The following is a 57,671-nucleotide window of genomic DNA, read 5'->3' as shown; positions in this document are numbered from 1 at the left end:
GCGTTCGCCTGAAAGTGCTGTCGTGACCGATTTTGCGTCCTACACGGGAATCGCCGCCGGCGCGCCCAGATTTACGAATCGGCAAATCGACAAACGCAAACGGACAAACGCCGTGAAGCTAAATCAAACAGCTATGAAAATTAATCAGTTAAGATTTGTTCCATTAAAATAATTAGCTACCTTTGCATCCCCGTAAATAGCGGGAATTAGAATCGTAAAATTTTTTAGTAAACATTATGCCAACAATTCAACAATTAGTAAGAACTGGAAGAACCCAGATAACTAAGAAGTCTAAATCGGTTGCATTGGATTCATGTCCTCAAAGACGTGGCGTTTGTACGCGTGTTTACACCACGACTCCTAAAAAGCCAAACTCCGCGATGCGTAAAGTAGCGCGTGTACGTTTGACTAACGGGAACGAGGTGAACGCATACATCCCAGGAGAAGGACACAACCTCCAAGAGCACTCGATAGTATTAGTTAGGGGCGGAAGGGTAAAAGATTTGCCGGGAGTTCGTTATCACATTGTGCGCGGTGCGCTTGACACTTCTGGTGTTGCAGGCCGTACACAACGTCGTTCGAAATACGGAGCAAAGCGCCCTAAAGACGCAAAAAAGTAATTTAAAAACGTCAAATGACTGAGGTCAGGTGTCCGGCGATGCGTCGCCTGGCATTCGGCAGCTTTCATTCGGCAAAAACTTTAAGAAATGAGAAAAAGACAGGCCAAAAAAAGACCTCTTTTACCAGATCCGCGTTTCAATGACCAGTTGGTAACACGTTTTGTCAACAATTTGATGTGGGACGGTAAAAAATCGACTGCCTTCAAAGTATTCTACGATGCGATTGATATCGTGGAGTCTAAGAAGCAGGACGCTGAGAAATCAGCACTAGAAATTTGGAAAGATGCTTTGACTAACGTAATGCCGCACGTTGAAGTGCGTTCGCGTCGTGTTGGTGGGGCTACGTTCCAGATTCCAATGCAAATTCGCCCGGATCGCAAGATTTCCATGGCGATGAAATGGATGATCCTTTACGCACGTCGCCGCAACGAGAAATCGATGGCGCAGCGTTTGGCTAACGAAGTTTTGGCTGCTGCCAAAGAAGAAGGAGCTGCCGTGAAAAAACGTATGGATACTCACAAGATGGCAGAAGCTAACAAAGCATTCTCTCACTTTAGATTCTAATCAGAAATGGCAAGAGACTTAAAATACACGAGAAATATCGGGATCGCTGCCCACATTGACGCAGGTAAGACTACGACAACGGAGCGTATCCTATTTTATACCGGAAAGTCGCACAAGATCGGTGAGGTTCACGATGGAGCCGCAACGATGGACTGGATGGCGCAGGAGCAGGAGCGTGGTATCACGATCACTTCGGCTGCTACGACATGCGAGTGGAACTTCCCGACAAACCAAGGTAAAGTGACTCCTGAGAGTATGCCTTACCACTTCAACATCATCGATACTCCGGGACACGTTGACTTTACCGTAGAGGTAAACCGTTCGCTTCGCGTATTGGATGGCCTTGTTTTCTTGTTCAGTGCGGTTGACGGTGTTGAGCCGCAATCGGAGACGAACTGGAGGCTTGCTGACCAGTACCGCGTTCCACGTATGGGATTCGTGAACAAAATGGACCGTCAGGGATCTAACTTCCTTGGAGTGTGCCAGCAGGTTCGCGACATGTTGAAGTCCAACGCCGTGGCGATCACGTTGCCTATCGGTGACGAGGCTGATTTTAGAGGAGTTGTGGATTTGGTGAAGAATCAGGCTATCGTATGGCATGATGAAACTCAAGGCGCTACTTTCGATATCATCGACATCCCTGCGGATATGGTGGACGAAGTGAAAGAATACAGAGATATCCTTATCGAGGCTGTGGCCGATTACGATGAGAACTTGCTTGACAAGTACATGGAAGATCCGGATTCAATCACTGAAGAGGAAATCAACAACGCACTTCGCGCTGCAACTATGGACATGGCCATCATCCCGATGATCGCTGGTTCTTCTTTCAAAAACAAAGGAGTTCAGTTCATGCTTGACGCGGTTTGTAAATATTTGCCTTCTCCGCTTGACAAAGAAGGTATCCAGGGAATTCACCCTGACGATGCTGATTTGTTGGAAGAAGACCAAACTAAAATCTTGCGTCGTCCAGACGTAAAAGAGCCGTTCGCTGCTTTGGCATTTAAGATCGCTACTGACCCGTTCGTTGGTCGTTTGGCATTCTTCCGTGCGTACTCAGGACGTCTTGACGCTGGTTCTTATGTCTTGAACACACGTTCAGGAAGCAAAGAGCGTATTTCCCGTATCTATCAGATGCACGCCAACAAGCAAAACCCAATCGAATATATCGAGGCAGGTGATATTGGGGCTGCTGTCGGATTTAAGGATATCAAGACCGGAGATACTTTGTGTGACGAGAAACATCCGATCATCCTTGAATCAATGAAATTCCCTGCGCCGGTAATCGGTATCGCGATCGAGCCTAAAACCAAGGCCGACGTCGATAAGATGGGTATGGCTTTGGCTAAATTGGCCGAGGAAGATCCAACGTTTACCGTTCGTACGGACGAAGCTTCAGGACAAACGATCATTTCAGGTATGGGTGAGCTTCACCTTGACATCCTTGTCGACCGTATGAAGCGCGAGTTCAAAGTGGAAGTTAACCAGGGCGAGCCTCAGGTTGAATACAAAGAAGCTTTCACGAAAGCCGCTCAACACAGAGAGGTGTACAAGAAGCAATCAGGTGGTCGCGGTAAATTCGGTGACATCGTATTCAAATTGGAGCCTGCTGAAGAAGTCGATGGTAAAGTTCCTGTCGGATTGCAGTTTGTCAACGCAGTTAAAGGTGGTAACGTTCCTAAGGAATATATCCCTTCTGTAGAGAAAGGTTTCCGCGAAGCGATGAAACAAGGTCCTTTGGCCGGTTACCAGGTTGATAGTTTGAAAGTGACGTTGCTTGACGGATCGTTCCACCCGGTCGATTCCGATGCGCTTTCTTTTGAATTGGCTGCTAAACTTGGATACCGCGAAGTAGCGAAAGCTGCAGGTGCTATCGTTTTGGAGCCTATCATGAAAATGGAAGTCATCACTCCGGAAGAGAACATGGGAGATATCGTAGGTGATATCAACCGTCGTCGCGGACAAGTGAACGACATGGGTGACAGAAATGGTGCAAAAACAATCAAAGCTGATGTGCCGCTTTCTGAAATGTTCGGATATGTTACAACATTGAGAACATTGTCTTCAGGCCGTGCAACATCAACAATGGAGTTTTCACACTATGCCGAGACACCAGCCAACATTTCGGAAGCTGTAATCAAAAAAGCAAAAGGTAACGCCTAATCTTTAAGAAAATGAGTCAAAAAATCAGAATAAAACTGAAATCTTACGATCACATGCTTGTTGACAAGTCGTCCGAGAAGATCGTAAAAACGGTAAAGAGCACAGGCGCTGTCGTAACAGGTCCGATTCCTTTGCCAACGAACAAGAAGCTTTTTACGGTGTTGCGTTCTCCGCACGTCAACAAAAAAGCGCGTGAGCAGTTCGAGGTAATGTCTTACAAGAGACTTATCGACATCTACTCTTCATCATCCAAGACAATCGATGCTCTAATGAAGCTTGAGTTGCCTAGCGGTGTTGAAGTTGAAATCAAGGTCTGATAATACAGGACAGATAAAATTTTTTGGAAATGATCGGTTTCGGCCGGTCATTTTTTTTGTTTAAGGTTAAAGGTTTGAAGTTTAAAGTTTAAGGTTTAAAGTTTAAGGTTTAAAGTTTAAGGTTGGAGGTTTAAGGTTTGAAGTTTAAGGTTGGAGGTTTAAGGTTTGAAGTTTAAGGTTTGAAGTTTGAGGTTTAAAGTTTGAGGTTTAAAGTTTAAGGTTTAAAGTTTAAAATTGGAGGTTTAAGGTTTAAAGTTTAAAGTTTAAGGTTGGAGGTTTAAGGTTTGAAGTTTGAACTTTTAGGTCCAAGGCTTGAGGTTTGAAGTTGGTGTGTTGTGTTTGCGGGTTAAGGTTAAGGTTTAAGGTTAAGGTTTGAAGTTTAAGGTTTGAAGTTACGCTTCAGGCTTGAGGTTTAAGTCGGTGCTTTGTGTTTGTGGGTTACGGTTTGGAGTGAGGAGAAAGGTTAACATTTGTAAGTTTCGGATTGGCGAGGGGCAAAGAAATGAGTTGTAAGTAATTTCTGTAGAATTGAGGTCATTAAAAAGCCGCCACCACCCACCCGTAAAAATATCCGAATTAGCAATTAGCCAAGTACAGAAAATCTGCCAAAAATCTTAAAATCCCCTAATATCCGCCCAATCCTATCCGCAACTCCACTTCAATCATCCCCACAATAAACACAAAAAAAACCAACGACAACAACTTTAAACCAAAGTGTCCGGCGAACAATGCTCAAATCTCGCAACTTTAAACCCATGTAACGTCCGAATCCACATCATTAAAAAAAAGCAATTCGAAATTCGGAAAACCCTCAGTTTTCAGGTATTTGCAACCAACGTCCACCTTTTATCGATGTTTTTAAAGAATCTTTTGAAAACAAACGAATTACGTTTTGTTTAATAAATCTTAATCTCTATATTTGCACGCTCAAAAAATAGCGTATTGCTGTTTTGAAATCAATTGTTTAATAATTAATTAGTTTTTATGTCTGGGTTAATTGGAAGAAAAATCGGCATGACCAGCATCTTTGACGAGAACGGGAAAAACATCCCTTGTACCGTGATTGAGGCAGGACCATGCGTGGTTACCCAAGTCAGAACCAACGAGGTCGACGGGTATGAAGCGTTGCAACTTGGTTTCGATGACAAATCTGAAAAGCACACTACGAAAGCTGCTGAAGGTCACTTCAAGAAAGCTGGAACGGTTGCCAAAAAGAAGGTCGTTGAATTTCAAGAGTTCGCAACAGAACAGAAATTAGGTGACGTCATTGACGTAACTATTTTCGCAGAAGGTGAATTTGTAGACGTTCAAGGCGTTTCAAAAGGTAAAGGTTTCCAAGGTGTTGTAAAGCGTCATGGTTTTGGTGGTGTGGGTCAGGCGACTCACGGTCAGCACAACCGTTTGCGCGCACCTGGTTCTGTGGGAGCTTCATCTTATCCTTCACGTGTATTCAAAGGAATGCGCATGGCAGGACGTACAGGTGGAGAAAATGTTAAAGTACAAAACTTGAGAGTATTGAAAGTCGTAGCCGACAAGAACCTTATTTTGGTTAAAGGTGCGGTTCCGGGACACAAAAACTCTTACCTAATCATTCAGAAGTAATGGACGTAAAAGTTTTAAATATCAGCGGAAAAGAAACCGGACGTACAGTTAGCCTGGACGCATCCGTTTTCGGGATCGAGCCGAACAAACACGCCGTTTACCTCGATGTGAAGCAATACTTGGCCAACCAACGCCAGGGAACTCACAAAGCGAAAGAACGTGCTGAAGTAACAGGTTCTACCCGTAAGATCAAAAAACAAAAAGGAACAGGTACGGCTCGTGCCGGATCTATCAAGAACCCATTGTTCAAAGGTGGAGGAACTATTTTCGGGCCACGTCCGAGAAGCTATTCGTTCAAATTGAACAAAAACCTGAAGCGTTTGGCTCGTAAGTCGGTGCTTTCGGCGAAAGTTCAGGACAACAGTCTTGTCGTTCTTGAAGATTTCAACTTCGACGTTCCAAACACTAAAAATTTCATCAACGTATTGAAAGCTTTAGGGTTAGACAACAAAAAGTCATTGTTCGTGTTGGGTGATGCCAATAAAAATGTATATTTGTCGTCTCGTAATTTGAAGAGTTCAAGTGTTGTAACTTCTTCTGAACTAAGTACTTACGCGATTTTGAACGCGAATAATGTAGTGCTTCTTGAAGGTTCTTTGGAAGGAATTGTTGAGAATCTAAGTAAATAAGAAGGCGATGAGTATCATAATCAAACCGATAGTTACTGAAAAAGTAACCCGTCAAACCGAGCTTTCGAACCGTTACGGTTTCGTAGTGAGCAAGAAATCCAATAAAGTGGAAATCAAAAAAGCTGTTGAAGCTGCTTACGGCGTAACTGTAGTAGGAGTGAACACTATGAATGTACGCCCTGACCGCTCTGTGAAATACACTAAAAGTGGAATGATCAGTGCCAAGACAAACGCTTTCAAAAAAGCTATCGTCGAGGTTAAGGAGGGTGACACAATCGATTTTTATAACAATATCTAATAGGATACGAAAATGTCAGTTAGAAAATTAAAACCTATTACCCCGGGTCAGCGATTTAGAGTTGTGAATAGCTTTGACACTATCACGACTGATAAGCCGGAGCGCTCTTTGCTAGCACCGATAAAAAACTCTGGAGGTAGAAATAGTCAAGGTAAAATGACCATGCGTTACACAGGCGGTGGTCACAAGAAAAGGTATCGTCTCATCGATTTTCAACGCACTAAAGCAGGAGTTCCTGCAACGGTGAAGTCAATCGAGTACGATCCGAACAGAACTGCGTTCATCGCTTTGTTGGCTTACGCCGATGGAGCCAAAACGTATGTAATTGCTCAAAACGGATTGCAGGTCGGCCAGACGGTAATGTCTGGAGAGAACGCGCAGCCGGAAATCGGGAACACGTTGCCACTTAGCAAAATTCCATTGGGTACGGTTATCTCTTGTATCGAATTGCGTCCGGGACAGGGAGCGGTCATCGCTCGTTCAGCCGGAACATTCGCTCAATTGATGGCGCGTGACGGGAAATACGCTACAATCAAAATGCCTTCAGGAGAGACTCGTTTGATTCTTTTGACTTGTTCGGCTACGATTGGCGCCGTTTCCAACTCTGACCACCAATTGGTCGTTTCAGGTAAGGCTGGACGTTCGCGTTGGTTGGGCCGTCGTCCTCGTACGAGACCAGTTGCCATGAACCCTGTTGATCACCCGATGGGTGGTGGTGAAGGACGCTCTTCAGGAGGTCACCCACGCTCACGCAAAGGTCTTCCGGCTAAAGGTTACAGAACTCGTGCTAAGGCTAATCCGAGCAATAAGTATATTGTAGAACGCAGAAAGAAATAATAAAACATGGCACGTTCATTAAAAAAAGGACCTTTCGTACACTATAAACTAGAGAAGAAAGTTCTTGAAAACGCTGAAAAAGGCAACAAAGGAGTGGTGAAGACTTGGTCTCGCGCTTCTATGATCACGCCTGATTTCGTGGGCCAGACAATCGCTGTCCACAATGGTCGCCAATTCGTTCCGGTTTATGTTACCGAGAACATGGTGGGCCACAAACTAGGAGAATTTTCGCCTACCCGCTCATTCCGCGGTCACGCAGGTGCTAAAAACAAAGGTAAAAAATAAGAAGTCATGGGAGTTCGTAAAAGAGAAAGAGCGGAAGCTATCAAAGAAGCTAACAAGTCGTTGGCCTTTGGGAAATTGAACAATTGCCCTACTTCACCTCGCAAAATGCGCCTGGTAGCTGACTTGGTTAGAGGCCAAAAGGTAGGTCATGCACTAAATATCTTGAGATTCAGCCAGAAAGAGGCGTCTCGTAAACTTGAAACTTTGGTTCGTTCGGTCATTGCCAACTGGCAAGCGAAAAACCCGGATGCAAGTATGGAAGACGCTGGGTTGTTCATCAAGGAGATCCGCGTTGACGGCGGGATGATGTTGAAAAGACTTCGTCCGGCTCCACAGGGTCGTGCACACAGAATCAGAAAACGTTCCAACCACGTAACTGTTGTTTTGGGACAAACCGATAACACACAAGTTAATTCATAAGCAAGCATGGGACAAAAGACTAATCCAATTGGGAATCGCCTTGGTATTATCAGAGGTTGGGATTCAAACTGGTACGGAGGAAACGATTACGGCGATAAACTAGCCGAAGATCACAAGATCCGTAAGTACGTTCATGCTCGTCTATCGAAGGCTAGTGTGTCAAAAGTGATCATCGAGAGAACTTTGAAGCTTGTAACCGTTACTATCACCACTGCACGTCCTGGTATCATCATCGGGAAAGGCGGCCAGGAGGTAGACAAGTTGAAAGAAGAGCTTAAGAAGATTACCGACAAGGAAGTTCAGATCAATATCTTTGAGATCAAGCGTCCTGAGCTCGATGCGTTCTTGGTTGCATCAAGCATCGCGCGTCAAATCGAAAGCCGTATCTCTTATCGTCGTGCCATTAAGATGGCTATCGCAGCCTCTATGCGTATGAACGCCGAAGGGATCAAGGTTCAGATTTCAGGTCGTTTGAACGGAGCTGAAATGGCACGTTCGGAAAATTTCAAAGAAGGTCGTATTCCATTGTCGACTTTCAGGGCCGACATTGACTACGCTTTGGCGGAAGCTCACACGACTTACGGTCGTATGGGTATCAAAGTCTGGATCATGAAAGGCGAAGTTTACGGAAAGAGAGATCTTTCTCCGCTAGTTGGTATGGACAAGCAGAAATCCGGTGGAAAAGGTGGCGACGCCCCACGCGGAGACCGCAAGCCGAACAACGACCGCAGAGGAGGAGACAACAAATCCGGTGGACCTCGTAAAAGAAAGTAATTAACTTAAGGTAAAGTAGAAAAATGTTACAGCCGAAAAGAACCAAGTACCGCAAGGTACAGAAAGGTAGAATGAAGGGTCTTTCCCAAAGAGGGCATGAACTTTCAAACGGTATGTTCGGAATTAAATCAGTACACGAGACAGGAATGTTCCTGACTTCACGCCAAATCGAGGCTGCGCGTATCGCTGCAACCCGTTTCATGAAACGTGAAGGACAATTGTGGATCAAGATTTTCCCGGATAAACCAATCACAAAGAAACCTCTTGAGGTACGTATGGGTAAAGGTAAAGGTGCCGTTGAATATTGGGCAGCCGTTGTCAAGCCTGGAAAAATCATGTTTGAAGTCGGAGGAGTTCCTTTGTCGGTTGCAAAAGAGGCTTTGCGCCTTGCAGCCCAGAAACTTCCGGTCAAGACTAAATTTGTTGTAGCAAGGGATTTCGAAGCTTAATCTTAATCTGTAGAAAAAATGAAACAATCTGAAATTAAAGATCTTTCTGCAGAGCAATTGCAGGAGAAGCTCACCGAAACTAAGAAATCGTATGCTGAATTGACTTCGGCCCACGCCATTTCCCCTATCGCGAACCCGCTTCAAATCAGAAGCGTCAGAAGAACAGTCGCAAGATTGAACACTGAGATCGCAAAAAGAGCACAACAATAATCTGCCCGAAAGATGGAAGAAACAAGAAATTTAAGAAAAGAAAGAATAGGGGTCGTTACTTCGAACAAGATGGAGAAATCTATCGTTGTTGCTGAGACAAAACGCGTAAAGCACCCACTATACGGTAAGTTCGTGTTGAAAACTAAAAAGTATCACGCACACGACGAGAAAAATGACTGCAACGTTGGCGACACCGTACGTATCTCTGAGACACGTCCATTGTCTAAGACGAAATGCTGGAGATTAGTTGAAATCATTGAAAGAGCGAAGTAATTATGGTACAACAGGAATCAAGATTAAAAGTAGCAGACAACACCGGAGCGAAAGAAGTTCTTACGATCCGTGTGCTTGGTGGAACGAAACGTCGTTACGCCTCTGTCGGAGATAAGATCGTAGTTTCGATTAAAGATGCCACTCCAAACGGAAACGTGAAGAAGGGTGCTGTATCGACTGCAGTTGTTGTACGTACCAAAAAAGAGGTTAGAAGAGCCGACGGTTCTTACATCCGTTTCGACGATAACGCTTGTGTTCTTTTGAACGCTGCGGGCGAAATGAGAGGAACCCGTGTTTTTGGTCCGGTTGCAAGAGAACTTCGTGAGAAACAATTCATGAAAATCGTTTCACTGGCACCTGAAGTGCTTTAATTTTTACAATGATGACAAAGCTTAAAATTAAATCAGGAGATATCGTTCGCGTTATCGCAGGTGACCACAAAGGTTCTGAGGGCAAAGTCGTTCGCGTTTACCGTGAGAAAAACAAAGCGGTAGTAGAAGGCGTGAACATGGTGTCGAAACACACCAAGCCGAGCGCGAAAAACCCACAGGGCGGTATCGTGAAGAAAGAAGCTCCTATCCATGTGTCCAACCTCGCTTTGGTTGACGCTAAGACGAAATCTACTACTAAAGTAGGTTTCCGTATCGAAGGAAACAAAAAAGTTCGTTTTTCTAAAAAATCTAATCAAGTAATCTAATCATGGCTTATATCCCAAGACTAAAACAGGAGTACAAAGATCGCGTTGTCTCTGCCCTGAAGGAAGAATTCGGTTATAAAAACGTAATGCAAGTTCCAAAACTTGAGAAAATCGTTTTGAGCCGTGGAGTAGGTGCTGCCGTTTCTGACAAGAAATTGATCGATTACGCAGTAGACGAATTAACCAAAATCACTGGTCAAAAAGCAGTTTCTACCATCTCCAAGAAAGACGTCGCTTCTTTTAAATTGAGAAAAGGAATGCCGATTGGTGCCAAAGTAACCTTGCGCGGAGAGCGTATGTATGAATTCCTCGATCGTTTGATCACCGCTTCGTTGCCACGAGTACGTGACTTCAACGGAATCAGCGCTTCAGGTTTCGACGGACGCGGAAACTACAACCTTGGTGTAACCGAGCAGATCATCTTCCCTGAAATCGACATCGACAAGGTGAACAAGATTTCCGGAATGGATATCACTTTCGTGACATCTGCCGCTACGGACAAGGAAGCAAAATCGCTTTTGGCTGAACTAGGATTACCATTTAAAAAGAACTAAGACATGGCTAAAGAATCAATGAAAGCCCGTGAGGTGAAGCGTCAAAAGACGGTTGATAAGTATGCAGAAAAACGTAAAGCTTTGTTAGAAGCTGGAGATTACGTAGGTTTGCAAAAATTACCGAGAAACGCTTCGCCTGTCCGTTTGCACAATCGTTGCAAATTGACCGGAAGACCAAGAGGTTACATGCGCCAGTTCGGTATATCTCGCGTCACATTCCGTGAGATGGCCAACTCGGGTTTGATCCCAGGTGTAAAGAAAGCCAGCTGGTAATTTGATTAAAATTTCCTCTTGTTTGTAAGAATTTACGCTCAAGAGGAAATTTTAACATATTTTTAACGAGTTTAATTGGTTACAGGTTTGCCAGTGTGGTGCTGTCAAATACCATAACCGCAATTTTATATAAATGTATACAGATCCAATCGCGGACTACCTCACACGAGTCCGTAACGCTGTGGCCGCAAACCACAAAGTGGTGGAAATCCCCGCTTCTAAGATGAAGAAGGAAATCACCAAGATTTTGTTCGATCAAGGTTATATCTTGAGCTACAAATTCGAGGATGACAAAGTTCAGGGAACCATCAAGATCGCGCTTAAGTACGATAAAGATACTAAAGAGCCGGTCATCAAAGACATCCAGAGAATCAGTAAACCAGGTCTACGCAAGTACGCAGGTGCTTCCAACCTTCCACGTATCCTCAACGGATTGGGTATCGCTATCGTTTCGACTTCAAGAGGTCTTATGACCGGGAAGCAAGCCAAGCAACTCAACGTTGGAGGTGAAGTAGTTTGTTACGTATACTAATCTTTAAAGACGAAACACAATGTCAAGAATAGGAAAGAATCCAGTTACTATTCCTGCAGGAGTTACTGTCGACGTTAAAGACGGTATCGTAACTGTAAAAGGAAAATTGGGCCAACTAACTCAGGAGTTTGCAGATGTAGACGTGAAAGTTGAGGAAGGCCAGGTAATCGTTGAGCGTTCAGCTAACGACAAAGATCAGAGATCCAAGCACGGTTTGTACCGTTCGTTGATCAATAATATGGTAATCGGTGTTTCTACCGGATTTACCAAAGACCTAGAACTAGTAGGAGTTGGTTACAGGGCTTCCAACACAGGCCAGAAACTGGACCTTGCGCTTGGTTTCTCCCACAACATCGTGATGGATATCGCTCCGGAAGTTAAAGTAGAGACTGTTTCTGAAAAAGGAAAGAACCCTATCATCAAGCTTACGTCTTTCGACAAACAGCTTTTGGGTGCAGTAGCAGCTAAGATCCGCGGATTCCGTCGCCCTGAGCCTTACAAAGGAAAAGGTGTGAAGTTCGTAGGTGAAGTATTGAGAAGAAAAGCAGGTAAATCAGCTTAATAAGTAGTAATTATGTCATTAACTAAATCCGAGAGAAAACAAAGGATCAAGTTCAGAATCAGAAAGATTGTGAACGGAACGGCCACAAAGCCTAGACTCGCTATTTTCCGTAGCAACAAAGAGATCTACGCTCAGGTAATCGACGACGTGAATGGTGTTACGCTACTTGCTGCATCTTCAAGAGACAAAGGTTTCGACGCCAATGGAACTGCAACCCAGAAGGCTAACGCCGTAGGTAAAGCAGTTGCTGAGAAAGCGTTGAAAGCGGGTATCACCGAAGTTGCCTTCGACCGCGGAGGGAACTTGTACCACGGACGTATTCAATCACTAGCAGAAGGCGCGAGAGAAGCCGGGCTTAAATTCTAAGAGATCATGTATCATACATACAAAAACGTAGAAATCGTAAAGCCAAGCGGACTCGAATTGAAAGACCGTCTGGTAGCTGTAAACCGTGTGACCAAGGTTACTAAGGGTGGACGTGCCTTCGGGTTCTCCGCTATCGTAGTCGTTGGTGACGAGAATGGTGTTGTAGGTCACGGTTTGGGTAAATCAAAAGACGTTTCTGAAGCGATCGCGAAAGCGGTAGAAGACGCTAAGAAAAACTTGGTGAAAATCCCATTGGCCGGACAATCCGTTCCACACGAGCAAAAAGGAAAATTTGGTGGTGCGCGCGTATTTTTGATGCCAGCGTCTCACGGTACGGGAGTTATCGCCGGTGGTGCGGTACGTGCCGTATTGGAGTCGGTTGGTGTTCACGACGTATTGTCAAAGTCACAAGGATCGTCTAACCCTCACAACGTGGTGAAAGCAACTTTCGATGCTTTGCTTCAGATGAGAAGCGCACACACTATCGCAAAACAGCGCGGTGTATCGCTTGAGAAAGTGTTTAAAGGCTAATAACAGGAATCATGGCAAAACTAATAGTAAAACAAGTTAGGAGTCAAATCAACTGCCCGCTAACTCAAAAAAGAGGTCTCATCGCTTTGGGATTGAAAAGAGTCGGACAAGTTGTGGAGCATGAGTCAAATCCTGCCCTCCTTGGGATGATAAACAAAGTTAAACACTTGGTTTCCGTAGAGGAATCAAACTAACACCACTGTTATGAATCTAAGTAATTTGCAGCCTGCTGAAGGCTCAACTCATAATCAGAATAAGCGCGTAGGTCGCGGTGAAGGTTCCGGAAAAGGTGGAACTGCTGCACGCGGACACAAAGGAGCCAAGTCTCGCTCGGGTTACTCCCGCAAGATCGGTTTCGAAGGTGGACAAATGCCATTGCAACGCCGTGTGCCTAAGTTCGGTTTCAAGAACATCAACCGTGTGGAGTATCAGGGGATCAACCTTGACACGCTCCAGGCTTTGGTAGACAACAATATCGTTACGGACACTGTAGATTTCGCTGCAATCGTTTCGAACCGTCTGGCTACTAAGAACGAGGTTGTGAAAATCCTTGGAAGAGGAGAATTGAAAGCTAAACTTAAAGTAAGCGCTCACAAATTCACTGCTGCCGCAAAAGCTGCCATCGAGGCTGCCGGAGGCGAAGCTATAGAACTGTAATCAATCTGGCACGATGAAGAAATTTTTTGAATCATTAGCTAACGTCTGGAAAATCGACGAACTCCGCAACCGCATCACTTTTACGTTGATGTTGCTGTTGGTTTACCGATTCGGGGCGCACGTTACCCTTCCGGGGATCGACGCTACGGCACTGGACAGTTTGGCAGGCCAGACAGAAAAAGGTATCGGATCTATCATTGATATGTTCACGGGAGGTGCTTTCTCGAAAGCATCGGTTTTCGCCCTTGGGATCATGCCGTACATTTCTGCCTCCATCGTGGTTCAGTTGATGGGAATCGCTATTCCTTATCTTCAGAAACTACAAAAAGAAGGCGAAAGCGGACGCAAGAAGCTCAACCAGATCACACGCTGGCTGACGATCCTGATCACGCTTGTACAAGGACCAGGTTATATCTATAACTTGTACCGTACATTGCCGGGTGAGGCTTTCCTTATGGGATTTGACTCGTTCTCTTTCCTTTTCTCTTCGGTATTGATCCTTTCGACAGGTACCATCTTCGCGATGTGGCTTGGAGAAAAAATCACCGACAAAGGAATCGGAAACGGTATCTCCCTATTGATCATGGTCGGAATCCTCGCGCGTCTTCCACAGGCGTTCTTCCAGGAATTCACCTCTACGATCACGAACAACAACGGCGGACCGATGATCTTGGTTATCGAAGTCATCGTATGGCTGCTCGTCATCATCTCTTGTGTACTCCTGGTCATGGCGGTTCGCCGTATCCCGGTGCAGTATGCCAGAAGAACGGTGTCAGGCGAGTTCGAACAGGATGGAAACCGTCAATGGATTCCGCTGAAACTCAACGCTGCCGGCGTCATGCCGATCATCTTCGCCCAGGCGATCATGTTCATCCCGGCCGCACTTGCAGGACTTTCACAGTCCGAGACGTCACAGTCTATCGCAGGAGAGTTCAGCAACATGTTCGGTTTGTGGTACAACGTGGTATTCGGGTTGTTGATCGTACTCTTTACGTACTTCTACACCGCGATCACGGTTCCTACGAACAAGATGGCCGATGATTTGAAAAGAAGCGGCGGTTTCATTCCAGGCGTTCGTCCGGGACAGGAAACATCCGATTATCTTGATCACATTATGTCATTGATTACTTTCCCGGGATCTTTGTTCCTTGCTTTGATCGCTATTTTCCCTGCGATTTTGGTAAGTGTGCTGAACGTACAACAAGCCTGGGCAATGTTCTTCGGAGGTACTTCGTTGATCATCATGGTAGGTGTCGCCATCGATACCATCCAACAAATCAACTCCTACCTGCTGAACAAACATTATGACGGTTTGATGAAAAGCGGTAAAAACAGAAAAGCGGTAGCTTAATTTTATGGCCAAACAATCAGCAATAGAACAGGACGGATCCATCATCGAGGCATTGTCGAATGCGATGTTCCGCGTCGAATTAGAAAACGGCCACGTCGTGATCGCTCACATTTCCGGCAAGATGCGCATGCACTACATCAAGTTGCTTCCGGGCGACAAGGTAAAACTGGAAATGAGCCCGTACGATCTGTCCAAAGCAAGAATCACATACAGATACTAAAAGCATTACATAATGAAAGTAAGAGCATCAGTTAAGAAAAGAAGCGCAGAGTGCATCATTGTGCGCAGAAAAGGAAGATTATACGTAATCAACAAGAAGAATCCACGCTTCAAACAAAGACAAGGTTAATTATGGCAAGAATAGCAGGGGTAGACATCCCAAAAAACAAGAGAGGCGTCATCGCTTTGACTTACATCTTCGGAGTAGGTAGAAGCCGTGCGCAAGAGATCCTGGCTAAAGCCGGAGTTAGCGAAGACATCAAAGTACAAGAGTGGAATGACGACCAGATCGGAGCTATCCGTGACGCCGTTTCCTACTACAAGATCGAAGGTGAACTTCGTTCTGAGACGTCTTTGAACATCAAACGTTTGATGGATATCGGTTGTTACCGCGGCATCCGTCACAGAGCAGGACTTCCGCTTCGTGGCCAACGCACCAAGAATAACTCACGTACGAGAAAAGGTAAACGTAAAACTGTTGCTAACAAGAAGAAGGCAACCAAATAATAAGTAGAGATGGCTAAAGCAGCAGCTAAAAAACGCAAAGTCGTAATTGAATCTACAGGAGAGGCCCACGTTAGCGCCACTTTCAATAACATCATCATTTCCTTGACAAACAAGAAAGGTGAAGTTATCTCTTGGTCTTCAGCTGGTAAAATGGGTTTCCGTGGATCTAAAAAGAACACGCCGTACGCAGCACAGATGGCCGCTGAGGATTGCAGCAAAGTTGCAATGGAAGCAGGTTTGAAAAAAGTGAAGGTATATGTGAAAGGACCAGGAAACGGACGTGAGTCTGCGATCCGTTCTTTGCACAACAGCGGAATCGAAGTGACTGAGATCATCGACGTTACGCCAATGCCGCACAACGGGTGTCGTCCTCCAAAGAGACGTCGCGTATAACAAAGTTTAAGGTTTAAAGTTTAAGGTTTAAGGTTTGGCCGCAACAGTCAACAACTTTAAACTTTAAACTTTAAACCAAATTATAATTAAGTATAACCCGGAAGTCGCAAATGGTTATCGAAGGATTTGACCTGAATTCATAACCGCGCTTCCAAAAATTTTAGAAATGGCAAGATATACTGGTCCACAAACTAAAATCGCCCGTAAATTTGGTGAGGCGATCTTCGGAGACGACAAGTCTTTCGAAAAAAAGAATTACCCTCCAGGGCAACACGGCCTTGCAAAAAAGAGAGGTAAGAAATCAGAATACGCAGTACAGTTGATGGAAAAGCAAAAAGCGAAGTACACTTACGGTATTCTGGAGAAGCAATTCCGCGGATTGTTCGAAAAAGCTGCCGCTTCACGTGGTGTAACCGGTGAGGTTTTGATCCAGCTTTGCGAGGCACGTTTGGATAACGTGGTTTACCGTATGGGAATCGCTCCATCTCGCCGTGCAGCCCGTCAAATCGTTTCACACCGCCACATCACAGTAAATGGCGAGTTGGTGAACATTCCTTCTTATCACTTGAAAGCTGGTGACAAAGTTGCCGTCCGCGAAAAGTCAAAATCACTTGAGACGATCACGAACGCTTTGGCAGCCTCTTCTCATGTATATGAGTGGATCACTTGGAACCAAGCAACAATGGAAGGTACTTTCGTTTCTGTTCCTGCACGTCTTCAGATCCCTGAAAACATCAAGGAGCAACTAATCGTCGAATTGTACAACAAATAATAACTGACGCAGTCGAAATTATGGCAATATTTAATTTTCAGAAACCCGATAAGGTTATCATGATCGATTCAACTGATTCAGAAGGCAAATTCGAATTTCGCCCTCTTGAACCAGGCTATGGATTGACTGTTGGTAACGCTTTGAGAAGGGTCCTGCTTTCCGCACTGGAAGGATATGCAATCACCTCGGTACGCATCGAAGGTGTAGATCACGAATTCTCCACTATTTCAGGAGTTGTGGAAGATGTGACCGAAATCATCCTCAACCTGAAGCAGGTGCGTTTCAAACGCCAGATTGAAGACGTAGACAACGAGTCGGTTACCATTTCCGTTTCAGGAAAAGATCAGCTTACCGCTGGTGATTTCCAGAAATTCATCTCTGGTTTCCAGGTATTGAACCCGGAACTTGTAATCTGTAATCTCGACAGCAAAGTCAACATCAACATGGAGTTGACTATCGAAAAAGGACGTGGTTACGTTCCTGCCGAAGAGAACAAAAAGCAAAACGCGCCTATCGGTACCATCGCTACGGATTCGATCTTTACTCCGGTAAAGAACGTGAAGTACGCCATCGAGAACTTCCGCGTCGAGCAAAAAACCGATTACGAGAAACTGGTTTTTGAAATCAAGACTGACGGTTCCATCAACCCTAAAGACGCGTTGACCGAAGCCGCCAAAGTTTTGATCCACCACTTCATGTTGTTCAGCGACGAGCGCATTACGCTTGAAGCGGACGAAATCGCACAAACAGAATCATACGACGAAGAGTCGTTGCACATGCGTCAGCTCCTTAAGACCAAATTGGTCGACATGGACTTGTCGGTACGCGCACTGAACTGTTTGAAAGCGGCAGAAGTGGATACTTTGGGAGACCTTGTCTCTTTCAACAAGAACGATTTGATGAAATTCCGCAACTTCGGTAAGAAATCATTGACTGAGCTTGACGAATTGGTCGCTCAGAAAAACCTGACTTTCGGAATGGATCTAAGCAAGTATAAATTAGATAAAGACTAGTTCGCAGCGCGAATTAAAAAAGTAATACAATGAGACACGGAAAGAAATTTAATCACCTTAGCAGACAAACTGGCCACCGTAAGGCTATGTTGGCGAACATGGCTTGTTCCCTTATCGAGCACAAGCGCATCAACACCACTGTCGCTAAAGCAAAAGCGCTTAAGGTTTTTGTTGAGCCGCTTATCACAAAGTCAAAAGACGACACGACACACAACCGTCGTATCGTTTTCGCATACCTTCGCAACAAATACGCGGTTACCGATTTGTTCCGCGACGTAGCAGCCAAAGTGGGCGACCGTCCGGGAGGATACACCCGTATCATCAAGTTGGGTAATCGTTTGGGAGATAACGCCGATATGGCGATGATCGAACTTGTAGATTTCAACGAATTGTACAACGGAGGCAAGAAAGAAGAGAAAAAAGGAAGAAGCCGTCGTGGCGGAAAAGCAAAAGCTACGGCTACTGCTGCCGCTCCAGCTGCTAAAACTGAAGCTGCTCCGGCTGCCGAGGTCGAAGAGCCGACAGTTGACGCTCCAGAAGCAGAGCTAGAAGCAGCTCCGGTTGCCGAAGCTCCTGCAACAGAGGCTCCTGAAGCTCCTGCTGCTGATGCGACAGAAGAAAAGAAGGAAGAATAGTAATTTCTTTTTGATATAAAAAAGGGACGAGCTTAGGTTTGTCCCTTTTTTTTTATCTTTTCCGGATGAAATATGCCTGGCTTTTTTATGTTGTATCGTTGGCTGCCGTAGGGTGCGGTCCAGGCGACGATTCGCAAAACGATACGTGCCGCATCAGCGGTTGCCATATCAGCGCGCTGAATTACAACGACAAATTGGCGCTCGTGCAAAATACGGTAGATCCTGCGTTTCCGGGATACGTCACCTTCGAATACGATCACGGCCGGATCTCCAAATCTTATGGCGGACATTACCGCTTTCCGGGATTTCCCGATGCGACCTACATACTTTTGGAAGAAGCGGAAAACCACTTTTCGTATTCCGGAGATACCACTACGGTTGTGATATCGGCCAACTCTGACCCAAATCCGGAAGTTCACCGCTATGTCGTCCGTTCGGGCTAGCTCAAGTACCGAAAAAGTACCGTTACTTTCCCATTTTTACGCCACGAAGAATTCTATTACGACTATTCGCCGGCCAAGGTATTGGAAAGACGGGTTGCGGACGGCTCCGTGTCCAGGACGTTCTACCTGTCTGCGAATGGCAATCTCGAGCGTGTGGAACGAATACACGAAAATGAGTTTGGACAGACCGTTTATACGACGAATCTTCTGTACTCAAACTATGACGATACGCCCAATCCGCTAAAAGGTCATTTTGCCATTGAGGGCGCGTTTTATGCCGCTTTTTCGAATAACGTATCGTTTGCGGTCAAAATGGTCGTGTCACCTCCTCCGCAACCGGAAGTCGGCGATGTATTGTATGAATCTCATCAGGAACCTGTTTATGGACCGGATGGGTTTCCCGTGATTTTCCAACGCCAATGCCAATGACTCTTTCGTTTGGGACAGATGGTCGGCTCTGTTGAGTCTATATTGGGATTTTATTTGATTAAAAATCAATATATTAGCAGCACAGTCGCGATGTTCATACGGAGGTCACCATGATAGTAATTGCGCCTCACGGTCGACAGCGTTGCCAAAACGCTTGTCACTTTTTCTTGAAGTTTTGCTTAACAGGGACAAATGAAAAAAATCGTTATCGTCATTCTTGTGTTTTGCACGGGTAGCGTTGCTGCACAAACCGAAAGGTCGCTCGAAGAAACAAAGGATTATATCGTCAGGATGATTAATGAGTACGGTTGGAAACAAAATTCCGACACACGGCGACTCAGGGCCGATTTTGACGGCGACCTGCTGAAAATAACGACCGAGAACCGATTGTTTGGTCGAATGGCGGAGACGCCTGACGTCTGGGATTTTACTCACATCTACCGCTATAAAGGGCCGACCAAACAGCCAGGAGACGTTGCCGAGTTGATAATTTGGGCGGACCTGCTCGTAAACCCGGCGGCCGACAAATGGGCCAAGCAAAATCTTGAAATGGACATCCGCAATTATGCCGTAGGGGAGCAGCTTATGAACGCTTTCCGGCGACTGAACCAGTTGTTGTTGGAAAAGAAGCCGGCTGTTGAGAAGTTTTAAACGGTTACTGATGCAATGCCCTAACTCGAAACAGTTCATTTGCGTCGTATCCTTATAAAACCGGTCCTTCAAATGATCCTGTAAAACCGCAGGCAAAGGCGAGGTCGTTAAGTGCGTCGCTAAAGATTTTTCCTACGCTAAGCGAATTTCCTTATCTTCGGGCGTGACGTGTTCTCCCAAATTTGTTCCGCTACGCCTACTATGAAATACGCTTTTTATTTTTTCCTTATCGCCTCGCTCAACGGGTTCAGCCAGAAAGTTGACATTTTACTCATTGGCGTATCTCACAATTACGGAAAATCTCCAACCCAGGACGTGACGGGAATTTACTCGAAGATCAGGCAGTTCAAGCCTCAGGCTTTTTTTGGGGAATTCGTCAGTAAGGAAGACGAGCGGCTACTTGCCGATTACTGGTGCAAACAGGACAATCTCAAACGTCTCGATAGACTGGTCGCCAACCGCGATATCGATACGGCAAGACTTCCAAATACAATAGACAGCCTAAAGCGCCTGTCAGTTCAACATCCGGCAGATTTCCGCCTGAAGATTGGTCTTGCCCATGCCTACTATCTCAATCAGGATGTGGCCAACGGTCATTTCCAGTTTTGGAAGGTATTCAATCATCTTCGGAAAACGCCAAATCAGGAAATTGAAAATTACCTCGCGAAAGTGTTGGCTCCGCAACTCGATGTCAGCGGCCGGAGCATGACGCGGTTGAAAACATCCGAGTACGACCTTATTGCATTCCCGATGATGGCAGAACTGGGCATGGCAGAGCTTTTTCCGATGGATTGCCAGGATTACGACCTGAACTGGTCGGCGGCGGCGGCGGCATTCCACGCAAAGTTCGAAGCATTCAAAAAAGACGCTTCGGGCGGCACATCAAACGTCTTGAAGGCGATGCTCGATAGGAGAGACAAAGGATTCGAGCGCTACGCACAGGCAGAGAAAAACGCCACAAATTTTACCGAATGGCTCAATACACCGGAAGCTTCGGCTATTTTGGCATCGGGCGACTTCTATTTTGAGGAAATGTACGACATCAAAGGTTTTCCTAAACAGGAAATGTTATCGCAACTCCATTGGTGGCTTAAACGAAACGAAGGGATGTGTGCGAATGTCGTCGAACGCGCCAGGGCACAACGCGTGAAACGGATAGTGGTAATAGTCGGGGCGAACCACAGGGCTTTTATGACCGATGCATTCATTCGAATCAAAGGCGTTTCGGTGTCCGGAATCGATTCCGCAGATTAGTCCAGGTGGTACGGAAAAACCCAAAATCGACCTGGATTTGCATGGGCTCATATGTCTCGCCAATATTTAAAATTTCCTACTTTTACCGCCACTCATCAAACCTGCCTAATCAAATATGTACAAGATTACCCGGTCGGCACTTTTCGTTGCACTCCTTCTTGTTTTTTCGCTCGCCTATTCACAGGACAAGAACATTGACTCTTTAAAAATGGTTTTCGGAAATTCGAAAATTCATGACACCACAAAAATGAGTGCCATTGTCACTTTGATGAAGACAAAGTATACGCAGAACAATCCAAATTATTTCTACCTGAATAATTGGATGGGAGAACTGGCCCTGAAAAACCAAAAATCGAAAAACGCCTCTGTATATGAATCGGCTACCTCGTACCTCGCAACGCATTACTCCGGTGTTGCCATCCAACAATTTGTAACCGGCAAGGCCGACAAATCTGTAGGGTATATCGATAAGGCGATCACCGCATACAGGTCGATCGGCGATGATTACAATATGTATTTCCAGTACATCATAAAGGCGCAGTTTTTATACAGGACCAACCAAACAGAAAGAGCGGTCTCGTGCTTGTTCGATGCCTTGAAGTATTACGAAAAAAACAAAGCGAACAATCTTAGTCAAATTGCCTACGCGACATCGACCCTTGCAAATATTTATGCCAAACAGGCAAAACATAAAGAGGCCATCACCTATTATAAAAAGGTAATCGAATATTACAATGCTGATCCCGACATGGCTGAACATGCAAAAAACAATATGAAGGTCAGTGTTTACGGCTCGATGGGAAATTCTTACCAGCAATTAAAAATGTATGGAGAAGCCGTGGAGTGCTATCAGAAGTCACTTGCACTAAGCAAAAAAACAGGCGATAAGACCAATGAACGACTCGTGTATACCAAATTAGGAATGGTAAAGCTGGACCAAAACCGGTATGACGAAGCCGAAACGATACTGCTTGAAATGGTCAATACTCCTATGAGCAAATTGTCGGAGGCACACCTGAATCTCGCACTGGGACGCCTGTACCTTGAAAAAGAAGATTTTGCGAAGGCGAGTGCCTACGCAGAAAAAGGATTTTCAATCAGCGTTGAGAACAAATTCATCGACCTTCAGGAATCGGGGGCCAATTTTCTACTCAAGATCAGCAAAGGAAACAAAGACTTTAAGAGAGCGCTTGAAATACAGGAATTCAGGGAAAAGCTAAAGGATTCCAGCAAAGTTGAAGCATCGAAAAATGCGTTGGCGCAACAACAACTTAAGTACGATTTCGAGAAAAAGGAGCTGCAACAAAAAATCGTCCAGGACAAAAAAGTATCCGACCTCAAACTGCAAGCCCAGAAAAAAGCGGCCCTTGATTCGTCCAAAAACAAATTGGCGCGACAGCAATTGGTTTATGATTTCGAGAAAAAGCAATTGAACGAAAAACTTGTCCAAGGCAAGAAATTGAACGCAATCAAACTAGACGCTGAAAAGAAAACCGCCGAAAAAAACAATTTGCTTTTAGGACTTTCCTCGGTTCTCGTACTGTTTTCGGCCGGTGGCTATTTTTATTACCGGAACAGCAAACAGAAACAATCCATCGCGAATTTGGAAAAGAACCAAATCAAGCAAAAACTACTCATTACCCAGATGAACCCGCATTTCATATTCAATTCGGTGCAAAATATCCGAAGCCTGATCAACAACAAACAGAATGACGAAGCGGTGGATTATTTGGGCAAATTTTCGACCTTGACCCGACAAATCCTTGAAAACTCCAACGAAAACTACATCGCGCTCGAGGAAGAAGTCCAAATGATCGAGAATTACCTTTCGATACAACAACTCCTGTACGATTACAAATTTACCTTTACCGTGATCGTTGAGGAAGACATCGATGTCGAATCGATCTTTTTACCGCCTATGCTCGCGCAACCGTTTATAGAAAACGCGATCAAACACGGGCTCAGCAATATGTCGGAAAACGGAAAAATAGCGGTTCATTTCTTTTTGCAGCAAAACAAATTGTTCTTCGAAGTCACCGATAACGGCAAAGGATTCGACACCGACAAAAAGATAAGCAACCACAAGTCGCTGGCCATGACCATTACCAAAGAACGACTGGTCAATTACACCAAGAACAAGGATTTTGTGGTGCAAACGGACAACCTTTTGAATCCCGAAGGAAAAATCAACGGAGCCAAAGTTGTTTTCGAGGTTCCCTATATTTACGAAAATTAACGCCCCGTCATGTTACGAGCTATTGTCATAGACGACATCGAAAAAATCCGAAAGGAAAACATCAACATCATCAGGGCCAACTGTCCCGGCATTTCCATTGTCGGTCAAGCCGATTCGGTGGCTTCCGGCGTAAAACTGATCAAACAGCTGACGCCCGATTTGGTCTTTCTCGATGTCGAAATGCCTGATGGAACCGGGTTTGATTTGCTGCAAAAGTTGAGTCCGATAGCATTCAAGGTAATTTTCATCACCGGTTACGAGGACTTCGCCATCAGGGCTTTTCGATTCTCGGCCATAGATTATTTGTTAAAGCCGTTGGACGGCAAGGAATTGGTCGAAGCCGTCAAAAAGGCCGAACACGCGCTGAGTACGGAGGTTTTCGATATGAAGCTCCACAATTTGTTCACCAATCTCGAGCGTCCGAAAAACCTCCAAAAGCTGGTGCTCAAAACAGCCGACAAGATCTATTCGGTAAACATCCAGGATATCATCAACTGCGAATCCGACAAAAACTACACGACGTTTTATTTCATCAACGCGCCCCAACTCGTGGTGTCGACCAATCTCAAGGAATACGAAACGTTGTTGGGCCCGCATAATTTCTTCAGGACGCACAAATCGCATTTGATCAACATGACGTACTTCGATCACTTCATCAAATCGGAAGGCGGCAATACGATCGTGATGAAGAACAAGTCGTCGGTTCCGCTGTCGGTTCGCAAAAAAGAAGAATTTTTGGTCTTGCTCGACAGTCTTTAGCCAATTTCGCAAAAACGTTTGTCCGGCGATACGCAACGTTAATCGGTCAAAGCCGGACGCTCCTCCATTGACCGAAATTCCCGTTTTTGTTTGATTTATTATTGCATCGCGATTCCGTCACTCGACGGTTTTGTCGGTAACTAATAATCCAAACAAATGAAAAAACAAGTAGTGCTTATAGGATTGTCATTGCTCTCCCTGACCAATGCCAATGCGCAATTATTAGGGAAACTCAAAAGCAACAAAGACAAGGCGGAAAACGTCGCCGAGACGGCATCATCTGCAAATAAAGCGATCAAGGGCGCCAAAAAGAACGCAGGCGGAAGTGCTGCCGGCGGACTCAAACTGGACTGGAACACCTTTGCGCAAACACCGGCGGTAACCTTCAACTCCCTGCTTTATGGAACGACCGACGGGCATGTCGCTCACTATACTGCGACGTTCGTTCCGCTGAAGACCGCTAATGGAAAGGCAGTCAATCCCATTGCCGATCAGTCCGAATTCTTAAAGATCAAAGTGTATAAGGACAATCAATACATGAATTACTTCGAGTACGAAGGCGACCAGGTTTTCGACGACGGCAAGAAAATAAAGTTCAACCCTCCGAAAAGCCGTTACAAACGCGACGGTGAATGGGTAGGCTGGGGCGAATCGTTCATTACCGATTGGGGACCTGGAAATTACCGACTTGACTTTTACGCCGGCGACAAAATGTTCTATGCGTTCGACTTCGAGCTTCACAAACTGACCAATGACGACCCTTATGGAGCGATCAAGGAATTGTGGGTGACCCGCGGCCCTTGGAATAACTTCGCCTACATGAATTATGCGGACACGGGCAATTTGCTGTTTGGTTTTTACCTTACCCATGAGGAGTTCAAGCCGGATCCCGCCAATGCCAGAAAAACCACCAAAAGCGTCAAATGGTCGGCTAAGATATTCAAAGACAACAAATTGTTCGCGCAAAATTACGGCAATGGGCCGAGTACCGCACAGGTAGAACAAGCCAAATGGAATGAAGTCCAGTGCGCGTTCAAACTCGTCGACAAACCAGGCGAAATCAAATTTGCGAGCCTGACGGATGGCGCTTACAGGGTTGAACTTTCCGTCGATGGAGAAGCCAAGCCGAGAAAGTACAACTTCAACGTGAAGGACAGGAAAATAGTCCAGATCCCCGAACAGGACCGCGCCAAAAACACCGATCCGACGCGATTGATCGAAGGATGGAACGATTACTTCTGGATGAAGTTGGAAAAATAGTATTTGGTTAATAATTAGTAGTAGTGGTACCGGCTGACGCTTTTCGGGCAGGCTTCAGGTTCTGTCCGAACGCAGCTGGGACACAAAAAATAATATTTTTCCTACTTTCGGTTTTCTGCAAAATAAAATTCTAAATTCGCGCCAACCTAAAATTTTTAAAACAAATGAAACAAAAATTACTATTCGCTTTTATTGCCTCCCAAGCATTTATCGGCGCTAATGCCCAACAATTCGGCACCCGCACGCTGATCGCGCCAAGTGCCACTTACGTCAATTCTTTTGTTTTCGAAGACATCGACGAAGACGGTGACATCGATATCATCGGGACACGGTCGACCGGAAGCGTTTCGTCTTCGGCGAACGAGGTATTCTGGTACAAGAATCTTGGAAACGAGAATTTTTCACCAAGAACATTGATCAATTCCAATTACGAAGACATTGCCGAGGTGAAATTGCTCGACGTTGACGACGACGGCAAAAAGGACCTGGTCGTGGGTGACAGTGAAATCGGGATGTCCTGGATCAAAAACCTCGGCAGCGGCTTTTTCGGTTCCAAGGTCGGCCTGCCGTACAACAGCTATATGACGACATTCCAAGTCGGCGACATGAACAACGACGGCAAGAAAGATATTATCGTAGCCCAATTGAGTGGCGACAGCCTGCACTTCCTGCGCAATACGGGCAACGGCGTTTTTGTGTACGATAGCATGTTCTACGCTCCGGGCGACAACATTTACTCGCTGACTTTTGGCGATCTCGACCATGACCAGGTTACGGACCTGATCGTTTCAATGGGCGGGACCACAATCCGGAAAGTCATCCAATTCGAATACGCAAACAACGCTTTTGTCCAGACGAACCTCTATTCAAGCACAGGGTCGCCTTATCTCTACGAATCGTTTTTGGTGGATATGGATAACGACGGTAACGTTGACGTGGTCAGCGACAGTTCAGATTGCGGCGGCTATTGGATAAAGAATTTCGGAAATAATGTCTATTCAGGGATGACGCCGATCAGTCTGACGGGTTGCAACAACTACAATTTTGCGGGCCCGGTAGATTTGGACATGGACGGTTTTCAGGATCTCGTCTATTACAGATACGGCAATATCAACTACAGAAAAGGAACGGGCGTTGGCGAAGTCGACCCGACGTTGATTGCCATTTCCCAAAATTCCACGATCGTTGGAGAGCTAAGAAGTACGGTATTTTTCGATATCGATGAGGACGGAGATCTCGACATTTTCTACAACACCGAAAACGAATTCGGATGGTTCAAAAACAACGCTACCGATTTGTCGACACCGGGAAATACGGCCGAAAAGTTTACGGTATATCCGAACCCGGCGACTTCAGAGCTCAACGTCGCTTCGACGAAAGCCATCGACAGTTACAAAGTCTTTGATAACAGCGGGAAGCTGGTGGCCAATGCGACCTTCCCGATAGCGGTCGTAGATTGTAAAATCGATTTGAGCTCCCTGAGCAGCGGATTTTATTTTGTTGAGATTCAGGCTGGATCATCGCGCGAGGTGAAAAAGTTCGTTAAAAACTAAGGCCGCGATTTTAAGTCAAACATAGCGCCTGCTTTTGATAGGCAGGCGCTTTGGGTTTAAAGACAATTCGCGTATTCGCGGCTAAGGTTATTTGGCAATGTAAGTCGTTAGAATGTCGGTTTTTAGGTCGCGAATGTTTGCGGATGGAGAGGTTGAAAAGCTTAATTTTTTTTGCCGCTGATGTGCGAATGCTAGCGGATGGAGAGTTGAATAAGTTTATTTTTTTAGCCGCGAATGTGCGAATGTTGGCGGATGGATGTCAAAAGACTTATTCTTTTAGCCCGAATGTGCGAATGTTTGCGGATGGATGGAAGACTTAATTTTTTGGCCGCGGATGCGCGGATTTTCGTGGATGGATGTCAAAAGGCTTATTCTTTTAGCCGCGAATGCGCGGATGTTTGCGGATGGAGAGGTTGAAAAGCTTAATTTTTTTCTTCCGCGGATGTGCGAATGCTAGCGGATGGAGAGTTGAATAAGTTTATTTTTTTAGCCGCGGATGTGCGAATGTTTGCGGATGGATGGAAGACTTAATTTTTTGGCCGCGAATGCGCGAATGTTGGTGGACGGATGTCGAGAGGCTTGTTGTTTTTGCCGCGGATGTGCGAATGTTTGCGGATGGAGAGGTTGAAAAGCTTAATTTTTTTTGCCGCTGATGTGCGAATGCTAGCGGATGGAGAGTTGAATAAGTTTATTTTTTTAGCCGAGAATGTGCGAATGTTGGCGGATGGATGTAAAAAGGCTTATTCCTTTAGCCGCGGATGCGCGAATGTTGGTGGACGGATGTCGAGAGGCTTGTTGTTTTTGCCGCGGATGTGCATATGCTGGCGGATAGAGAGTTGAATAAGCTTATTTTTTTGCCGCGGATGTGCGAATGTGGCGATGGATGTCGAGAAGTTGTCTTTTTGCCCGAATGTGCGAATGTTTGTGGACGGATGTCGAGAGGCTTGTTGTTTTTGCCGCGGATGTGCATATGCTGGCGGATAGAGAGTTGAATAAGCTTATTTTTTTGCCGCGGATGTGCGAATGTTTGCGGATGAATGGAAGACTTAATTTTTTGGCCGCGGATGCGCGGATTTTTGCGGAGGGAGATGTCGGGAATGCTCAAATTCTTAGCGGCGGATTTTCACGGACTTAGGAGACCTGCATCTGTAATATTTCTTTTTATATAAAAAAATATTTTTCTCCAAAAACGGCGAAAAATATTTCAGTATGTTTGGCAGATTTTTTTTACAATAAGCGAATACCACTAATCAATAAACTAAACAAATTTGAAACAAAATTACCCTTCCGTAATGGGAAATTCGTGGTGTCCGCGATTTTTCCTCTATTCGATCCTGGGCCTGCTATTAGGCTGGCAGACGGCATTCAGCCAATCGACGATTCCGGCCGGAAACACCTACGGCTTCCTGAGCAATCGACCTTTGTCCGTAAATGATAACCACGAGCGATTGGTATCCATTTATACCGCATCCGAACTTGGCATAGCCCCGGGTTCTACGATTACCGGAATCCGCTACTATCTGCAATCCGTTAACGGCCCTCAGAATACGCCTATGAAAGTGTATTTGAGCAATGCGGGAACCGGAACGAGTTTCTTTTCCATGATCTATGCGAATATTGAACCTTCGGGAGCGGCCCAGTATTCCGGGACAATGCCTTCTTCCGCGTTCGTGCCGGGCAGCTGGATCAACATTCCCTTTACGACACCTGTCAGTTACACGGGCAACAACATACGCGTTCTGGTCGCGACCGATGGCGGCAATGCCTTAAGCGAGTCGATGACGGCCAAACAATTCAGATGGTCATTAGGTCCTAACAATTCCTCCCAATATTGGTATTCCTGGACATCGCCGTTTGACGAAGACGATTACGGCGTTCCGGAAAGTGGTCGTCCCAACATCCAGGTTTTTTACACAACGCCGGGTTCAGCGGGCCATGTTTCGTTCGACAACGCAACCTTCACCGCAGCTGAAAACACCACGGCGTCCATTATCGTGCACCGAAACGGCGGATCTACCGGCGCAGTTTCGGTAAATTACGCTACGAGCAGCGGCACGGCAACGGCAGGGCAAGATTATTCCGCAGTTGCAGGAACGTTAAATTGGGCAGATGGAGACATGACGCCAAAAACGATCAGCATTCCCATCAACGCCGACTTTGTGCTTGATGACAGCGAAACGATCACGCTGACACTTTCCAATCCTACAAATGCGACCATCGCGAATGGCGAGACGGCCATCCTTACCATAAAGGACGTTTTACCTCCGATGCAGGGAACCTACACTGTCGGAACCGGAGGTGATTACCCGTCGCTGACAAATGCGGGCGGGATTTTCCAACAGATCAATACGAGGATTGCCGGAGTTTCGGGCCCTCTTACCATCAATATCATTTCGGACCTTACAGGAGAAACCGGAAACTTCGCGCTCAACGAAATCGCGGGTGGACATCCCGTTCTGATCCAGCCTTTCGGAGCGCCGAGGACCGTCACAGGTTCGGTGAGCAACAGCATCGATAATCCTGGGCTCATCCGATTTGAAGGCGCAGACAACGTAACGATCAACGGATCGCTGACCGGAGCAACAGCTGCAACCTGCCAGATTGGTGGAGACGCATCTTTGCGACAACTTACGTTTGTAAACAACACGAGCGGAAACTCTGCAGGAATCCTGTTCCAATCGGCGGCGAACGGTGCCAACAACAATACGGTCAAAAACATCAATACCGTTGGTAATTCAGCTGCGGGCGGCTATGGCATTATGTTCCGCGTGTTCCCGAACTCGATTGCGAATCCTTCTACCGCACACAACGAAAATACCCGTATCGAAAATTGCTCGGTCAGGAAAGTCAACGTCGGAATCTATTCGACGGGCGTCAGCACATCTAACCAAAACACCAACCTGGTCATTACGCAAAATGACATCACCGGAACCGGGACCGACCGGGTTTCCCGAAATGCGGTTTACATTGCTTACGAACTCAATCCGCAGGTTACCTTCAACAAGGTATTTGTGAACAACACCAACAGCACCAGCGGCAGTGAGACTGTCGGTTTGGCAATCGGCGCGGGATCAGCTTACGCCTTGGGTGTAGGCAGTGGTGGCATCAGCGGCGCATTGATCGCCAACAACTGGATTACCGGAGTGGTAAGCACCGTCGATCTAGGAGGAGCGACGGTTGGAATCGCCATTTCAGGAATGGCTTTCGGAACGCCGAACGTGGTGCGCAACAACATGATCAGCAACGTATCGGGCATTGCACAAAATAACTATTACGTAGCCGGAATCTGGGTCGTGGGAGCAGTAGCTTCTGAAACCAAGCTTTACCACAACACGATTCATCTCTACGGAGACCGCGGGAACCGATCGAACCAGTCGCCAAGCTATGGCATCGGGCTTTCAGGCCTTGATCCGTCATTGGAAATGAAGAACAACATCGTTTCGACCACGCAAATCGCAACCGGAACGGCCATAACGAAAACCTACGCGTTCGGAACCTTGAGCACGACTTTCGCCAACCTGGTTTCCGACAACAACGTTTTCTACAGCGGAGGCGTCCAGGACGGTGGTTTCCGTTCAGGCGGACTGTCGAACAACCAAGGAACGAACTATGCGACTTTAGCCGATTGGCAAGCCGCAACTTCCAAAGACGCTCACTCGATAGAAGTGCTGCCGGTTTTTGCGTCTCAGTCCGATCTGCATCTCGTAGCAGGAGCCAATCCGACGATCGACGGCATAGGAACACCGATTCCAAGTGTGACGAACGACTTCGACTGTTTGCCAAGAAATCTATTGACGCCGACACCGGGTGCCACCGAGAGCAACGTGGCAGGATTCGCCATTTCAGCATCGGCCGGAACAAACGGGTCGATTTCGCCAGCCGGGACAACTACCGTTCCGACTAACGGCAGCCAAACCTATACGATCACCGCTAATTGCGCTTACGCCATTTCAGATGTTTTGGTCGATGGCGTTTCTCAAGGCGCGGTTTCTACCTACACGTTCTCGAACGTAAATGCGAACCATACGATCAGTGCGACATTTTCGGCAATCGTTCCTACAATTACCGCCTCGGGAGCGACGACATTCTGCCAAGGCGGAAATGTGGTGCTCACGTCTTCCTCATCTACCGGGAACGTTTGGTCGAACGGGGCGACGACACAATCGATCACCGTTTCAGCAGCAGGCTCATACACAGTTTCAGTCAACAACGGAACGTGTACATCCCAGGCATCGGCGGCTACCGTAATCAGTATTACGCCAGCTCCGGCAGCTCCGACGGTTACCGTATCAGGCGCAACCACTTTCTGCCAGGGCGGAAGCGTGACGTTGACCTCCTCGTCCGCGACCGGAAATACCTGGTCGAACGGTGCCACGACACAATCGATCACGGTTTCGGATCCCGGAACGTACACTGTGGTTTACAACAACGGAACCTGTAACTCTGTCGCCTCGGCTGGAACCACGGTAACAGTCAATCCGTTGCCGGCAACTCCTGTGATCACACCTACAGGACCGACGACGTTCTGCCAGGGCGGAAGCGTTATCTTAATCTCATCGGCGGCCACCGGAAACGTTTGGTCGAACGGGGCGACGACGCAATTTATTACGGTAACGACGTCGGGGACATATTCGGTTGGCGTAAACAACGGCACATGCGAATCGGCTGGGTCTAACGAAATTACGGTCACGGTCAATCCGGCGGCAACAGCGCCAACTATCTCAGCATCGGGAGCGACGACGTTCTGCGAAGGCGGAAATGTTACGTTGACCTCTTCGGCTGCGACCGGAAACATTTGGTCAAACGGAGCCACGACACAATCGATCACGGTTTCGGCTTCGGGAAGTTATTCGGTTTCCGTAAACAACGGAACGTGTTCATCAGCGACTTCATCGGCGACGACCGTTACGGTAAATCCATTGCCGACGACACCTACGATTTCCGCTTCGGGCGCGACGACGTTCTGCGAAGGCGGAAACGTAACGTTGACCTCTTCGGCTGCGACAGGAAACGTTTGGTCAAACGGGGCGACGACGCAATCGATCACGGTTTCTACATCGGGAAGCTACTCGGTTTCGGTTGACAACGGAACGTGTTCATCAGCGACTTCATCGGCGACGACCGTTACGGTAAATCCATTGCCGGCGACTCCGACGATTTCAGCTTCGGGAGCGACGACGTTCTGCGAAGGCGGAAACGTAACGTTGACCTCTTCGGCTGCGACCGGAAACGTCTGGTCAAACGGAGCCACGACCCAATCGATCACGGTTTCGGCTTCTGGAACGTATTCGGTTTCAGTAGATAATGGAACGTGTACTTCGGCAACTTCATCTACAACAACAGTCACGGTAAATCTATTGCCGACGACTCCGACGATTTCAGTTTCGGGCGCGACGACATTCTGCCAAGGCGGAAACGTTACGTTGACCTCTTCGGCTGCGACCGGAAACGTCTGGTCAAACGGAGCGACGACCCAATCGATCACGGTTTCGGCTTCGGGAAGTTATTCGGTTTCCGTAAACAACGGAACGTGTTCATCAGCGACTTCATCGGCGACGACCGTTACGGTAAATCCATTGCCGGCGACTCCGACGATTTCAGCTTCGGGAGCGACGACGTTCTGCGAAGGCGGAAACGTAACGTTGATCTCTTCGGCTGCGACCGGAAACGTCTGGTCAAACGGAGCGACGACCCAATCGATCACGGTTTCGGCTTCGGGAAGTTATTCGGTTTCCGTAAACCACGGAACGTGTTCATCAGCGACTTCATCGGCGACGACCGTTACGGTAAATCCGCTTCCGGCAACGCCTGTGATTTCCGCTTCGGGAGTAACGACGTTCTGCGAAGGCGGAAATGTTACGCTTACCTCTTCGGCTGCGACAGGAAACGTCTGGTCAAACGGAGCCACGACCCAATCGATCACGGTTTCTACATCTGGGAGCTATTCGGTTTCGGTTGACAACGGATCGTGTACTTCGGCGACTTCTTCAACGACGACCGTCACGGTAAATCCATTGCCGGCGACGCCTACGATTTCAGCTTCGGGAGCGACGACGTTCTGCGAAGGCGGAAATATTACGTTGACCTCTTCGGCTGCGACCGGAAACGTTTGGTCAAACGGTGCAACGACCCAATCGATCACGGTTTCGGTTTCTGGAACGTATTCGGTTTCCGTAAACAATGGAACATGTACATCAGCGACTTCTTCAACGACGACCGTTACGGTAAATCCATTGCCGGCGACTCCGACGATTTCCGCTTCGGGAGCAACGACGTTCTGCGCAGGCGGAAATGTGGTACTTACGTCTTCCTCATCTACCGGAAACGTCTGGTCAAACGGTGCCACGACCCAATCGATCACGGTTTCGGCTTCGGGAAGCTATTCGGTTTCTGTAAACAACGGAACGTGTACTTCGGCGACTTCGGCTGCAACTTCGGTTAGCGTCAATGCGGCTCCTGATGCAGGTGTCAGCCAGGCGGGAGGCATCGTCACCGCTACGCAAACCGGTGCGACATATCAATGGTTTACCTGCGCCGACGTTGAGCTTGCCGGCGAAACCGATCAAACCTTTATTCCTGCGGTTGTCGGCGATTATTATGTAGTCGTTTCAAATGGCGATTGCACCGTGACGTCGGAATGCATTTCGGTTACGGAGCTGAATACGCGCGACTTCGGCAAGAATCGCTTCAAACTGTATCCGAATCCGGTAAACGACATCCTCAACATCGAATATACCGAGACATTGACCCAAATATCGATTTTCAATATCGTGGGCCAGCAAGTGATTTCGAAAAATGTGAGCGCCACCTCGACGCAAATCGACATGAGCCACTTGCCGGCGGGAACTTTCCTTGTGAAAGCGACTTCGGGAAGTGCATCGCAAACGTTCAAGGTCATTAAAAACTAACCAACCCAAACTTGTTCTTAAGCCCGGAAGCGAAATGTTTCCGGGCTTTTTGTTTTACGGAAAACGCAACGGTTATCGAAGTGGAGCGATTGCCGTTTCCAGTTGAGAAATAGCGGCTCCGAAGTGGGATTATTGATTCTCCCTCATCAGCTGTTTCATCGAGGCGATTTCGGATTTGATCTCCGCGAATTCAGCCTTCATTTCCTCGTTCTTCGACTTCATTTCGTTCACCTCGTTTCTAGCTTCGGTCAACAATCGCAGCAATTCCTGGGTAGCCGATACGTTGAGCATCGCGATCGCGCCATAATCGACGGCCCGGTAATCGTCGACTTTCTTGCCGTAGACGAAAAGGTTATCGTCGATCTGATCCGATGTCTCGATGGAAAACGTATGGCGATCTATTACGCGTGTGACGGTCGTCAGGATGTCTCCTTTGGTTTCCGAGATTAACTTGACCTGGTCGCCGGCAACAAAACCGTGGTCGGGAACGCTAATGGTGACGGCGGTTCCTATAGTGGTTACGCGATCGGCTTTTCGGTAAACCGACGGCAAGTAGTTGCTGTATTGGCCTACCGCATCCGGCATCAGCTTTTCGACTTGTTGGGCGACGATCTTTTTGTAACGTTTTGGATCGCTGATGCTGTCCACCATCGTATAATCGACGATTTCGATCTTGCTCAACGTTTCCAGATCGCGTTTTCCGTCTGAAATCCCGCTAATCTTTTTGAGTCGGCTATCTGACCAAGCCGCCGTGTTTACGCCCACAAACGATGCGGTCGCGATCACGTTCCCTTCAAAATAGGCCGATGTGTTTCCCGTCCAGTTGTTGAACGTGACGAGATTCGAGCCAGAGTTGAAATATCGTATGTTAAGCGCATTGGTCAAATCGCTTTGGCCTGTGACGTGCAGCGGCGCCCGCGGCAGTGTCGATCCGATCCCGACGCGTCCGTTTTTGAGGATCGTCATCGCGTTCGATCTCGCATTTGCGGCGCTTCCGTTTCCGACAGAAAAAATTCGATCCGTTGCTACCCATGCCGACGTGGATCCCGGTGTGTACTCGACGTTGTTAATTCCCGTGGCAGTTTCGGCGCAAGAGCGTGCCGTTACACCTTGTCCGAACGCCGTGGCGACCTGTCCCGATGCCGTCGATTGCGATCCGAATGCCGTTGCCTGGTTGCTGCTCGCGACAGTCTGGTATCCGAAAGCCGTCGCCCTTTGCCCGCTTGCTTCGGTTGCCCATCCGAAAGCCGTGGCGGCCACGTTCGAGGCGATCGATCCTTCCCCGAAAGCCGTAGATCTTGCACCGTTTGCCTGCGACTGGAAACCAAATGCTGTCGCTTCCTGGCTTGTCGCCCGTGTTTGGTAGCCGAATGCCGTCGCGTTGTTCTGGTTGGCGAAAGAGCTCCATCCGAATGCCGTGGAATTGTATCCCGATGCAGTTGTCAGATATCCGAAAGCGGCAGCCTGGACGCCGGAGGCTTGTGTCTGTGCCCCGAAGGCCAACGCGCGCTCTGCCGATGCCGAGGTGAGCTGGCCAAACGCAGTAGATTGATTGCCGGTGGCGTTTGACCATACTCCGAATGCGGTAGCTTGGTTTCCGGAAGACAGGCTGGCGTTCCCAAAGGCTGTCGATTGACTGCCGGAAGCGACACTCGACGTGCCGAAAGCCATTGCGTCCTGGCCACTTGCGGTGTTATTTCCCCCGAAAGCCGCAGAATAATATCCTGTATTCGCATCGCTCCATTGAGCAGCGTTTACCGTGCCGGCGCGAAATGCCGATTTTCTCGGATTCCAGATCAGTTGAGTTCCCGTAGTCGCGGGCATCGCCACACCACCGTTGAACGTGCCTGACACGACCAAACCGTCCGTTCCGTTGATGGTAACCGCACCATTGTCTGCCGTTATCGTGCGTCCGCCTCCGGGTGTTGCGAAATCATACGCCTGATCCAATGTTCCGAAGCGGTTGGCTAGCGCCCATTCTTTAGTGACAATTGCCTTACCGGTGGGTTCGGCGTTGATAAGCGCATTGGTTACCGATGGCAAAGTGGCCAGCCCGTTCTTTAAAATTGTCAACGCATCGGACCTTCCGGCAGGCGCGACTCCGTTCCCGATCGAGAAAATACGGTCGGTACCGAACCAGCCCGTTGACGATGGGAAATAGATGGTGTTGTAAAGTCCGATTGCCATTTCTCCATAAGACTTGGAAAAAACGCCATGGCCGAATGCAGTTGACACGCTACCCGATGCATTGCTGCCCGACCCGAATGCGGTAGATTCGTTTTGGGACGCGTGAGTTCCCGAACCGAATGCAGTGGCGTTGTTACCGGAAGCGTTGGTCTGGCTTCCGAAAGCTGTAGCAAAATAACCTGATGCGTTTGTGAAAAAGCCAAAGGCCGTCGATGCAAGCGACGAGGCGGTAGTATTAGTGCCAAAAGCCGTGGCGTGATTTCCCTGAGCGTTTGAATTGAGTCCAAACGCGGTGGCCTGCTCGCCTGACGCGTTCGCGTAGTAACCGAAGGCCATGGAACGCCCGCCCGAGGCGGTGGTAGCATCGCCAAAAGCTGTTGATTGCCAGCCAGATGCAGTGGTAGACCTGCCGAAAGCCGCAGCGTCACCTCCGCTGGCGGTAGTGTTGTTGCCAAAGGCTGTTGAGTTGAAGCCGGTATTTGCGTCACTCCATTGCGCGCTATCTACGGTTCCCGCCCTAAACGCCGATTTCCTCGGATTCCAGATCATCGCGGTTCCCGCCGTTTCCGGCATTGTCGCTCCTGAGTACGACACGCCTGTTGCTACAAATCCGTCGGTTCCATCGATAGTTACCGGTCCGCTGTCTGCGGTAATCGTGCGTCCGCCTCCAGCTGTGCCGAAATCGTAGGCCTGATCCAATGTTCCGCCGCGATTTGAAAGCATCCATTCTTTGGTCACGATGGCTTTACCCGTCGGTTCGGCTGTGATCAGCGCATTGGTTACCGATGGCAGTGTCGCGAGGCCGTTCTTGAAAACCGTCATCGCGTCCGACCTTGCTGCGTTCGAGACTCCGTTTCCGAGCGAAAAGATGCGGTCCTGGGCCGACCATGCGGTAATGGAAGATGGAGTGTAATCTGTATTGTACGTTCCCATTGCGGTTTCCCCGAACGAACGCGCCAGGATGCCGCTGCCAAAAGCCGTCGCTACATAGCCGGATGCTTCCGATTCGACTCCGAATGCGGTCGTTTCGTTGTTCGTCGCCCGCGACAGAAACCCAAACGCTGTGGCATTGGTTGCATTGGCGAATGTGGACGTTCCGAACGTAGTCGAATTCAGTCCCGACGCCGTACTGAAGGTGCCGAATGCCGTCGCGCGGGTCCCGGATGCCGTGGTGGAGGTTCCGAATGCCATCGCATCGGTTCCGCTGGCAGTGGCGTTGCCTCCGAAAGCCGTCGAAAAGTAGCCGGTGTTGGCATCGCTCCATTGGGCCGCTACTACGGTTCCGGCGCGAAACGCGGATTTACGCGGGTTCCAGATCATTTTGGTGCCGGAAGTCGCGGGCATGGTCACGCCATTGTCAGGAGTTCCGGAAACGACCAGGCCGTCGCTGCCGACGATAGAAACTGCGCCGTTGTTGGCCGTTATGTTGCGTCCGAGACCGGGTCCGCCAAAGTTGTAGGCGTTGTCCAATGTTCCGGAATTGGCATTTGAAAGCGCAACCCATGAAGCGTCGGCGTTTTTCCAAAAATAAAAACCAGGGAGATTAGAACCTTGTTGGCTCGTTAGGTAGACCAACATGCCGTCCTGAGCGAGGCCGGGATCGGTAGTGGGAAATTGACCGATTTTGGGAATCAATATCCCGTCGGTTGGAGTTGGGTTGGCGGAGTCGGAAGCACGCACGTCCAACATCGAATTCGGATTCGTGGTGTTGATGCCTACCTGGCTGTGGATGTTGCCAAAACTCAAAAGGAGCAGCGCTATCGCAACGATTTTTTTTCTCGGTTCCATACGACATAATTAGTATGACGTAAAAGTATTCCGACGGGAAATCCGAGCAAATACGTTGCGATACGTAATGACGCCTAAAATAGGTGTCGGTTATCTGAAACCCATAACAGCAAATTGTTCGCTCCGGGCGTGATGTCCAGTTTCCGGATGATGTTTTCCCTGTGTTTTTGGACCGTGCGCGGCGAAAGAAACAAGGTGTCGGCGATTTCGCGTGAGGTCATTTTTTTGGCGATGTACTGCAAAATCTTGATTTCGGACGCGCTGAGCACTTTCAACGCATCGGGTGCCGAAGCCAGGCTGCTTTGCTTGATTTTGGAACTCACGTAGTGGTTGCCGAGTTCGATGTCGCGAATGCATTTCAAAATTTCGTCGAGCGCATCTTCCTTCAATAAGTAGCCGTCGATTGTTTTTCCGACGGCATCGAAAATTTCCTTTGCCGAATGAAGCGTCAGGATGATGACTTTCACATCGACTTTGTTCTGGTGCAGATATGCCGCTACTTCGAGGCCTTTGAGTACCGGCATTTCCATGTCGAGGATCGCAAAATCGGGTTGTTGCCGGCAGATTTTATTGAACGCCTCGTTGCCGTCGTGGGCCGTGTCGAGAATCGCGAAGCCCGCCGAGGCCAGATACGATTTATATCCTTCGAGCACTAACGGATGGTCGTCTGCGATGATGATGGATTTAGCCATGACTTTGTTTTGATTTTTTTACGAGAACGACAACCGAAGTTCCTTTTCCGGCGGTTGATTTGATCGCTAGATCGGAGCCGGTAAGCCTTGCACGCGATTCCATCGTCTTGAGGCCAAGGCTTTCAAAACCGTCTCGCGATGGCTCGAACCCAGTGCCGTTGTCCTTGACCTCGAATTCGATCGCATCGCCTTTTTCGTCGACCGAAACGCGACAAGCCTTTGCGCCGGAATGTTTGAGCACGTTATTCAACGCTTCCTGCAACATGCGGTAAATATGGATTTGATTCTCGGCGGCTATCGAATCGCCGAGCGTCTCATCTTCACAATCGAACGAAAAGAAAATATCCGAATGTTGCTGCAAGGCTTCGACCGTTTCCCGCGTGGAACGCATCAATCCGAGCCGCTCGAACTGGTAAGGATGCATGTCGTGGGACAAGCCGCGTACTTCGCCGATGATCGCGTCGACGGTAACGGTATCGCGCTGTTCGTGATGCAGTTTGTTCTTGAGCAGCAGCAGGCTTTGGCCGATGCTGTCGTGAAGTTCCTCGGCAATCCTTTTGCGTTCGGATTCTATGGTTTGGACAAGGTTTTGGGAGAAATTCTTTTCCATGGCCGCTTTCCTGCTTTCGAGTCTTGCGACCCTGATCAGGTACAATATCAGCAATACGACGGCTATGCTCCCGGCTAGAATCCAGGTGATGCGCAACAGCCGCTGGGTCTGCAGTTTTTCCTGTTCCCGGGTTTTTTCGTGCGCTGTTTCGAGTTCCTTGCGCTTGACGGCCTCGCTGAACTTGAGTTCGAAACGTTCGCGTTCGGCGGTCAGCGCCTGCTGTTTTTTCTGGTAAGCAAATTCGATTTCCCGGAATTTCATTTCGTTTTCCAACGCCAGCTCTTTGCGTTCCTGAACCTGTTGGGTCGAATCTTTCCGACGGTTGTACTCGTAATTTAACTCGGCTCGCGCCAATTCGCTCTCACGTTGCTTCTGGATCGTATTTTCCTTGCTTTCGTAATACGATTTAAACGCTTCTATGCCTTTCTCGTATTGCTTTCCCAAAAAATAGGCTTCGGGCAGCGCGCGCATGAAAGCCTGGTATTCGTTGACCTGTTTGGCTTGCTGGAAATAATTGGCCGCCTTGCTGATATACTCGATCGCTTTTGAAATTTGCATGTCGCGGCTGCCATCGAGTTTGAACTCGTCGGGAACCGGCTGGGTGTCGCTTACGAAATTCAGGTATTCGAAGCCGAGCTGTCCGTAGATGAACATCTCCTTTCGCGTGTCGTTCTGGGCATTGAGCAGCGCGAGTGCATCTTCGTAGAATTGGACGGCTTTCCGATAATTGCCTTCCGCGCCGTAAACATTGGCGAGATTGGAAATGACCAATGCCTTTCGGGAAACGGATTTTCCGCTGTTGATGATCGCGAGCGCCCGTTCGTAATGCCGCTTGGCGCAGGACAGGTCGCCGTGGTCGGAGCAAAGCCCTCCAAGGTCGATATGAAGCACCGAAATCTGGAAACTGTCACCCGTTTTTTCATAGTGCGAAAACGCCTCCTGATAGTATTTTTCTGCTTGTACGCGGTTGCGTTGTTGTTTGTATGTCATGCCGAGTTGACGCGCCACGGAAGCGGATTGGTCCGGCAACGAGGCCTTTTGCGACAATTCCATCGATTGGTAAAACAGGGTAAGGGCTTCTGGGAGATTGCCCTGGCTTCTGAGGCACATGCCCATGTTTTGCAACACGTCAATCCTGGGAGACGTCCAATTTCCGACTTTCATATACGAAAGCGCCTTTTTGCCGAAAGCAATGCCTGCCGCCGGGTCGACAATTGAATTGAGTTCAGTCAGTTTTGTCAGGATCTGCACCTTTTCCTTGTTATCGGTTGTTTTGCCGAGTTTTATCACAAGCGAATCGATACGGGATTCGACCTGGGCCGAAACCGGAATTGCAAAGAAAAGACTTAAAGCCAGGCATAGCCCTGAGGTTATTTTCAGGTAATTCAAACGTGTTCAATTGAAAGTTAGGGTGATACGGCAAACATAGGTTTTCCATCTCAAATCAGGGCTGCGACCGGGGAGTTTTTTATTTATAGTTATGGAAGTCGTGCCGATGCGGCATCCGGGTCAAGCACAAGTCAGGTTTTCCCTTGCCGCTGCCTGTACGTGCTGCCACTGCGGATCGAACAACGATTTGGTTTTTTTTCTAATCGAGAAGTCAGTCACTCCAAAACGGCAACAAAAAAAATAGCGAATGAAGCCTGAACCTCATTCGCTGTTATCTTATTTTGAAAGACGAGCTAGATCAATTAAACTCCGAAAGGATCAGCTTAAACTTTCCATCGGTAACCTGGATCATATCGCTCGGATCCTCGTCATTGTACAATTTACAAGAGAATGTCCCTTTGACTGTCATGGTTTTGGCGCCTCCGCTCATGCCTTGGGTATAATCGGAAACGGAAAGCGTGCTCCCGGTCTGGGCACCGGCTTTGGAGGTGTAGAATGTTCCATCCTGTGCCTTGTAAGTAATCTCGAGGCCCGGGTTGTGGGCATCGTCCTGGGCAGGCGTCAGGAAGTTCGATGGCAAATCGCCGACCGTTTCGTAGAATGCCGCGGTTTCTCCTGTTTCGTCACCACCTTGCCCAAAATACATATTGTTCCATCCGATCGCAAATTCGGGTGCGAATTGGGGCGGATTGAATTTCATGACCGAGCCTCCGTAATAATACCAACGGTCGAACCCTTCGCCGCTGAATCCCGCAAGGGCGTTGTACAGAAACGTGTCGTTTGCTGTGTTGTTGAAAGTGTGGTCAAAAGCGACGCTGTCCATTTTTCCTTTAATGTAGGCCACACCGGTGTCGTTGTTGTTATTGTTCCCGCCACCGTTGTTGTTTGACGAACCGCCGTCGTCTGAACTGCACGAAAAAGCGAAGGCCGCGAAGGCCATAAGCACTAATTTTTTCATTGTTTTTATTATTGGTTAGTGGGCAAATATAGAGTTATTCCCTATACGGACGATGATTTTGGGCGTATTCCACATTGATCGTTTTGACGTTCGAATTTGGGGATTTTTGTTTTTTTCTAATTGCAACATTAGTTGCACCAGTTGTGCTGTCGGGTTGTGCTACCGCGGGTCGCCTTGGCGGCGGAGTTTTCCTCGCAAAAACCGAGGGACGAGCTTCAATCCCCGCCAAAAAAAAATGCAGGACCAAAGCCCTGCATTTACCAATCAGTTAACCAGCATTATTTCTTTATCACTTTCACCACCTCATCACCGATCCTCAAAAAGTAAATTCCCTTTTGAATCCCGCTCCAATCAATCGAAGTGGTTGCTCCTGAAAGTTTTCCGGTTTGGATCACACGGCCATTAGCGTCGAGAATACGATACGCGCGATCGGCGTTTGCCAAATCGGTCTTCAGGAACAGTTCACCATCCACAGGGTTCGGATAGGCCACAAAGCGATTTTGCAACGGCGCTGCCGGCGTGCCCAACGATCCGCCGGAATTGAGGAACACTCTCCAATAACGGTTCGCTCCCGATCCGTATACCAGGGCATCGCCAGCAGCCAAGTTCTCGGTGTATACAACCAAATCAAGCTTGTGGTCGCCGTTCATATCCATTACCGTCCAGGCTTGGCTGCCCAAATCGTAAGCGGGTCCGGTCGACTCTGCGATCTGGTAGAAACTGTAATCGACACCGTTATCCTTGTGACCGCCTGCAGGCAATGTCCAATTGGTCGCAGCCGATGAAAATCCCGCTGCCGTGTTGGAATATACTTTCCAGTATCGATTCGAACCCGATCCGTACACAAGTGCGTCGCCCGCAGCCTGGTTCTCGTTGTAGGTCACCAAGTCAGGTTTGGAGTCGCCGTTCATGTCCATCACTGTCCACGACTGGCTTCCGAGGTCATAGGCAGCGCCGGTCGACTGAGCGATTTGGTGGAAACTGTAATTAGTGCCATTGTCTTTATGACCTCCAACCGGCAATGCCCAGTTTGTAGCGGTTGTGGAAAAGCCCGTTGCGGCCCCGAAATAAACTTTCCAGAAACGGTTCGTACCGGTTCCGTATACAAGTGCATCGCCCGCAGCTTGATTTTCGTTGTAGACGACCATATCCGGTCTGGAATCGCCGTTCATGTCCATGACCGTCCACGATTGGCTGCCCAAGTCATAGGCAGCGCCGGTCGATTGCGCAATTTTGTGGAAGCTGTAGTTGATGCCGTTGTCGGTATGACCTCCTGCAGGCAGTGTCCAGTTGGTGGCTGTCGGTGAAAATCCCGACGTCGTGTTGAGATACACTTTCCAATAGCGGTTCGATCCGGTTCCGTAGACCCACGCGTCGCCTGCAGCCATGTTCTCGTTGTAGACGACGATGTCGGGTTTTGAATCTCCGTTCATGTCCATTACCGTCCAGGATTGGCTTCCCATATCGTATGCCGCGCCTGTCGACTGTGCGATTTTATTGAAGCTGTAGTTGATGCCGTTGTCTGCATGACCGCCCGCAGGCAGTGTCCAGTTGGTAGCCGTCGGAGAAAATCCCGATCCTGTGTTGAGGTAGACTTTCCAGTAACGGTTCGAACCCGATCCGTACACGAGTGCGTCGCCCGCAGCCATATTCTCGTTATAGACGACCATGTCAGGTTTGGCGTCCCCGTTCATGTCCATGACCGTCCAGGATTGGCTTCCCAAATCATAAGCGCCGCCTGTCGACTTTGCAATTTCGTTGAAACTATAATTGATACCGTTGTCGGAATGGCCGCCCACCGGCAATGTCCAGTTGGTTGCGGTTGTCGAGAAACCGGTTGCCGTACCCAAGTACACTTTCCAATACCGGTTCGAGCCGGTTCCGAATACGAGCGCATCACCCGCAGCCAGGTTCTCGTTATAGACCACGATGTCGGGTTTTGAATCGCCGTTCATGTCCATCACCGTCCAGGCCTGGCTGCCCAGATCGTATGCGGGGCCAGTCGACTCTGCGATTTCATTGAAACTGTAATTCGTCCCATTGTCGATGTGACCGCCCGCTGGCAATCCCCAGTTGGTGGCCGATGGACCGAATCCCTGGGCTTGGGCCGAAAATTGGATTGCCGGGCAAAAGCTCAGCATGGCGCAGTAAAGCGCGAAATGTAATTTTGATTTCATTGATTTTATGGGTTTTGTTTGTGAGAAATTTCGTGCCGAATCTACTGTAAGTTTTAGAAATCTGCAATTTTTATTTAGGGCATTCCAACGATCCGGGGCTTTTCCAGACGAAAGAGCCTCCAAGACACAATAGCCGGTCAGCTGACCGTAAACAATCCAAGTATAGCCGCGAACAAATCGAAATTGGCGATCAGGTCAACCACGGAAAAGGCAGTTTGGGTCATATCAAAAATGGATATTGGTTTTTATCGTTCGGGTCAGTTATTCAAGCGTTTTGTCGGTGATTTTCTTTAGCAGGTAGTTTTCGAATTCCTGCTCCGGGAGTTTCCCTGGAATCGGAAACAGGCCGTACACCATGTTGCCGTATTGTATGTCATGGGGAAGGCTTTCGTGCACATCCACGAATTTTTGCGAAGAATAGGTGTCCTCAATGAGAAACGGTTTGGTTCCATCGTACATTTGGGCGACGCCGGGACGTTCGCGCTTGGTTCCTACGGCTTTGGACATGTGACTGGCAAACGAGTTGCCTTCGTACAGGAAATTCAGGTTGACCAGCGCAAATACCTTGTCGGCCGATAGATCGAACCGATAGAGTTCGTAATTCGATTGGGTGGAGTCGGGAAGTGCCACTTTGAAATCGACCGAATGGGCCAGGCTGTCGTCCGGGCGCCACACCTTGATGTGGTAATCGCCTTCCGGCACTCTTTCGACAAGCGTTTGACCGCAGGCTACTTCGCTGTGGATGTAATATCCGTCCGACAATTTCCCATCGGCCCCCACCATTTCGAGCGTCACCGTCCGCAATTCCGGTCCCGTATTGAGGAACATTATCGACTGGGTAGGGGCGCTGTTCGATTCTACTATTGCGGCTACGACCATCGTGATTGCGATAAATCCGAGGATCGCGCCGCAGCCTATCTTTAAAAAGCGTTTCATTCCGGTTTTATTGCGTTTGAAGCACCTGGCGGACTTCCCGGACGAGTTTCGCGTTCTGTTCCTTTTCGCCTTTGAGCAATGCCGACTTAAGAATCGAAATAAGCACGATTGCGGGCACAAGCGCAATCAAGGCCCCAAGCCCGGAGGCGATCTTGCGTCCCGGCAAAAAAGCCAGGGGTTCGATATCGTTGTACCCCATGTAGGCGCCCACGGCTAAAAACACGAAAAGTACGGAATAGGTGATCCTGTTGCCCATTTTAGAGGATTCGTCCACTTCCAGTTTCAGGACATCGGGAATCGCTTTCTCCCATCTAAGGCCTACCTCAGCGCCGATTTTGCTGCCTTGGCGGATTTTTATCTCGTGTGACCAATCGTTGCCGGCTTCTGTAAAATCGCCCGCACTAACTGCATAAGACGATCCGAAACGGGTTTGTAGTTTCGATTGAATGGCGGTGGCCGATTGTCTCAAGGTGGTATTCACGCTTGCGTTCTCGTCAATTTTGTAAAGGATGGGTTGCATATTTGGTATTTATCAGGTTTGGTTGCAGGTCGTCTTGTTGCAAGGCGGTGATGGCCGACACCTCGCCGGATTCAGATAGGGACGTGGCGCATCGGTCGATAGTTCCGCAAAGGCGGCGATCGGATTCACAATGCGGGCCGGGCTCGTCAATTTGTCACGCCATTTCCGACACAAAAATAAGCGGAGGCTGCGGCACTGCGGCACTAAATGAATGTCCGTTAAAGAATGGGTCACCAACGTGGGGAAAATCGAGATTTACGTGAAAGCCGCGCGTAAACAGGGGCGCATTTTACGGCTTGGGCATAATCGGAAACAGAAAGCGTGCTCTCAGTCTGGGCATCGCCTTTGGAGGTGTTAAATGTTCCATCCTGTGCCGTGTAGGTAATCTCGAGGCCCAAGTTGTGGGCATCGTACTGGGCTGGCGTCAGGAAGTTCGATGGCAAATCGCCTACCGTTTCGTAGAATGCCGCGGTTTCTCCTGTTTCGTCATCACCTTGCCTAAAATATATATTGTTCCATCCGATCGCAAATTCGGGTGCGAATTGGGCCGGCATCAAAATTATAAAGTATCGTGTACTCCTATACATCTGCTTCCGGTCAGGAAATGACGATGAGGTGCTTCACTCAAACGCAATCACTGTTATTATCCGCGAGATTTCGATTCAAGGAATTTTTTTTCAGTTTCCAGCCATTCTTGTCGTAACCGGAGTGCGATAAGGTTCGCATCGGCCCCGGCAGCCGACTTTTTCTTTTTATCGGTGGAGAATGCGATGGGAGTTGGGTTTGGATTTTTGGACGCGCGTTTTTTCAGGTAGTCCTGGAGTTCGGATATCCGTCGGGCCGCTGTTTGGGCTTTTTCTACAGTGGCGATTTTACGCGCAACCAGCGTGCGTTGGTAGTCGTTTTCGTTAAGCAGGCGGGCTATCAGCCGCTGTTCTTCCGCCACATGCTGTTTTGTGGGAGCGGGAGCGGACAGTTTTTCTTTAGGGAACTTCCCTGAGATTCCCAACGAAACCGATAATTCCGCTGCGATTTGCAGTGCCGACACCGGAAGATCGCGCCGGCCCAACTCATACATCGAGTAGTGGCCGCGGGATACCCCGAGGAGATGGGCCATTTCTTCCTGGGTTAGTAACAGGTGGGAGCGGAGGGTTTTGTTTTTCATTATTGCAATTTTTTTGAAGATACGATTTTGCAACGAGTTTGTTGCAAAATTATGTTTGTATTTTTTTTGCAACAGGGTTGGTGTTTGTCAGGGGAGTGGTAATGGGGTGCTGATGCGGGGCATCCATTTACTTATTGTTTTTTGCCAGCTGCGCTGTCGGGGGCGCTACCGCGGGTCGCGTTGTCGGCGGGGCCTTGGTTATCTCGTGACAAATCATAATTATCTCGCGCCAGCTGCGCTGTCGTGGGGCACTACCGAGCTCATCCCACTCAATTATTTGTTTTTTGCGAGAGCTGCGCTGTCGGGGGCGCTACCGCGGGTCGCCTTGCCGGCGGGGCCTTCTTTTTAGCTTCGCTGAATCTTTGGGCCCGGAAAGAACAGTCAACTTTGATACTTTGGGCTCGGGCCTCGATTTCTCGCAGAAAAAGAAGCAAAAATGCGGGAGCGGCAAACCGCTCGGCGACCTGACTATTCCGAATTTCGAAAATGAAAAAAACTCGCCGATAACCTTTAATAGTGATAGAGCCTATTGTTCGGCTCAGACAGCTTTTCATTTTTGCGAAATTTCGGAATGTCAGGTGCCCGCCTGCGCGGTTGAACGCCGCGACTAAGCGGAATTATTTTTATTTATCCTCCGCTGCGCTGCGGATAAAGTGGTCATGGAAAGAGGGGTTTGTGTTCGTGGGGTGATGTGTTCGGTTCAAACAGCTTTTGATTTCAGCGACTCTGTGTGGCGTCAGGTGCTCGCCTACGCGATCAAAGCCACCACCGTGGGTCGCCTTGCCGGCGGGGCCTTCTTTTTCATCGCAGAAAAAGAAGCAAAAATGCGGGAGCGGCAAACCGCTCGGCGACCTGACTATTCCGAATTTCGAAAATGAAAAAAACTCGCCGTTAACCTTTGGTAGTGCTAGAGCCTATTGTTCGGCTCAAACAGTTTTTCATTTTTGCGAAATTTCGGAATGTCAGGTGCCCGCCTGCGCGGTTGAACGCCGCGACTAAGCGGAATTATTTTTATTTATCCTCCGCTGCGCTGCGGATAAAGTGGTCATGGAAAGAGGGGTTTGTGTTCGTGGGGTGATGTGTTCGGTTCAAACAGCTTTTGATTTCAGCGACTCTGTGTGGCGTCAGGTGCTCGCCTACGCGATCAAAGCCACCACCGCGGGTCGCCTTGCCGGCGGGGCCTTCTTTTTCATCGCAGAAAAAGAAGCAAAAATGCGGGAGCGGCAAACCGCTCGGCGACCTGACTATTCCGAATTTCGAAAATGAAAAAAACTCGCCGTTAACCTTTGGTAGTGATAGAGCCTATTGTTCGGCTCAGACAGCTTTTCATTTTGGCGAAATTTCGAAATGTCAGGTGCCCGCCCGTGCGGTTGAACGCCGCGACTAAGCGGTATTTGCTTGTTATTTATTAGCTCCGCTGGCACGAGCTTGTGACTGGCAAAGCAATCTTCGGGCCCGGAAAATTATGTGAAAAGACAGCATCTCGCATGGGCCTCGATTTCTCCGCTGCGCTGCGGATAAAGTGGTAGCGGGAAGAGGGTTTTGTGTTTGTGGGACAATGCATTCGGTGCAGATAGCTTTTCATTTTAGCGAAATTTCGGAATATCAGGTTCCCGCCTGCACGGTTGAACGCCGCGACTAAGCGGAATCATTTTTATTTATTAGCTCCGCTGGCACGAACTTGCGACTGGCGAAGCAATCTTCACGCACGGAAATTATGTGAAATACATCATCTCGCATGGGTCTCGATTTCTCCGCTGCGCTGCGGGTAAAGGGGCTTGGGAAGAAAATTTGCGGTAAAATAAGGTATTTCGATTTCCAAAAGACCTTTTGAAATGCTAACGTTTGGGAAGGGTGGGTAGTTTGTCGAGAATATCGGTTGTTTGTGGGAAACCGTAACGGTAGCTTGAAACATCCGTTATATTTGGAACCATTATAGGACAAAATAAATAGCCAAAACAAATGAGAAAACAAATTATTGCATTGACCATTATCGCAAGTCTATTCAGTTGCTCATTTAATGATGACAGTACCAACACCAGCGCAAACGAACTTCTCGGAACTTGGAAGCTGCAGTCGATCGCTTATCCCGGCGAATCCAACAGCTTGGATGACTGCGAAATGGAAAGCACTTTAACCTTCAACGCCAATTTTTCGACCATATATAATTCCAGTGAAGAATCAGGAACGGGCGATTGCGCGGTCTATCCTTATCAGGGCGAATATTCAATTTCCGATAATGTCATCACGATAACTGAAGCCTCAATGGTTACTAAAGATAAAATTGTGAGTATAAGCGAAAATCAACTCGTGACAAAGGCAATTTATAATTTACAAGAGACACCCAGTGGATCTTGGGAGGGAGGGGAGTTAATTTCGGCTGAACAATATATTGCCACATATGTAAAAGTTGATTAAAGTAAACTACGCTTATCGCGGATATTCCTAAATGTGCGGCATCGAACTGGCGGTTCCTTGCACGCGTAGGATTTTCTGTCTATTTAGTATAGATTTACCAAGGGGTAAAATATCTTAGTCCCAATTCATAAATTACTCTATGGCAATCAAAAAGACCGAACTGTACCGCTCGTTATGGGCGAGTTGTGATGAGTTGCGCGGCGGCATGGACGCTTCTCAATATAAAGATTACGTACTCACCATGCTTTTCGTAAAGTACATTTCAGACAAAGCAAAACAAGATCGCGACTTTGCGATCGAAATACCTAAAGGTGCATCGTTTGAGGATATGGTCAATATGATCGGAAATCCTGAAATTGGCGACCGCATCAATAAGGAAGTCTTGAACAAAATCAAAGAAGCCAACGGGCTGAATGACTTTCCTGACTTTAATGATGAATCAAAGCTCGGAAAAGGTAAAGATCTTGTAGAAACAGTATCTAACCTGGTGCGCATCTTCAATGATAACAGTCTGGATTTTTCCAAGAATTCTGCTGAAGGCGATGACATTCTTGGCGATGCTTACGAATACCTGATGCGTCACTTCGCCACAGAAAGCGGCAAGAGCAAAGGGCAGTTTTACACCCCGGCAGAGGTCTCCAGAATTTTAGCAAAAGTCATCGGGATAAGGCCGAGTAATGCTACGACTCAAACCAGTGCGTATGATCCAACTTGCGGTTCGGGTTCATTATTGCTCAAGGTGATGAACGAAGCGGGAAGACAAATTGATTTGTACGGCCAGGAAAAGGAGGGAACGACGGCCAACTTGGCTACAATGAACATGATCCTTCACGGTGCCGAAACGGCGACCATCATAGCGGACAACACGCTATCACGTCCGTTTTACAAAGAGCAGAATGGCTCGCTTAAAAAATTTGATTACGTGGTTGCCAATCCGCCATTTTCGTTGAAAAGCTGGAGCAATGGTGTGAATGTGGACAGTGATGAATATAACCGTTTTGCTTTAGGCGTTCCGCCGGAAAAGAATGGCGATTACGCTTTTCTGTTGCACATTTTACAATCTTTAAAAGCCAATGGTAAAGGTGCGGTGGTATTACCTCACGGTGTTTTGTTCCGTGGGAATGCCGAGGGTGAAATCCGTAAAAATATTTTAAAGAAAGGCTACATAAAAGCCATTATTGGTTTGCCCGCCAATTTGTTTTATGGTACGGGCATTCCGGCTTGTATTATTGTGCTGGATAAAGAAAATGCCGAACACCGCAAAGGTCTGTTTATGATAGATGCAAGCAAAGGCTTTGTGAAAGACGGTAACAAAAACCGATTGCGGGAGCAGGACATCCGCAAGATTACTGATGTGTTTGATGCTTTAGCCGAAGTGCCGAAGTTTAGCCGAATGGTGTCGATGACAGAAATTTCCGACTCTAAAAACGATTACAACCTCAACATTCCACGGTATATTGATACGCAGGAAGCCGAAGACATTCAGGATTTGGCGGGGCATCTGTCAGGTGGCATTCCACAGAAAGATGTGGATGGTTTGCAGGCGTATTGGGATTTGTTCCCTTCGTTGAAAGCCGATTTGTTCAACAAGGCAAGAGCAGGTTATTTTGAATTGAAAGTACCTGCGGAAACCATTAAAACCACCATTTTCAACCATCCCGAATTTGTAGCCTTTAATACAAAAATGCACACCGCTTTTGACAAATGGTTGCACGAACAGCAAACGAAGTGGAACAATTTAGATAAAGGTTTTGCGGTAAAAGAAGCCATAGAAACATCGGCACAAACCATACTGGGCCATTTTGAAAACAATGCTTTGGTAAACCGTTATGCGATGTACCAACACCTGATGCAATACTGGAACGAAGTGATGCAGGACGATTTTTATTCGATTGCTTTAGACGGCTGGAAGGCAGGAAACGAATACACCCGACTAGTCATCAAAGGTAAAAAAGGAAAAGACGGCAAAACGGCACAAGACAAGGAAATTTCAGGTTTGGCGGGTATTGAAGGCAGAATGGTAACGCCGGAAATGATGATACAGTATTTCTTTAAGGAACAAAATGACAGTTTGCAGGATTTAGAAAATCAACTGAACCTTACGCAGGAAGCCCTTGCGGAAATAGAAGAAGAAAACAGTGGAGAGGAAGGCATTTTCAGTGATTTGGAGAAAATAAATCTTAAAAGCGTAAAAGATTTTTACAAAGAACGTAAAGCTGATAATGCCTCTAAGGAAGAATTGAAATACATTAAAAACTATATTGATACGCAGGAAGCTTTGGGTGGCATTACCAAACTGATAAAAATTGCAAAAGAGAATTTGGAAGTAAAAGTGGTAGCGCAATATCCTTTGTTAACCGAAGCCGAAATAAAAGATATGGTGATTAACCACAAATGGACACCCGTATTGCAACAGGCATTGCAAAGCGAACAGGAAAAGCTGAGCCAAAACCTTACTGAGCGCATTAAGGAACTGGCAGACCGCTACCAACAGGCTATGCCAACATTGGAAACCAAGACAGTGGAGGCTTCGCAAAAAGTATTGGCTCACCTGCAAAAAATGGGATTGGTATGGTAAAGGAAAATACAATGAAGCAGACAGAGATTGGTTTGTTGCCGGAGGATTGGGAAGTTGTGAAATTATCAGAAGTTTTGAAATTCGGAAGTGGACGTGATTATAAACATCTTAAAAAAGGCGATATACCTGTTTATGGAACTGGAGGATTAATGACTTTGGTTAATGATTTTTTGTACGATGGAAATTCAGTTGGAATTGGTAGAAAAGGAACTATCGATAAACCTGTTTTTCTAACTGGCAAATTTTGGACAGTTGATACTTTATTTTTCACTCATTCTTTTCAAAAAACAACAGCAAAATATATTTATTATCAATTTGGAAGGATACCTTGGAAAGAATACAATGAAGCATCAGGTGTTCCAAGTTTAAATAAAAATACTTTAGAACAAATTCAAATTCCCCTTCCACCCTTACCCGAACAAGAAGCGATAGCGGAAGCCTTGAGTGATGCCGATGCGTGGATAGAAAGCCTGGAGCAACTCATCGCCAAAAAACGCCTCATCAAACAAGGGGCAATGCAGGAATTGTTGACGCCTAAGGAGGATTGGGAAGTGAAGAAGTTGGGGGAAATAACTATAGACGGAGGATTGATTAGAGGTCCATTTGGCGGTGCTTTGAAAAAGGAATTTTTTGTCAAAAATGGATATAAAGTTTATGAACAAAAAAATGCAATCTATAAATCAGTTCATCTAGGAAAGTATTTTGTTGATACTGCTAAATTTAAAGAATTAGGAAGATTTGAAATTAAGGCTAATGATTTTATTCTTAGTTGTTCAGGCACTATTGGAAAGCTATTTAGGATACCGCAAATATTTCAGAAAGGTATTATTAATCAGGCTCTTTTGATTATAAGGCTTAATCCCACAATCATTGATTTCGGGTATTTTGGACATATATTTCAATATGATAAAATACAATCAAAAATTATTGATGACACTCAAGGAGGAGCAATGAAAAACTTGGTGGGAATGTCAGAATTCAGAAATACAGAAATTCCATTACCATCGCTCACCGAGCAAACCCGCATCGCCACGATATTATCGGATATGGATGCGGAGCTGGAAGCTTTGGAAAGGCAACTCACCAAAGCCCGGCAGGTAAAAGGAGGCATGATGCAGGAGTTGCTGACGGGGAGGGTGAGGTTGGTGTAGCGAAATGATTGTGGTTGTAAAAAGATTGATAACAAAAGCTTTAATCGAAATAAAAATATGAGTGAGGAAAAATTACGCTCAATAGACCAACGTCAAGAGATGCAGAAAGCATATTTACAACCCCGTACAGTCAGGGATATTTCTAACCTGAATTATTTCATACCGGATTACCAACGGGGATACAGATGGACAACCGTTGAGGTTGAACAGCTTCTTAATGATATTTACTCATTTGAATCAAAAACGATTGAAAGTGGAACCGACACATGGTATTGTTTACAGCCTCTAGTAGTTAAAAAAATGACAAGTTTTCCTCTGGCATTCAATCAGAATCAGGATTTGGATTGGTTTGAGGTTATCGATGGACAGCAAAGATTAACCACGATTTTTTTAATAATCCACTATATAAATGAAAGGTTCCGCGGATCGAAGAAAGACGCTGAACCAACAATACATTATCAATCAAGAGAGAGCAGTTCAGAATTTCTGAAAAATATCATTATAGGTCAGGAAGATGATCGTTCCAATATAGACTACTTTCATATTTCACAAGCATTTAATAAAATTCATGACTGGTTTGAGGCCGAGTGCTCCAATTATGATAAGTTCATTATTAAGCTATATGATCAGACTCAAGTAATTTGGTATCAAACTTATGAAAAGGACGCCATCGAAATATTTACGCGCATCAATACAGGAAAGATAAAGCTTACCAATGCGGAACTTGTGAAAGCACTGTTTTTAAATTCTTCCAATTTCGAAAATAGCGGTTCACTTTATCACAAACAGTTGCAAATTTCTTTGGACTGGGAAAATATAGAATACACACTTCATGACGATTCTTTTTGGCTTTTCATAAATAAGGAACAAAACGATATTCCGACCCGAATTGAGTTTCTACTTGATCTGATAAAACGTAAGCCCCTGGGTCTGAGAGATGAAAATTTTACATTTTTAGAATTTTTCAACGACTTCCAGTACAAATCCGAATCGTACATATTTGACCAGTGGTACGCGATCAAGAAAACATATTTAATTCTCTTAGAGTGGTTTAATGATCCTATACTTCATAATAAAATTGGCTTTTTAATTTATTGTGATTTGCAACATTACACACTTCAAAATATGCTGGCAAAATACAACTCAGATACCAAGAGTAAGTTTGAAAGCTATTTGAACGGTGGTATTACCTCATTCTTGCTCAGCATCGGATGCGATCTAGAAAAAATTGAATATAAAAGCAATCAGGCAACTTTACGACGAATTTTGTTGCTTCATAATATTGAAACAATGAATCAAAACAAGTCAGATGATTCTAAGTTTCCATTTAAGAAGCTTAAAGACAAAAAAAATGGATGGGATATTGAGCACATTGGTTCAGTAACCGAAAAAATTCCTGATAACGATGCACATAAAAACGCTTGGATCAATGATGCAATAAATCATATAAAAGATGCTAATCTGATGAAACGTTGCCAAAACTGGAAAGCCGATATTTTTCAGGAATTATTTCATGATGTTGTTGAGTATTTTAATGGACCTAATTCAAAGACAGATGATACGACTAACATGCTAGGTAATTTGGCGCTTCTCGATTCAAAAACGAATAGAGGATATAAGAATGCCGTATTTCCTGAAAAACGCAGCAAAATTATTGAAAAGGATAGGAGCGGTCAGTTCATTCCGATATGCACTAAGAATCTCTTTATGAAATATTATTCGACAAATGTTGAGCATAACCATTTTTGGACAGAACAGGACCGAGCAGAGTATCTAAAAAATATTGTTGAAACCCTAAGTGTTTATTATAATGAGCAGTAACATTCATAACGCTAGCTTTTGGGAGCTTCTAACTACATATATGATAGAAATTCCAATCATCCAAAGGGATTATGTGCAGGGTGATGCAAAAAATATCAAAATCCGTCAAAGTATCGTTTCAAAGTTTAAGGATGCCGATATCGACAATCCAACTAAGCTTGATTTCATTTATGGAAATGTTAAAGACTCCGTCTTCTTTCCTTTAGACGGACAGCAACGGCTCACAACTTTATTTTTATATCATCTATATTTTGCGATACGGGATAAAAAGTTAAGCCATAAGGAAATAAAAGATGTCTTTAGAAAATTTTCATATAGTACGCGCATTTCTTCAAAAGAATTTTTCAAAAATCTTATCGATGCTGAGATAAGCCTTAAGGCTGAAACAGAGCTGAGTAAGAAATTACAAAATCAGAATTGGTTTATTAAGTTCTGGAATAATGATCCTACGGTTGTATCTGCTCTTGGTATGCTCGACGAAATACACAGTCAATGTTTCGGAGCGGAGAATGGTTTCAACTACTTAACAAACCCTGGCAATAAGGACATCACCTTTGAATTTCTTGAATTACAAAAATTCGGTCTTTCGGACGATTTATATATTAAGATGAATGCCCGAGGGAAGTCACTTTCCGCATTCGAAAATTTAAAAGCAGATTTGATCGGTCACATTAAAGTTAACGAATGGGAAACTGATCATAATTATGATGAACTCTTTTCTACGAGATTTGACGGCATCTGGACAGATTATTTTTGGAATGATGGGAAGACTGGAGAATCGTTTGACCTATTTGTTATCAATTTTTTTCAGCAATTTCTTATCACCGAAATCGCAACTAGAGACGAATTAGTTAAATCGATGGTTGCAAGTTTTAAGGGTAAAGACCAAGAACTTTCTGCTACAAAAAAAATAACCGTGAATGATTTACTCTATAATATTTTAGAAAATAAAGGTAATATTTCAGAGAGATATTTTGACTCACAATCGTATCAAAATCTTTACAGGCTTTTAGATCACTATGCACTTCTGTCCCGTAGTTTTATTTGTGATCTACCATTGTGGAATTTTAATCATACAAATATAGATAGTGCTCTAATTTCAGAGAACCTTACTTACCCTGCTAGAGTTTTGATTTACGCCCATAGTTGTTTTATCACCAATATGTATGCTAATGATAATAATTCTGAATACAACAAATGGATTCGAGTTGTTAGGAACATAGTTTCGAACTCAGCGATTGACAGCATTGAAACATTTCGTGGGGCATTACAATTAATCAAAGAATTGTCAGCGGGATGCCATGAAATTCATTTGTATTTGTCAACTTATAATATAAAATCGAAATTTTCAGAAAGGCAGGTATCTGAGGAAATAAAGAAAAGTAAGCTAATTGTAAATGGTGTTCTTCTTTATGAGGATCTAAAATTTGTAGAGGACACAAGATTGTGCGCAGGGCGTGCTGAATTTGTACTTTATTACATTGAAAATCGGGCTAATTCAAACTACTCTCTAATGAGATCAATCGGCATTTTGTTCAATAAATATTTTAATGATAGTGATTTCATAGATGAAGTGCGTGCATTATTTCTTACTTGCCAAGATCATAGGTATTATGAATATTGGACAACTTCATGGGTATATGTTTTGGAACTTCCCAAGCGGTGCCTTATTGAAAGTACCGGCGATTTACGAGGATATTCTTTGAACATAAATTTTCGGACCTATTTCGCAGATGTCGTTGAAAAACTTTTGGCAAAAGATTGTATCGATGAACACCTTCGGGATTTTACGCAATCCACTAGCTACGAAACGCTTCCAACCTGGAAAAAACGAATTATTGCAGATCCTAAAATCCTTCAAAGGTCATGCAAATCGAAAATGATTGCAGTTTCATCAGATGATTCTAAATGTTATCTTATGAATATCGGAAAGCCAAGGAACAGGGAAGCTCTTAAAAATATTTCCCAATCATGATCAACCCCATAGAACGCCAAACCCAAAACCGCATCATCAAACTCTTCACCGAGCAGTTGGGCTATGTCTATTATGGCAATTGGGAAGATCGCGCCAACAACAGCAATGTAGAAGAAAGCTACCTGAGAGAATTTCTTAAAAAACAAGGTTACATAGAAACATTAATTGACAAAGCCATTAGCGAAGTATCGCAATTGGCTTCGTCCAATTCCGGAAATCTGTATGACCGCAACCAAAAAATGTACAATCTGTTGCGGTACGGCGTTAAAGCGCGACCGGAACTTGGGGAACAGTTTGAAACTATTTTTCCGATAGATTGGAAAAACTGGAAGCAAAACGAATTTGCTATCGCCGAAGAAGTTACGCTCAACAACAAACAGCACAACCGTCGGCCTGATATCGTCTTGTACATAAACGGCATAGCGATCGGCATTTTAGAGCTCAAGCGCGGAACGGTAGATGTTGCCGAGAGCATCCGTCAAAACATTTCGAACCAACAGGAAGTTTTCTCGCAGGGGTTCTTCACCACGATTCAGCTTATCATGGCGGGAAATAACACGCAAGGGTTGCGATATGGAACCACAGATACCAAGCAAAAGTATTATCTAAGCTGGAAAGAGGACGAGCAGGACAATGAAGGCTACAAACTGGACAAATATCTCAGGAAGCTTTGCGAAAAATCGCGCATTATCGACTTGCTGTATAATGGGGTGATTTATGATGCAGGCATTAAAAAACTTCCACGTCCTCATCAATATTTTGCATTAAAAGAATCTCAGGATTTCATAAGGCGCAAAGAAGGCGGAATTATCTGGCATACGCAGGGTTCTGGCAAATCCCTGATGATGGTGATGCTTGGCAAATGGATTCTTGAAAATGTTCCAAATTCGCGCATCGTAATCCTTACCGACCGAACCGAATTAGATGATCAGATTGAACGCGTGTTTAATGATGTAGGCGAAACTGATATTGCGAAAACCAAGTCAGGTAACGAGTTGATGCACTATTTACAAGCCTCAAAGCCGAGGCTGATTTGTTCGCTGATCCATAAGTTTGGCAATCGCGGCGAAACAGATTTTGACGCGTTTATCAAAGAGCTCAGAGAAAATCCGATTCAAACACAGGGCGAAATATTCGTATTTGTAGATGAGTGCCACCGAACACAAAGCGGAAAGCTCAATGAGGCAATGAAGGCTATTCTGCAAACGGCGATATTCATTGGTTTTACAGGTACGCCATTATTGAAAGAAGATAAAAAAACCACGATGGATGTCTTTGGGCGATACATCCATACTTACAAATTCAATGAG

The 57,671-nt window shown here is 46.6% G+C and carries 59 protein-coding genes and 1 pseudogene (2 of these 60 running past the window's edge); 50 read left to right on the top strand and 10 right to left on the bottom strand.

Going from position 1 to position 57,671, the window contains the following annotated elements; translation table 11 throughout:
* The 41 genes and pseudogenes from HC229_RS16625 to HC229_RS13445 all read left to right on the top strand — a co-directional run.
* Window positions 1-172: part of a hypothetical protein coding region (locus HC229_RS16625; RefSeq protein ID WP_223845614.1), annotated on the top strand (this coding region is incomplete at its 5' end). 59 nt of the annotated region lie to the left of the window's left edge; the window shows 172 of its 231 annotated nt.
* Between the two features lie 64 nt (window positions 173-236).
* A complete protein-coding gene (gene rpsL, locus HC229_RS13640) occupies window positions 237-620 on the top strand; it encodes a 30S ribosomal protein S12 (RefSeq protein ID WP_169528676.1) in 384 nt (127 codons plus the stop codon).
* 87 nt (window positions 621-707) lie between these two features.
* Window positions 708-1,184 carry a 30S ribosomal protein S7 gene (gene rpsG / locus HC229_RS13635; RefSeq protein WP_176005649.1) on the top strand — a complete coding sequence of 159 codons (477 nt, stop codon included), beginning with the start codon at window positions 708-710 and terminating at the stop codon, window positions 1,182-1,184.
* 6 nt (window positions 1,185-1,190) lie between these two features.
* The gene (gene fusA / locus HC229_RS13630; protein WP_191021046.1) at window positions 1,191-3,347 is read left to right on the top strand and encodes an elongation factor G; all 2,157 of its coding nucleotides are present in this window, start codon (window positions 1,191-1,193) and stop codon (window positions 3,345-3,347) included.
* Between the two features lie 11 nt (window positions 3,348-3,358).
* Complete coding sequence (rpsJ, locus tag HC229_RS13625; protein ID WP_169528673.1) at window positions 3,359-3,664, top strand: 30S ribosomal protein S10; 306 nt, start codon at window positions 3,359-3,361, stop codon at window positions 3,662-3,664.
* A gap of 984 nt (window positions 3,665-4,648) precedes the next feature.
* Complete coding sequence (gene rplC / locus HC229_RS13620; protein ID WP_191021045.1) at window positions 4,649-5,266, top strand: 50S ribosomal protein L3; 618 nt, start codon at window positions 4,649-4,651, stop codon at window positions 5,264-5,266.
* The gene (gene rplD / locus HC229_RS13615) at window positions 5,266-5,895 is read left to right on the top strand and encodes a 50S ribosomal protein L4 (RefSeq protein ID WP_191021044.1); all 630 of its coding nucleotides are present in this window, start codon (window positions 5,266-5,268) and stop codon (window positions 5,893-5,895) included. Before rplC ends, rplD begins: the two co-directional genes overlap by 1 nt.
* A gap of 7 nt (window positions 5,896-5,902) precedes the next feature.
* Window positions 5,903-6,193 carry a 50S ribosomal protein L23 gene (gene rplW, locus HC229_RS13610; protein WP_191021043.1) on the top strand — a complete coding sequence of 97 codons (291 nt, stop codon included), beginning with the start codon at window positions 5,903-5,905 and terminating at the stop codon, window positions 6,191-6,193.
* A gap of 12 nt (window positions 6,194-6,205) precedes the next feature.
* On the top strand, window positions 6,206-7,030 hold the full coding sequence (gene rplB, locus HC229_RS13605) for a 50S ribosomal protein L2 (protein WP_191021042.1): 825 nt from the start codon (window positions 6,206-6,208) through the stop codon (window positions 7,028-7,030).
* Window positions 7,031-7,036: 6 nt separating this feature from the next.
* Window positions 7,037-7,315 carry a 30S ribosomal protein S19 gene (gene rpsS / locus HC229_RS13600; RefSeq protein ID WP_191021041.1) on the top strand — a complete coding sequence of 93 codons (279 nt, stop codon included), beginning with the start codon at window positions 7,037-7,039 and terminating at the stop codon, window positions 7,313-7,315.
* A gap of 6 nt (window positions 7,316-7,321) precedes the next feature.
* Window positions 7,322-7,735, top strand: a complete 414-nt coding sequence (gene rplV / locus HC229_RS13595) for a 50S ribosomal protein L22 (RefSeq protein ID WP_191021040.1) — start codon at window positions 7,322-7,324, stop codon at window positions 7,733-7,735.
* A gap of 6 nt (window positions 7,736-7,741) precedes the next feature.
* The gene (gene rpsC, locus HC229_RS13590) at window positions 7,742-8,509 is read left to right on the top strand and encodes a 30S ribosomal protein S3 (protein WP_191021039.1); all 768 of its coding nucleotides are present in this window, start codon (window positions 7,742-7,744) and stop codon (window positions 8,507-8,509) included.
* A 23-nt stretch (window positions 8,510-8,532) separates the two neighbouring features.
* Window positions 8,533-8,958, top strand: coding sequence for a 50S ribosomal protein L16 (gene rplP / locus HC229_RS13585; protein ID WP_191021038.1), 426 nt, complete (start codon window positions 8,533-8,535; stop codon window positions 8,956-8,958).
* 18 nt (window positions 8,959-8,976) lie between these two features.
* Entirely contained in the window at window positions 8,977-9,168 is a 192-nt protein-coding gene (gene rpmC, locus HC229_RS13580) for a 50S ribosomal protein L29 (RefSeq protein ID WP_191021037.1), read from the top strand.
* A 12-nt stretch (window positions 9,169-9,180) separates the two neighbouring features.
* The gene (gene rpsQ, locus HC229_RS13575) at window positions 9,181-9,441 is read left to right on the top strand and encodes a 30S ribosomal protein S17 (RefSeq protein ID WP_191021036.1); all 261 of its coding nucleotides are present in this window, start codon (window positions 9,181-9,183) and stop codon (window positions 9,439-9,441) included.
* 2 nt (window positions 9,442-9,443) lie between these two features.
* Window positions 9,444-9,812, top strand: coding sequence for a 50S ribosomal protein L14 (rplN, locus tag HC229_RS13570; protein WP_007803649.1), 369 nt, complete (start codon window positions 9,444-9,446; stop codon window positions 9,810-9,812).
* Window positions 9,813-9,823: 11 nt separating this feature from the next.
* Window positions 9,824-10,138 carry a 50S ribosomal protein L24 gene (gene rplX, locus HC229_RS13565; protein WP_191021055.1) on the top strand — a complete coding sequence of 105 codons (315 nt, stop codon included), beginning with the start codon at window positions 9,824-9,826 and terminating at the stop codon, window positions 10,136-10,138.
* A 2-nt stretch (window positions 10,139-10,140) separates the two neighbouring features.
* Window positions 10,141-10,692 (top strand): 50S ribosomal protein L5, encoded by a 552-nt coding sequence (rplE, locus tag HC229_RS13560; protein ID WP_191021035.1) that lies wholly within the window; start codon window positions 10,141-10,143, stop codon window positions 10,690-10,692.
* 3 nt (window positions 10,693-10,695) lie between these two features.
* Window positions 10,696-10,965: a 30S ribosomal protein S14 gene (rpsN, locus tag HC229_RS13555; protein WP_191021034.1), complete on the top strand. Its 270-nt coding sequence runs from the start codon at window positions 10,696-10,698 to the stop codon at window positions 10,963-10,965.
* A gap of 133 nt (window positions 10,966-11,098) precedes the next feature.
* The gene (rpsH, locus tag HC229_RS13550; RefSeq protein WP_191021033.1) at window positions 11,099-11,497 is read left to right on the top strand and encodes a 30S ribosomal protein S8; all 399 of its coding nucleotides are present in this window, start codon (window positions 11,099-11,101) and stop codon (window positions 11,495-11,497) included.
* A gap of 19 nt (window positions 11,498-11,516) precedes the next feature.
* On the top strand, window positions 11,517-12,059 hold the full coding sequence (gene rplF / locus HC229_RS13545) for a 50S ribosomal protein L6 (RefSeq protein ID WP_191021032.1): 543 nt from the start codon (window positions 11,517-11,519) through the stop codon (window positions 12,057-12,059).
* Between the two features lie 12 nt (window positions 12,060-12,071).
* A complete protein-coding gene (gene rplR / locus HC229_RS13540) occupies window positions 12,072-12,425 on the top strand; it encodes a 50S ribosomal protein L18 (protein WP_191021031.1) in 354 nt (117 codons plus the stop codon).
* A 6-nt stretch (window positions 12,426-12,431) separates the two neighbouring features.
* The gene (rpsE, locus tag HC229_RS13535) at window positions 12,432-12,956 is read left to right on the top strand and encodes a 30S ribosomal protein S5 (protein WP_191021030.1); all 525 of its coding nucleotides are present in this window, start codon (window positions 12,432-12,434) and stop codon (window positions 12,954-12,956) included.
* A gap of 11 nt (window positions 12,957-12,967) precedes the next feature.
* Window positions 12,968-13,150 carry a 50S ribosomal protein L30 gene (gene rpmD / locus HC229_RS13530; RefSeq protein ID WP_191021029.1) on the top strand — a complete coding sequence of 61 codons (183 nt, stop codon included), beginning with the start codon at window positions 12,968-12,970 and terminating at the stop codon, window positions 13,148-13,150.
* Between the two features lie 10 nt (window positions 13,151-13,160).
* Window positions 13,161-13,613 (top strand): 50S ribosomal protein L15, encoded by a 453-nt coding sequence (gene rplO / locus HC229_RS13525; RefSeq protein WP_191021028.1) that lies wholly within the window; start codon window positions 13,161-13,163, stop codon window positions 13,611-13,613.
* 13 nt (window positions 13,614-13,626) lie between these two features.
* On the top strand, window positions 13,627-14,964 hold the full coding sequence (gene secY, locus HC229_RS13520; RefSeq protein ID WP_191021027.1) for a preprotein translocase subunit SecY: 1,338 nt from the start codon (window positions 13,627-13,629) through the stop codon (window positions 14,962-14,964).
* A 4-nt stretch (window positions 14,965-14,968) separates the two neighbouring features.
* A complete protein-coding gene (gene infA, locus HC229_RS13515) occupies window positions 14,969-15,184 on the top strand; it encodes a translation initiation factor IF-1 (protein WP_026714631.1) in 216 nt (71 codons plus the stop codon).
* A 12-nt stretch (window positions 15,185-15,196) separates the two neighbouring features.
* Window positions 15,197-15,313: a type B 50S ribosomal protein L36 gene (gene ykgO / locus HC229_RS13510; RefSeq protein WP_002987490.1), complete on the top strand. Its 117-nt coding sequence runs from the start codon at window positions 15,197-15,199 to the stop codon at window positions 15,311-15,313.
* 2 nt (window positions 15,314-15,315) lie between these two features.
* Complete coding sequence (rpsM, locus tag HC229_RS13505; RefSeq protein WP_191021026.1) at window positions 15,316-15,690, top strand: 30S ribosomal protein S13; 375 nt, start codon at window positions 15,316-15,318, stop codon at window positions 15,688-15,690.
* A 9-nt stretch (window positions 15,691-15,699) separates the two neighbouring features.
* Window positions 15,700-16,083 (top strand): 30S ribosomal protein S11, encoded by a 384-nt coding sequence (gene rpsK / locus HC229_RS13500; protein WP_191021025.1) that lies wholly within the window; start codon window positions 15,700-15,702, stop codon window positions 16,081-16,083.
* A gap of 166 nt (window positions 16,084-16,249) precedes the next feature.
* On the top strand, window positions 16,250-16,855 hold the full coding sequence (gene rpsD / locus HC229_RS13495; protein ID WP_191021024.1) for a 30S ribosomal protein S4: 606 nt from the start codon (window positions 16,250-16,252) through the stop codon (window positions 16,853-16,855).
* A gap of 20 nt (window positions 16,856-16,875) precedes the next feature.
* A complete protein-coding gene (locus tag HC229_RS13490) occupies window positions 16,876-17,868 on the top strand; it encodes a DNA-directed RNA polymerase subunit alpha (RefSeq protein WP_191021023.1) in 993 nt (330 codons plus the stop codon).
* Window positions 17,869-17,897: 29 nt separating this feature from the next.
* Window positions 17,898-18,374: pseudogene (rplQ, locus tag HC229_RS13485) on the top strand (50S ribosomal protein L17); the annotation flags it as partial.
* Window positions 18,375-18,568: 194 nt separating this feature from the next.
* A complete protein-coding gene (locus tag HC229_RS13480; RefSeq protein WP_191021021.1) occupies window positions 18,569-18,946 on the top strand; it encodes a hypothetical protein in 378 nt (125 codons plus the stop codon).
* A gap of 153 nt (window positions 18,947-19,099) precedes the next feature.
* Window positions 19,100-19,375, top strand: a complete 276-nt coding sequence (locus HC229_RS13475) for a hypothetical protein (protein ID WP_191021020.1) — start codon at window positions 19,100-19,102, stop codon at window positions 19,373-19,375.
* Between the two features lie 192 nt (window positions 19,376-19,567).
* Complete coding sequence (locus HC229_RS13470) at window positions 19,568-20,026, top strand: hypothetical protein (protein WP_191021019.1); 459 nt, start codon at window positions 19,568-19,570, stop codon at window positions 20,024-20,026.
* A gap of 201 nt (window positions 20,027-20,227) precedes the next feature.
* Window positions 20,228-21,280, top strand: coding sequence for a DUF5694 domain-containing protein (locus HC229_RS13465; RefSeq protein WP_191021018.1), 1,053 nt, complete (start codon window positions 20,228-20,230; stop codon window positions 21,278-21,280).
* Window positions 21,281-21,527: 247 nt separating this feature from the next.
* Window positions 21,528-23,516: a tetratricopeptide repeat protein gene (locus HC229_RS13460; RefSeq protein ID WP_191021017.1), complete on the top strand. Its 1,989-nt coding sequence runs from the start codon at window positions 21,528-21,530 to the stop codon at window positions 23,514-23,516.
* A gap of 9 nt (window positions 23,517-23,525) precedes the next feature.
* Complete coding sequence (locus tag HC229_RS13455) at window positions 23,526-24,275, top strand: LytR/AlgR family response regulator transcription factor (RefSeq protein ID WP_191021016.1); 750 nt, start codon at window positions 23,526-23,528, stop codon at window positions 24,273-24,275.
* A gap of 156 nt (window positions 24,276-24,431) precedes the next feature.
* Complete coding sequence (locus tag HC229_RS13450; protein WP_191021015.1) at window positions 24,432-25,535, top strand: hypothetical protein; 1,104 nt, start codon at window positions 24,432-24,434, stop codon at window positions 25,533-25,535.
* 164 nt (window positions 25,536-25,699) lie between these two features.
* Window positions 25,700-27,088 (top strand): T9SS type A sorting domain-containing protein, encoded by a 1,389-nt coding sequence (locus HC229_RS13445; RefSeq protein ID WP_191021014.1) that lies wholly within the window; start codon window positions 25,700-25,702, stop codon window positions 27,086-27,088.
* A 748-nt stretch (window positions 27,089-27,836) separates the two neighbouring features.
* Here the strand turns inward: HC229_RS13445 and HC229_RS13440 are convergent.
* Entirely contained in the window at window positions 27,837-28,193 is a 357-nt protein-coding gene (locus HC229_RS13440) for a hypothetical protein (RefSeq protein ID WP_191021013.1), read from the bottom strand.
* A 163-nt stretch (window positions 28,194-28,356) separates the two neighbouring features.
* On the opposite strand from HC229_RS13440, the gene HC229_RS13435 reads away from it, so the two are divergent.
* Entirely contained in the window at window positions 28,357-33,996 is a 5,640-nt protein-coding gene (locus HC229_RS13435; RefSeq protein ID WP_191021012.1) for a Calx-beta domain-containing protein, read from the top strand.
* A gap of 129 nt (window positions 33,997-34,125) precedes the next feature.
* On the opposite strand, the gene HC229_RS13430 is transcribed toward HC229_RS13435, so the two are convergent.
* The 9 genes from HC229_RS13430 to HC229_RS13390 form a co-directional block, all read right to left on the bottom strand.
* Complete coding sequence (locus tag HC229_RS13430) at window positions 34,126-37,971, bottom strand: hypothetical protein (RefSeq protein WP_191021011.1); 3,846 nt, start codon at window positions 37,969-37,971, stop codon at window positions 34,126-34,128.
* A gap of 74 nt (window positions 37,972-38,045) precedes the next feature.
* Complete coding sequence (locus tag HC229_RS13425; protein WP_191021010.1) at window positions 38,046-38,663, bottom strand: response regulator transcription factor; 618 nt, start codon at window positions 38,661-38,663, stop codon at window positions 38,046-38,048.
* Window positions 38,656-40,662 carry a tetratricopeptide repeat-containing sensor histidine kinase gene (locus HC229_RS13420; protein ID WP_191021009.1) on the bottom strand — a complete coding sequence of 669 codons (2,007 nt, stop codon included), beginning with the start codon at window positions 40,660-40,662 and terminating at the stop codon, window positions 38,656-38,658. The genes HC229_RS13425 and HC229_RS13420 overlap by 8 nt, the downstream gene beginning before the upstream one ends.
* A gap of 298 nt (window positions 40,663-40,960) precedes the next feature.
* Window positions 40,961-41,620, bottom strand: a complete 660-nt coding sequence (locus HC229_RS13415; RefSeq protein WP_191021008.1) for a hypothetical protein — start codon at window positions 41,618-41,620, stop codon at window positions 40,961-40,963.
* A 278-nt stretch (window positions 41,621-41,898) separates the two neighbouring features.
* Window positions 41,899-43,797, bottom strand: a complete 1,899-nt coding sequence (locus HC229_RS13410) for a T9SS type A sorting domain-containing protein (RefSeq protein WP_191021007.1) — start codon at window positions 43,795-43,797, stop codon at window positions 41,899-41,901.
* A gap of 261 nt (window positions 43,798-44,058) precedes the next feature.
* Window positions 44,059-44,733 (bottom strand): hypothetical protein, encoded by a 675-nt coding sequence (locus tag HC229_RS13405; RefSeq protein WP_191021006.1) that lies wholly within the window; start codon window positions 44,731-44,733, stop codon window positions 44,059-44,061.
* Window positions 44,734-44,740: 7 nt separating this feature from the next.
* Window positions 44,741-45,253, bottom strand: a complete 513-nt coding sequence (locus HC229_RS13400) for a hypothetical protein (RefSeq protein ID WP_191021005.1) — start codon at window positions 45,251-45,253, stop codon at window positions 44,741-44,743.
* A 230-nt stretch (window positions 45,254-45,483) separates the two neighbouring features.
* Window positions 45,484-45,807 carry a hypothetical protein gene (locus tag HC229_RS13395; protein ID WP_191021004.1) on the bottom strand — a complete coding sequence of 108 codons (324 nt, stop codon included), beginning with the start codon at window positions 45,805-45,807 and terminating at the stop codon, window positions 45,484-45,486.
* Window positions 45,808-45,896: 89 nt separating this feature from the next.
* Complete coding sequence (locus HC229_RS13390) at window positions 45,897-46,418, bottom strand: helix-turn-helix transcriptional regulator (RefSeq protein WP_191021003.1); 522 nt, start codon at window positions 46,416-46,418, stop codon at window positions 45,897-45,899.
* Between the two features lie 659 nt (window positions 46,419-47,077).
* Between HC229_RS13390 and HC229_RS13385 the strand changes: the two genes are divergently transcribed.
* The 8 genes from HC229_RS13385 to HC229_RS13350 form a co-directional block, all read left to right on the top strand.
* Window positions 47,078-47,296 carry a hypothetical protein gene (locus HC229_RS13385; protein WP_191021002.1) on the top strand — a complete coding sequence of 73 codons (219 nt, stop codon included), beginning with the start codon at window positions 47,078-47,080 and terminating at the stop codon, window positions 47,294-47,296.
* A gap of 169 nt (window positions 47,297-47,465) precedes the next feature.
* Entirely contained in the window at window positions 47,466-47,684 is a 219-nt protein-coding gene (locus tag HC229_RS13380; RefSeq protein WP_191021001.1) for a hypothetical protein, read from the top strand.
* Between the two features lie 696 nt (window positions 47,685-48,380).
* Window positions 48,381-48,836: a lipocalin-like domain-containing protein gene (locus HC229_RS13375; RefSeq protein WP_191021000.1), complete on the top strand. Its 456-nt coding sequence runs from the start codon at window positions 48,381-48,383 to the stop codon at window positions 48,834-48,836.
* Between the two features lie 139 nt (window positions 48,837-48,975).
* Complete coding sequence (locus HC229_RS13370) at window positions 48,976-51,414, top strand: type I restriction-modification system subunit M (protein ID WP_191020999.1); 2,439 nt, start codon at window positions 48,976-48,978, stop codon at window positions 51,412-51,414.
* Window positions 51,415-51,425: 11 nt separating this feature from the next.
* On the top strand, window positions 51,426-52,565 hold the full coding sequence (locus tag HC229_RS13365; protein ID WP_191020998.1) for a restriction endonuclease subunit S: 1,140 nt from the start codon (window positions 51,426-51,428) through the stop codon (window positions 52,563-52,565).
* A 57-nt stretch (window positions 52,566-52,622) separates the two neighbouring features.
* Window positions 52,623-54,386, top strand: a complete 1,764-nt coding sequence (locus tag HC229_RS13360) for a DUF262 domain-containing protein (protein WP_191020997.1) — start codon at window positions 52,623-52,625, stop codon at window positions 54,384-54,386.
* Window positions 54,376-56,361 carry a GmrSD restriction endonuclease domain-containing protein gene (locus HC229_RS13355; RefSeq protein WP_223845613.1) on the top strand — a complete coding sequence of 662 codons (1,986 nt, stop codon included), beginning with the start codon at window positions 54,376-54,378 and terminating at the stop codon, window positions 56,359-56,361. The genes HC229_RS13360 and HC229_RS13355 overlap by 11 nt, the downstream gene beginning before the upstream one ends.
* Window positions 56,358-57,671: the start of an HsdR family type I site-specific deoxyribonuclease gene (locus HC229_RS13350; protein WP_191020995.1), read on the top strand. 1,740 nt of this gene lie beyond the right edge of the window; the window shows 1,314 of its 3,054 coding nt (coding positions 1-1,314); its start codon is at window positions 56,358-56,360; the stop codon falls past the right edge of the window. The genes HC229_RS13355 and HC229_RS13350 overlap by 4 nt, the downstream gene beginning before the upstream one ends.

The organism is Flavobacterium selenitireducens, assembly GCF_014748335.1.
In the GTDB taxonomy this organism is placed as follows: domain Bacteria; phylum Bacteroidota; class Bacteroidia; order Flavobacteriales; family Flavobacteriaceae; genus Flavobacterium; species Flavobacterium selenitireducens.
This window is presented reverse-complemented; position numbering and strand designations above follow the sequence as displayed.

Bases quoted from the DNA above. Each gene is read 5' to 3' on its own strand.
- rpsL (WP_169528676.1), top strand. From the start codon at position 237: ATGCCAACAATTCAACAATTAGTAAGAACTGGAAGAACCCAGATAACT.
- rpsG (WP_176005649.1), top strand. From the start codon at position 708: ATGAGAAAAAGACAGGCCAAAAAAAGACCTCTTTTACCAGATCCGCGT.
- fusA (WP_191021046.1), top strand. From the start codon at position 1,191: ATGGCAAGAGACTTAAAATACACGAGAAATATCGGGATCGCTGCCCAC.
- rpsJ (WP_169528673.1), top strand. From the start codon at position 3,359: ATGAGTCAAAAAATCAGAATAAAACTGAAATCTTACGATCACATGCTT.
- rplC (WP_191021045.1), top strand. From the start codon at position 4,649: ATGTCTGGGTTAATTGGAAGAAAAATCGGCATGACCAGCATCTTTGAC.
- rplD (WP_191021044.1), top strand. From the start codon at position 5,266: ATGGACGTAAAAGTTTTAAATATCAGCGGAAAAGAAACCGGACGTACA.
- rplW (WP_191021043.1), top strand. From the start codon at position 5,903: ATGAGTATCATAATCAAACCGATAGTTACTGAAAAAGTAACCCGTCAA.
- rplB (WP_191021042.1), top strand. From the start codon at position 6,206: ATGTCAGTTAGAAAATTAAAACCTATTACCCCGGGTCAGCGATTTAGA.
- rpsS (WP_191021041.1), top strand. From the start codon at position 7,037: ATGGCACGTTCATTAAAAAAAGGACCTTTCGTACACTATAAACTAGAG.
- rplV (WP_191021040.1), top strand. From the start codon at position 7,322: ATGGGAGTTCGTAAAAGAGAAAGAGCGGAAGCTATCAAAGAAGCTAAC.
- rpsC (WP_191021039.1), top strand. From the start codon at position 7,742: ATGGGACAAAAGACTAATCCAATTGGGAATCGCCTTGGTATTATCAGA.
- rplP (WP_191021038.1), top strand. From the start codon at position 8,533: ATGTTACAGCCGAAAAGAACCAAGTACCGCAAGGTACAGAAAGGTAGA.
- rpmC (WP_191021037.1), top strand. From the start codon at position 8,977: ATGAAACAATCTGAAATTAAAGATCTTTCTGCAGAGCAATTGCAGGAG.
- rpsQ (WP_191021036.1), top strand. From the start codon at position 9,181: ATGGAAGAAACAAGAAATTTAAGAAAAGAAAGAATAGGGGTCGTTACT.
- rplN (WP_007803649.1), top strand. From the start codon at position 9,444: ATGGTACAACAGGAATCAAGATTAAAAGTAGCAGACAACACCGGAGCG.
- rplX (WP_191021055.1), top strand. From the start codon at position 9,824: ATGACAAAGCTTAAAATTAAATCAGGAGATATCGTTCGCGTTATCGCA.
- rplE (WP_191021035.1), top strand. From the start codon at position 10,141: ATGGCTTATATCCCAAGACTAAAACAGGAGTACAAAGATCGCGTTGTC.
- rpsN (WP_191021034.1), top strand. From the start codon at position 10,696: ATGGCTAAAGAATCAATGAAAGCCCGTGAGGTGAAGCGTCAAAAGACG.
- rpsH (WP_191021033.1), top strand. From the start codon at position 11,099: ATGTATACAGATCCAATCGCGGACTACCTCACACGAGTCCGTAACGCT.
- rplF (WP_191021032.1), top strand. From the start codon at position 11,517: ATGTCAAGAATAGGAAAGAATCCAGTTACTATTCCTGCAGGAGTTACT.
- rplR (WP_191021031.1), top strand. From the start codon at position 12,072: ATGTCATTAACTAAATCCGAGAGAAAACAAAGGATCAAGTTCAGAATC.
- rpsE (WP_191021030.1), top strand. From the start codon at position 12,432: ATGTATCATACATACAAAAACGTAGAAATCGTAAAGCCAAGCGGACTC.
- rpmD (WP_191021029.1), top strand. From the start codon at position 12,968: ATGGCAAAACTAATAGTAAAACAAGTTAGGAGTCAAATCAACTGCCCG.
- rplO (WP_191021028.1), top strand. From the start codon at position 13,161: ATGAATCTAAGTAATTTGCAGCCTGCTGAAGGCTCAACTCATAATCAG.
- secY (WP_191021027.1), top strand. From the start codon at position 13,627: ATGAAGAAATTTTTTGAATCATTAGCTAACGTCTGGAAAATCGACGAA.
- infA (WP_026714631.1), top strand. From the start codon at position 14,969: ATGGCCAAACAATCAGCAATAGAACAGGACGGATCCATCATCGAGGCA.
- ykgO (WP_002987490.1), top strand. From the start codon at position 15,197: ATGAAAGTAAGAGCATCAGTTAAGAAAAGAAGCGCAGAGTGCATCATT.
- rpsM (WP_191021026.1), top strand. From the start codon at position 15,316: ATGGCAAGAATAGCAGGGGTAGACATCCCAAAAAACAAGAGAGGCGTC.
- rpsK (WP_191021025.1), top strand. From the start codon at position 15,700: ATGGCTAAAGCAGCAGCTAAAAAACGCAAAGTCGTAATTGAATCTACA.
- rpsD (WP_191021024.1), top strand. From the start codon at position 16,250: ATGGCAAGATATACTGGTCCACAAACTAAAATCGCCCGTAAATTTGGT.
- HC229_RS13490 (WP_191021023.1), top strand. From the start codon at position 16,876: ATGGCAATATTTAATTTTCAGAAACCCGATAAGGTTATCATGATCGAT.
- HC229_RS13480 (WP_191021021.1), top strand. From the start codon at position 18,569: ATGAAATATGCCTGGCTTTTTTATGTTGTATCGTTGGCTGCCGTAGGG.
- HC229_RS13470 (WP_191021019.1), top strand. From the start codon at position 19,568: ATGAAAAAAATCGTTATCGTCATTCTTGTGTTTTGCACGGGTAGCGTT.
- HC229_RS13465 (WP_191021018.1), top strand. From the start codon at position 20,228: ATGAAATACGCTTTTTATTTTTTCCTTATCGCCTCGCTCAACGGGTTC.
- HC229_RS13460 (WP_191021017.1), top strand. From the start codon at position 21,528: ATGAGTGCCATTGTCACTTTGATGAAGACAAAGTATACGCAGAACAAT.
- HC229_RS13455 (WP_191021016.1), top strand. From the start codon at position 23,526: ATGTTACGAGCTATTGTCATAGACGACATCGAAAAAATCCGAAAGGAA.
- HC229_RS13450 (WP_191021015.1), top strand. From the start codon at position 24,432: ATGAAAAAACAAGTAGTGCTTATAGGATTGTCATTGCTCTCCCTGACC.
- HC229_RS13445 (WP_191021014.1), top strand. From the start codon at position 25,700: ATGAAACAAAAATTACTATTCGCTTTTATTGCCTCCCAAGCATTTATC.
- HC229_RS13430 (WP_191021011.1), bottom strand. From the start codon at position 37,971: ATGGAACCGAGAAAAAAAATCGTTGCGATAGCGCTGCTCCTTTTGAGT.
- HC229_RS13425 (WP_191021010.1), bottom strand. From the start codon at position 38,663: ATGGCTAAATCCATCATCATCGCAGACGACCATCCGTTAGTGCTCGAA.
- HC229_RS13415 (WP_191021008.1), bottom strand. From the start codon at position 41,620: ATGAAAAAATTAGTGCTTATGGCCTTCGCGGCCTTCGCTTTTTCGTGC.
- HC229_RS13410 (WP_191021007.1), bottom strand. From the start codon at position 43,797: ATGAAATCAAAATTACATTTCGCGCTTTACTGCGCCATGCTGAGCTTT.
- HC229_RS13405 (WP_191021006.1), bottom strand. From the start codon at position 44,733: ATGAAACGCTTTTTAAAGATAGGCTGCGGCGCGATCCTCGGATTTATC.
- HC229_RS13400 (WP_191021005.1), bottom strand. From the start codon at position 45,253: ATGCAACCCATCCTTTACAAAATTGACGAGAACGCAAGCGTGAATACC.
- HC229_RS13395 (WP_191021004.1), bottom strand. From the start codon at position 45,807: ATGCCGGCCCAATTCGCACCCGAATTTGCGATCGGATGGAACAATATA.
- HC229_RS13390 (WP_191021003.1), bottom strand. From the start codon at position 46,418: ATGAAAAACAAAACCCTCCGCTCCCACCTGTTACTAACCCAGGAAGAA.
- HC229_RS13385 (WP_191021002.1), top strand. From the start codon at position 47,078: ATGGAAAGAGGGGTTTGTGTTCGTGGGGTGATGTGTTCGGTTCAAACA.
- HC229_RS13380 (WP_191021001.1), top strand. From the start codon at position 47,466: ATGGAAAGAGGGGTTTGTGTTCGTGGGGTGATGTGTTCGGTTCAAACA.
- HC229_RS13375 (WP_191021000.1), top strand. From the start codon at position 48,381: ATGAGAAAACAAATTATTGCATTGACCATTATCGCAAGTCTATTCAGT.
- HC229_RS13370 (WP_191020999.1), top strand. From the start codon at position 48,976: ATGGCAATCAAAAAGACCGAACTGTACCGCTCGTTATGGGCGAGTTGT.
- HC229_RS13365 (WP_191020998.1), top strand. From the start codon at position 51,426: ATGAAGCAGACAGAGATTGGTTTGTTGCCGGAGGATTGGGAAGTTGTG.
- HC229_RS13360 (WP_191020997.1), top strand. From the start codon at position 52,623: ATGAGTGAGGAAAAATTACGCTCAATAGACCAACGTCAAGAGATGCAG.
- HC229_RS13355 (WP_223845613.1), top strand. From the start codon at position 54,376: ATGAGCAGTAACATTCATAACGCTAGCTTTTGGGAGCTTCTAACTACA.